53 protein-coding genes, 1 tRNA gene and 1 pseudogene (2 of these 55 running past the window's edge) are annotated in these 56,757 nt (G+C 67.9%); 25 read left to right on the top strand and 30 right to left on the bottom strand.

Annotated elements, in window-relative coordinates; genetic code table 11:
* The 5 genes from AC5Y6Y_RS09830 to AC5Y6Y_RS09810 form a co-directional block, all read right to left on the bottom strand.
* Window positions 1-36 carry the start of an FkbM family methyltransferase gene (locus AC5Y6Y_RS09830; RefSeq protein ID WP_499929802.1) on the bottom strand. 1,929 nt of this gene lie to the left of the window's left edge, so 36 of the gene's 1,965 nt are visible here — the first part of the coding sequence; its start codon is at window positions 34-36; its stop codon lies off the left edge, out of view.
* Complete coding sequence (locus tag AC5Y6Y_RS09825) at window positions 33-1,529, bottom strand: O-antigen ligase family protein (RefSeq protein WP_499924683.1); 1,497 nt, start codon at window positions 1,527-1,529, stop codon at window positions 33-35. Before AC5Y6Y_RS09825 ends, AC5Y6Y_RS09830 begins: the two co-directional genes overlap by 4 nt.
* Complete coding sequence (locus tag AC5Y6Y_RS09820; protein WP_499929800.1) at window positions 1,526-3,031, bottom strand: tyrosine-protein kinase domain-containing protein; 1,506 nt, start codon at window positions 3,029-3,031, stop codon at window positions 1,526-1,528. Before AC5Y6Y_RS09820 ends, AC5Y6Y_RS09825 begins: the two co-directional genes overlap by 4 nt.
* 98 nt (window positions 3,032-3,129) lie before the next feature.
* A complete protein-coding gene (locus AC5Y6Y_RS09815) occupies window positions 3,130-4,713 on the bottom strand; it encodes a copper resistance CopC family protein (RefSeq protein WP_499929903.1) in 1,584 nt (527 codons plus the stop codon).
* A gap of 138 nt (window positions 4,714-4,851) precedes the next feature.
* Window positions 4,852-6,717, bottom strand: coding sequence for a putative bifunctional diguanylate cyclase/phosphodiesterase (locus AC5Y6Y_RS09810; protein ID WP_463827437.1), 1,866 nt, complete (start codon window positions 6,715-6,717; stop codon window positions 4,852-4,854).
* Window positions 6,718-7,102: 385 nt separating this feature from the next.
* Between AC5Y6Y_RS09810 and AC5Y6Y_RS09805 the strand changes: the two genes are divergently transcribed.
* From AC5Y6Y_RS09805 to AC5Y6Y_RS09790, 4 genes are all read left to right on the top strand, one after another.
* The gene (locus AC5Y6Y_RS09805; protein ID WP_499929901.1) at window positions 7,103-8,290 is read left to right on the top strand and encodes an NAD(P)/FAD-dependent oxidoreductase; all 1,188 of its coding nucleotides are present in this window, start codon (window positions 7,103-7,105) and stop codon (window positions 8,288-8,290) included.
* The gene (locus AC5Y6Y_RS09800) at window positions 8,287-9,195 is read left to right on the top strand and encodes an RNA polymerase sigma-70 factor (RefSeq protein WP_463827436.1); all 909 of its coding nucleotides are present in this window, start codon (window positions 8,287-8,289) and stop codon (window positions 9,193-9,195) included. The genes AC5Y6Y_RS09805 and AC5Y6Y_RS09800 overlap by 4 nt, the downstream gene beginning before the upstream one ends.
* Window positions 9,196-9,241: 46 nt before the next feature.
* Window positions 9,242-10,495 (top strand): aminodeoxychorismate synthase component I, encoded by a 1,254-nt coding sequence (locus tag AC5Y6Y_RS09795; RefSeq protein WP_499929798.1) that lies wholly within the window; start codon window positions 9,242-9,244, stop codon window positions 10,493-10,495.
* 139 nt (window positions 10,496-10,634) lie between these two features.
* Entirely contained in the window at window positions 10,635-12,044 is a 1,410-nt protein-coding gene (locus AC5Y6Y_RS09790) for a hypothetical protein (RefSeq protein WP_499929796.1), read from the top strand.
* 9 nt (window positions 12,045-12,053) lie between these two features.
* On the opposite strand, the gene rsmI is transcribed toward AC5Y6Y_RS09790, so the two are convergent.
* The gene (rsmI, locus tag AC5Y6Y_RS09785) at window positions 12,054-12,917 is read right to left on the bottom strand and encodes a 16S rRNA (cytidine(1402)-2'-O)-methyltransferase (protein ID WP_499929794.1); all 864 of its coding nucleotides are present in this window, start codon (window positions 12,915-12,917) and stop codon (window positions 12,054-12,056) included.
* A 99-nt stretch (window positions 12,918-13,016) separates the two neighbouring features.
* Between rsmI and AC5Y6Y_RS09780 the strand changes: the two genes are divergently transcribed.
* A complete protein-coding gene (locus AC5Y6Y_RS09780) occupies window positions 13,017-14,519 on the top strand; it encodes a dolichyl-phosphate-mannose--protein mannosyltransferase (RefSeq protein WP_463827512.1) in 1,503 nt (500 codons plus the stop codon).
* 341 nt (window positions 14,520-14,860) lie between these two features.
* On the opposite strand, the gene arcA is transcribed toward AC5Y6Y_RS09780, so the two are convergent.
* Window positions 14,861-16,066: an arginine deiminase gene (gene arcA / locus AC5Y6Y_RS09775; RefSeq protein WP_499929792.1), complete on the bottom strand. Its 1,206-nt coding sequence runs from the start codon at window positions 16,064-16,066 to the stop codon at window positions 14,861-14,863.
* A gap of 68 nt (window positions 16,067-16,134) precedes the next feature.
* On the opposite strand from arcA, the gene AC5Y6Y_RS09770 reads away from it, so the two are divergent.
* Window positions 16,135-16,731 carry an alpha-ketoglutarate-dependent dioxygenase AlkB gene (locus tag AC5Y6Y_RS09770; RefSeq protein WP_463827431.1) on the top strand — a complete coding sequence of 199 codons (597 nt, stop codon included), beginning with the start codon at window positions 16,135-16,137 and terminating at the stop codon, window positions 16,729-16,731.
* Window positions 16,732-16,741: 10 nt separating this feature from the next.
* Here the strand turns inward: AC5Y6Y_RS09770 and AC5Y6Y_RS09765 are convergent, their stop codons facing one another.
* The gene (locus tag AC5Y6Y_RS09765) at window positions 16,742-17,401 is read right to left on the bottom strand and encodes a DUF5642 family protein (RefSeq protein WP_499929790.1); all 660 of its coding nucleotides are present in this window, start codon (window positions 17,399-17,401) and stop codon (window positions 16,742-16,744) included.
* A 27-nt stretch (window positions 17,402-17,428) separates the two neighbouring features.
* Window positions 17,429-18,100 (bottom strand): DUF5642 family protein, encoded by a 672-nt coding sequence (locus tag AC5Y6Y_RS09760; protein WP_499929788.1) that lies wholly within the window; start codon window positions 18,098-18,100, stop codon window positions 17,429-17,431.
* A gap of 105 nt (window positions 18,101-18,205) precedes the next feature.
* Between AC5Y6Y_RS09760 and AC5Y6Y_RS09755 the strand changes: the two genes are divergently transcribed.
* Together AC5Y6Y_RS09755 and AC5Y6Y_RS09750 are read left to right on the top strand one after the other, a co-directional pair.
* Window positions 18,206-18,514, top strand: coding sequence for an Ntn hydrolase family protein (locus tag AC5Y6Y_RS09755; RefSeq protein ID WP_463827428.1), 309 nt, complete (start codon window positions 18,206-18,208; stop codon window positions 18,512-18,514).
* Complete coding sequence (locus AC5Y6Y_RS09750; RefSeq protein WP_499929786.1) at window positions 18,514-18,990, top strand: linear amide C-N hydrolase; 477 nt, start codon at window positions 18,514-18,516, stop codon at window positions 18,988-18,990. The genes AC5Y6Y_RS09755 and AC5Y6Y_RS09750 overlap by 1 nt, the downstream gene beginning before the upstream one ends.
* 1 nt (window position 18,991) lies before the next feature.
* Here AC5Y6Y_RS09750 and pat read toward each other — a convergent pair whose 3' ends face one another.
* Window positions 18,992-19,978, bottom strand: coding sequence for an acetyltransferase Pat (gene pat, locus AC5Y6Y_RS09745; RefSeq protein ID WP_499929784.1), 987 nt, complete (start codon window positions 19,976-19,978; stop codon window positions 18,992-18,994).
* Between the two features lie 107 nt (window positions 19,979-20,085).
* Here pat and AC5Y6Y_RS09740 point away from each other — a divergent pair, with 107 nt between their 5' ends.
* On the top strand, window positions 20,086-20,832 hold the full coding sequence (locus tag AC5Y6Y_RS09740; RefSeq protein WP_499929782.1) for a class I SAM-dependent methyltransferase: 747 nt from the start codon (window positions 20,086-20,088) through the stop codon (window positions 20,830-20,832).
* Between the two features lie 3 nt (window positions 20,833-20,835).
* Here AC5Y6Y_RS09740 and AC5Y6Y_RS09735 read toward each other — a convergent pair whose 3' ends face one another.
* Window positions 20,836-21,081, bottom strand: a complete 246-nt coding sequence (locus AC5Y6Y_RS09735) for a hypothetical protein (protein ID WP_499924699.1) — start codon at window positions 21,079-21,081, stop codon at window positions 20,836-20,838.
* A gap of 157 nt (window positions 21,082-21,238) precedes the next feature.
* Here AC5Y6Y_RS09735 and AC5Y6Y_RS09730 point away from each other — a divergent pair, with 157 nt between their 5' ends.
* The gene (locus tag AC5Y6Y_RS09730) at window positions 21,239-21,769 is read left to right on the top strand and encodes a hypothetical protein (protein ID WP_499929780.1); all 531 of its coding nucleotides are present in this window, start codon (window positions 21,239-21,241) and stop codon (window positions 21,767-21,769) included.
* Window positions 21,770-21,774: 5 nt separating this feature from the next.
* On the opposite strand, the gene AC5Y6Y_RS09725 is transcribed toward AC5Y6Y_RS09730, so the two are convergent.
* The 7 genes from AC5Y6Y_RS09725 to AC5Y6Y_RS09695 form a co-directional block, all read right to left on the bottom strand.
* Window positions 21,775-22,722, bottom strand: a complete 948-nt coding sequence (locus tag AC5Y6Y_RS09725) for a helix-turn-helix transcriptional regulator (RefSeq protein WP_499929778.1) — start codon at window positions 22,720-22,722, stop codon at window positions 21,775-21,777.
* A 97-nt stretch (window positions 22,723-22,819) separates the two neighbouring features.
* A complete protein-coding gene (locus tag AC5Y6Y_RS09720; protein ID WP_499929776.1) occupies window positions 22,820-23,503 on the bottom strand; it encodes a hypothetical protein in 684 nt (227 codons plus the stop codon).
* A 104-nt stretch (window positions 23,504-23,607) separates the two neighbouring features.
* Window positions 23,608-23,680: transfer RNA gene (locus AC5Y6Y_RS09715), tRNA-Ala, on the bottom strand.
* Between the two features lie 50 nt (window positions 23,681-23,730).
* Window positions 23,731-24,774, bottom strand: a complete 1,044-nt coding sequence (gene sepX, locus AC5Y6Y_RS09710) for a divisome protein SepX/GlpR (protein WP_463827420.1) — start codon at window positions 24,772-24,774, stop codon at window positions 23,731-23,733.
* Between the two features lie 561 nt (window positions 24,775-25,335).
* Window positions 25,336-25,989, bottom strand: coding sequence for a GNAT family N-acetyltransferase (locus AC5Y6Y_RS09705; protein ID WP_463827419.1), 654 nt, complete (start codon window positions 25,987-25,989; stop codon window positions 25,336-25,338).
* A gap of 15 nt (window positions 25,990-26,004) precedes the next feature.
* Window positions 26,005-27,291 (bottom strand): molybdotransferase-like divisome protein Glp, encoded by a 1,287-nt coding sequence (gene glp / locus AC5Y6Y_RS09700; RefSeq protein ID WP_463827418.1) that lies wholly within the window; start codon window positions 27,289-27,291, stop codon window positions 26,005-26,007.
* Window positions 27,292-27,352: 61 nt separating this feature from the next.
* Window positions 27,353-28,261 (bottom strand): UTP--glucose-1-phosphate uridylyltransferase, encoded by a 909-nt coding sequence (locus tag AC5Y6Y_RS09695; protein WP_499924705.1) that lies wholly within the window; start codon window positions 28,259-28,261, stop codon window positions 27,353-27,355.
* Between the two features lie 79 nt (window positions 28,262-28,340).
* Here AC5Y6Y_RS09695 and AC5Y6Y_RS09690 point away from each other — a divergent pair, with 79 nt between their 5' ends.
* The 5 genes from AC5Y6Y_RS09690 to mscL all read left to right on the top strand — a co-directional run bounded on the left by AC5Y6Y_RS09690 (window position 28,341) and on the right by mscL (window position 31,485).
* Complete coding sequence (locus AC5Y6Y_RS09690) at window positions 28,341-28,934, top strand: 5-formyltetrahydrofolate cyclo-ligase (protein ID WP_499929774.1); 594 nt, start codon at window positions 28,341-28,343, stop codon at window positions 28,932-28,934.
* Window positions 28,935-29,012: 78 nt separating this feature from the next.
* The gene (locus AC5Y6Y_RS09685; RefSeq protein ID WP_463827415.1) at window positions 29,013-29,345 is read left to right on the top strand and encodes an FmdB family zinc ribbon protein; all 333 of its coding nucleotides are present in this window, start codon (window positions 29,013-29,015) and stop codon (window positions 29,343-29,345) included.
* Between the two features lie 61 nt (window positions 29,346-29,406).
* The gene (locus tag AC5Y6Y_RS09680; RefSeq protein ID WP_499929772.1) at window positions 29,407-30,066 is read left to right on the top strand and encodes an SAF domain-containing protein; all 660 of its coding nucleotides are present in this window, start codon (window positions 29,407-29,409) and stop codon (window positions 30,064-30,066) included.
* A 65-nt stretch (window positions 30,067-30,131) separates the two neighbouring features.
* Window positions 30,132-30,947 (top strand): polyprenyl synthetase family protein, encoded by an 816-nt coding sequence (locus AC5Y6Y_RS09675; RefSeq protein WP_499929770.1) that lies wholly within the window; start codon window positions 30,132-30,134, stop codon window positions 30,945-30,947.
* Window positions 30,948-31,011: 64 nt separating this feature from the next.
* Window positions 31,012-31,485, top strand: coding sequence for a large-conductance mechanosensitive channel protein MscL (gene mscL, locus AC5Y6Y_RS09670; protein ID WP_463827412.1), 474 nt, complete (start codon window positions 31,012-31,014; stop codon window positions 31,483-31,485).
* A gap of 14 nt (window positions 31,486-31,499) precedes the next feature.
* On the opposite strand, the gene AC5Y6Y_RS09665 is transcribed toward mscL, so the two are convergent.
* The 5 genes from AC5Y6Y_RS09665 to rpmF all read right to left on the bottom strand — a co-directional run bounded on the left by AC5Y6Y_RS09665 (window position 31,500) and on the right by rpmF (window position 36,027).
* Window positions 31,500-32,045 (bottom strand): MogA/MoaB family molybdenum cofactor biosynthesis protein, encoded by a 546-nt coding sequence (locus AC5Y6Y_RS09665; protein WP_463827411.1) that lies wholly within the window; start codon window positions 32,043-32,045, stop codon window positions 31,500-31,502.
* The gene (locus tag AC5Y6Y_RS09660) at window positions 32,045-33,490 is read right to left on the bottom strand and encodes a S1C family serine protease (protein ID WP_463827410.1); all 1,446 of its coding nucleotides are present in this window, start codon (window positions 33,488-33,490) and stop codon (window positions 32,045-32,047) included. The genes AC5Y6Y_RS09665 and AC5Y6Y_RS09660 overlap by 1 nt, the downstream gene beginning before the upstream one ends.
* A 116-nt stretch (window positions 33,491-33,606) precedes the next feature.
* A complete protein-coding gene (locus AC5Y6Y_RS09655) occupies window positions 33,607-35,088 on the bottom strand; it encodes a HAMP domain-containing sensor histidine kinase (protein WP_463827409.1) in 1,482 nt (493 codons plus the stop codon).
* On the bottom strand, window positions 35,088-35,774 hold the full coding sequence (mprA, locus tag AC5Y6Y_RS09650) for a two-component system response regulator MprA (protein ID WP_463827408.1): 687 nt from the start codon (window positions 35,772-35,774) through the stop codon (window positions 35,088-35,090). Before mprA ends, AC5Y6Y_RS09655 begins: the two co-directional genes overlap by 1 nt.
* A gap of 79 nt (window positions 35,775-35,853) precedes the next feature.
* The gene (rpmF, locus tag AC5Y6Y_RS09645; protein WP_463827407.1) at window positions 35,854-36,027 is read right to left on the bottom strand and encodes a 50S ribosomal protein L32; all 174 of its coding nucleotides are present in this window, start codon (window positions 36,025-36,027) and stop codon (window positions 35,854-35,856) included.
* A 222-nt stretch (window positions 36,028-36,249) separates the two neighbouring features.
* Here rpmF and AC5Y6Y_RS09640 point away from each other — a divergent pair, with 222 nt between their 5' ends.
* The 9 genes from AC5Y6Y_RS09640 to AC5Y6Y_RS09600 all read left to right on the top strand — a co-directional run bounded on the left by AC5Y6Y_RS09640 (window position 36,250) and on the right by AC5Y6Y_RS09600 (window position 47,387).
* A complete protein-coding gene (locus AC5Y6Y_RS09640) occupies window positions 36,250-37,950 on the top strand; it encodes an acyclic terpene utilization AtuA family protein (protein ID WP_463827406.1) in 1,701 nt (566 codons plus the stop codon).
* Window positions 37,947-39,095, top strand: coding sequence for an acyl-CoA dehydrogenase family protein (locus AC5Y6Y_RS09635; RefSeq protein WP_499924715.1), 1,149 nt, complete (start codon window positions 37,947-37,949; stop codon window positions 39,093-39,095). Before AC5Y6Y_RS09640 ends, AC5Y6Y_RS09635 begins: the two co-directional genes overlap by 4 nt.
* Before the next feature lie 43 nt (window positions 39,096-39,138).
* The gene (locus tag AC5Y6Y_RS09630; protein WP_463827404.1) at window positions 39,139-40,734 is read left to right on the top strand and encodes an acyl-CoA carboxylase subunit beta; all 1,596 of its coding nucleotides are present in this window, start codon (window positions 39,139-39,141) and stop codon (window positions 40,732-40,734) included.
* A gap of 5 nt (window positions 40,735-40,739) precedes the next feature.
* Complete coding sequence (locus AC5Y6Y_RS09625) at window positions 40,740-42,722, top strand: acetyl/propionyl/methylcrotonyl-CoA carboxylase subunit alpha (RefSeq protein ID WP_499929767.1); 1,983 nt, start codon at window positions 40,740-40,742, stop codon at window positions 42,720-42,722.
* Window positions 42,719-43,885, top strand: a complete 1,167-nt coding sequence (locus AC5Y6Y_RS09620) for an acyl-CoA dehydrogenase family protein (protein WP_463827402.1) — start codon at window positions 42,719-42,721, stop codon at window positions 43,883-43,885. The genes AC5Y6Y_RS09625 and AC5Y6Y_RS09620 overlap by 4 nt, the downstream gene beginning before the upstream one ends.
* Window positions 43,885-44,658: an enoyl-CoA hydratase family protein gene (locus AC5Y6Y_RS09615; RefSeq protein WP_463827401.1), complete on the top strand. Its 774-nt coding sequence runs from the start codon at window positions 43,885-43,887 to the stop codon at window positions 44,656-44,658. Before AC5Y6Y_RS09620 ends, AC5Y6Y_RS09615 begins: the two co-directional genes overlap by 1 nt.
* An 84-nt stretch (window positions 44,659-44,742) precedes the next feature.
* Window positions 44,743-45,345, top strand: coding sequence for a DUF1707 SHOCT-like domain-containing protein (locus AC5Y6Y_RS09610; RefSeq protein WP_463827400.1), 603 nt, complete (start codon window positions 44,743-44,745; stop codon window positions 45,343-45,345).
* A gap of 105 nt (window positions 45,346-45,450) precedes the next feature.
* Window positions 45,451-45,756 carry a WXG100 family type VII secretion target gene (locus AC5Y6Y_RS09605; protein WP_499929765.1) on the top strand — a complete coding sequence of 102 codons (306 nt, stop codon included), beginning with the start codon at window positions 45,451-45,453 and terminating at the stop codon, window positions 45,754-45,756.
* Entirely contained in the window at window positions 45,753-47,387 is a 1,635-nt protein-coding gene (locus AC5Y6Y_RS09600; RefSeq protein WP_499929763.1) for an alpha/beta hydrolase, read from the top strand. The genes AC5Y6Y_RS09605 and AC5Y6Y_RS09600 overlap by 4 nt, the downstream gene beginning before the upstream one ends.
* Here AC5Y6Y_RS09600 and AC5Y6Y_RS09595 read toward each other — a convergent pair whose 3' ends face one another.
* The 6 genes and pseudogenes from AC5Y6Y_RS09595 to AC5Y6Y_RS09570 form a co-directional block, all read right to left on the bottom strand.
* On the bottom strand, window positions 47,388-49,373 hold the full coding sequence (locus tag AC5Y6Y_RS09595) for a vWA domain-containing protein (RefSeq protein ID WP_499924725.1): 1,986 nt from the start codon (window positions 49,371-49,373) through the stop codon (window positions 47,388-47,390).
* Window positions 49,366-50,748: a sigma 54-interacting transcriptional regulator gene (locus AC5Y6Y_RS09590; protein ID WP_499929761.1), complete on the bottom strand. Its 1,383-nt coding sequence runs from the start codon at window positions 50,746-50,748 to the stop codon at window positions 49,366-49,368. Before AC5Y6Y_RS09590 ends, AC5Y6Y_RS09595 begins: the two co-directional genes overlap by 8 nt.
* Window positions 50,749-50,832: 84 nt before the next feature.
* Window positions 50,833-52,398 (bottom strand): bifunctional phosphoribosylaminoimidazolecarboxamide formyltransferase/IMP cyclohydrolase, encoded by a 1,566-nt coding sequence (gene purH / locus AC5Y6Y_RS09585; protein WP_463827395.1) that lies wholly within the window; start codon window positions 52,396-52,398, stop codon window positions 50,833-50,835.
* The gene (purN, locus tag AC5Y6Y_RS09580; RefSeq protein WP_499929759.1) at window positions 52,395-53,036 is read right to left on the bottom strand and encodes a phosphoribosylglycinamide formyltransferase; all 642 of its coding nucleotides are present in this window, start codon (window positions 53,034-53,036) and stop codon (window positions 52,395-52,397) included. The genes purH and purN overlap by 4 nt, the downstream gene beginning before the upstream one ends.
* Before the next feature lie 136 nt (window positions 53,037-53,172).
* Window positions 53,173-54,354 (bottom strand): annotated as a pseudogene (locus tag AC5Y6Y_RS09575) (cell division protein PerM); the annotation flags it as partial.
* Between the two features lie 39 nt (window positions 54,355-54,393).
* Window positions 54,394-55,314, bottom strand: a complete 921-nt coding sequence (locus AC5Y6Y_RS09570) for a DUF5336 domain-containing protein (protein WP_463827393.1) — start codon at window positions 55,312-55,314, stop codon at window positions 54,394-54,396.
* Window positions 55,315-55,514: 200 nt separating this feature from the next.
* Here AC5Y6Y_RS09570 and AC5Y6Y_RS09565 point away from each other — a divergent pair, with 200 nt between their 5' ends.
* Window positions 55,515-56,360 (top strand): LLM class F420-dependent oxidoreductase, encoded by an 846-nt coding sequence (locus AC5Y6Y_RS09565; protein ID WP_499929757.1) that lies wholly within the window; start codon window positions 55,515-55,517, stop codon window positions 56,358-56,360.
* Between the two features lie 209 nt (window positions 56,361-56,569).
* Here AC5Y6Y_RS09565 and AC5Y6Y_RS09560 read toward each other — a convergent pair whose 3' ends face one another.
* On the bottom strand, window positions 56,570-56,757 hold the end of the coding sequence (locus AC5Y6Y_RS09560; protein ID WP_499929755.1) for an acetyl-CoA acetyltransferase. The gene runs 1,339 nt beyond the window's last position; the window shows 188 of its 1,527 coding nt (coding positions 1,340-1,527); the start codon falls outside the window, past its right edge — the gene reads right to left on this strand; its stop codon occupies window positions 56,570-56,572.

Genomic DNA, 56,757 nt, shown 5'->3' with positions numbered 1-56,757 from the left:
CACCAAAACCCGCAGCGCCGGCCGCTTCGCCGTCACCGGGCCGCCTGTGCCGCCGGTGCGGGGTCAGCCGGCACATCAGCTGCAAATTCCTGCGCTTCAGCGTATTTGGCTGATCGCCGGCCGACCTTGGCGAACGCCAACGCCGCACCCAGCGCCAGACCCAACGTCATCGAGTTGGCCGGGTCCTCTGGCAACGGATCGATGATGGACATCACCAACAGGCCGGTGGCTGTCGCCGCGCTGATCTTCGCCGGCACCGACGCGCTGCGCAGCGCCCGTACCAAAGGGGTCAGCGCGAACACGGCGAACGCCGTCATCCCCACCGCACCGGACTTGGCCAGCCACCACAGGTAGAAATTGTGCGCATACGTGGTGCCCAGCGTCTCGGTGAATTCGTTGGGATCGTCACCGCCCCCGAACGGCAACTGATAGGCATAACCGAGCCCGTGGCCGAACACCGGCGCCGCCGCGATCTCCTCGTTCAGATGTCGGTCCTCGGCGAATCTGGCCAGCGTCGACGGGTCGGCGGTCAGTGCGGCGCCGGTCGATCGACCCAGCACCCGGTGACTGAAGCCGGTGATCTGGTGGGCCAGCCACACCCCCGCCGACGAATCGCCCAGCAGGAACAGCGCACCGGGAATCGTCACCGCCAGAATTCCGGCCCCGGTGAGCGCCAGCCGCGCGGCCCGGCGCACCGCAGACCAGCCCATGCTGGCGAAGAACGCGACGATGGCGGCGACGCCCACCGACAGTATTGTGTTGCGGGAGAACGCAAGAACGGCGATGACCAGTGCCGGAAGACCGAGCGCGAGGTAGGCGATCGGCTTCACCCGCCCGGCGATCTGCGCGGCGACCAGCGCGGTGAGCACGGCGATGGCCGGTATCAGGCTGTTGGTGATCACCCGGTTGGCGGCGTCGCCGGTGTCGGCCTGCAGACTCTCGGTCCGGCCCGCCAGTCGGATACCGCCCGACGAAGCGAGCAACGCCATTCCCGCTGAAAACCACAGCGTGAACGCCATCGCGTGGATCGAGAGCAGGATGTAGTCGCCGTACACAATCACCAGCGCCAGCACAAAACCCGCGATCATCTCGAACAGGAAAGTCGCTTCGCGCACCACGATCGCGGGATTGTGTCCGGTCGAAAACCCAACCGCGGCAAAGTAGATCACTGTCAGCGCGAACATCCCCGGCAACAGGTACTCGGACATGCGCAGCCGCACCACGGGCAGCACGAAGCAGATCGCCAGAATCAGCACCACGTGCGAGGCGTAAATCGACACGGGCCCAACCACTTTGCCGACGTGCAGGCCTTGCGGCAGCGCCGCGAAGTCCAGAAACAGGGCCAACCCGATCATCAATTCCGGTTTGGCCCAATAGACGATCAGGAAGAACGTCAACCCCACCAGCATGATGCCCTGCGTGGTGTTGCGCACCGACAGTGCGCCGTAAACGAAGCAGCCCAGCAGAAACACCGTCAACACCACGGCGGCCACCGCCAGGCGATGACGACTCCGCAGGTAGAGAATCACGCCGGGCCACTGACCTTGGCGCGGTAGGTGCGGGTGGCCGCCCGGGTGTGCCGGGCGATCCGGGCGTCGGTCAGCACCGTGCCCACCACGTTGGCACCGGCCGCCCGCAGTGCGGTCAGCGCGTCGGACAGCTCGTCCTCGGTGGTGCGCCCGGCCCGGGCCACCAGCACCGTGGCATCCACCGCGCCGCCGAGCAGACCCGAGTCGGCTGTCGCCAGCACCGCCGGGCCGTCGACAACCGTCCGCTCGAACGTCTTCGCGACATCCTTGAGCACCGTGTCCAACACCTCGGGCAGATACGCGCTGATGGGCAGGGTTTCGCGGCGTACCGAGCGCGCCGCCAGCACGAACAGCTTGGGAATCGACGTCGGCTTGGTGGCCTCGGTGGCGATCTCGGGGTTGGACAGCGCATTGGACAGTCCCTCCCCCGATTCGACTTTCAGCAGCGGCGCGATCACCGGTCGCCGGGTGTCGCCTTCGATCAACAGCACGTCCTCACCGAGTTCGGCGAAGGCCCGGGACAGGTTGATCGCGGTCGTCGTGGTCCCCTCGCCGCCGAAGGGCGCGGTCAGCAGCACCCGGTTGGCGCCGGGTCCCATCGCCCGCAGCAGCCGCGCCCGCAGGCCGCGCACCGCGTCGTCGAACGAGATGTCGGTGCCGAATCGTGGTGCGTTGCCCCGGTGTCCGGGCAACTCGGCCAGCGTCGGCAGACCGGTGAGGTTCTCCAGCTTCGCGCGGTCGCGCACCGTGCGGTCGGCGGCCTCGCGGGTCAGCGCCACCCCGGTGCCCAACAACAGACCAGCCACCAGACCCATCGCCATGTTGCGCACCGGTACCGGCTTCGACGGCTTGTCCGGCACCCCGGGCTGTTCGATGACCGTCGCACGGGCCACCGGCAGCACCGTACCGTTCGGGTTCGTTGGCGTCGTCGCTGTTTCCGACGTCGTCGTCGTCTCGGTGGGTGGTGTCGGGGTGGGTTGCTCGCCGTCGGTAGGCGGAGCCGACGGCGTCGGCGACGGGGGCTGCGACGTAGCGGTGCTCGCCGGCGCGCCCGGCGCCTTCGGACTGCCGCCCAGCGTGCCGACCATCAGGGTGAACTCGTCGGCGACGGCCTTGGCCAGCTTCGCGGCCCGATTGGGATCGGTGTCGGTGACGGTGATGGTGAACAGGGTGGACTTCGGCGTGAACGCCACCTTGGTCTGGTTGGCCAGGTCGTCCGGGCTGATCGGGAGGTGGAACTGCGCCACCGCACGTTCGGCCACCGCGTGCCCGCCGGCGATCGCCGCATACGACGACAATCGTTCCTGCGCGGCCTGCGTGCCCTGGTACACCTGCATCAGATCCGTCTCACCCGAGAACGACAACAAGACGGTGGCCGTGGACTCATAACTCTTGGTCTGCAGAACCGTAATGGCCGCTGCCCCAGCCAAACACGCCAGCACCGCGCCCGTGAAGAGCTTCCAATGCAGCAGGAGAGTCCGAACAAAGGTACGGAAATCCATCCCCCACTAAACCTCCTGAGCGGACGCCGCCTGAATAGCGTCAGTTCTGTCTGCATACCGGCCGCAGGGCCGCCGCCGCAAGTAGCGGCACTTTTCGGTCACGACGCGGCCGGGGTTGCCAGCGTCGCACGGGGCACATCGAGGGTGGCTATCGGATAGAAGCCGGAGTCGTCGCGGCCGTCGCGCGCCAGCCGCATGGGCGGATAGGTCACGGCATGCGAGCCGTTGGGCTTGTGCTGTTGCCACTCGACGGCGGCGCGCACCGTGTAGTGGCCCGGCGGCAGACCTTTGAGGTCGACTTTCACCGTCTCGGTCGCCGACGCCGGCGGTGGTTGGTCGACATTGCGGTCGCCGGACGCGTCGGGCACCAGGGTTCTGAGGTCTACGGTGCCGGGCAGGGTTCGTACCGTCTGTCCGGCGAAGTCGACCACCCGGTAGCTCACGGTCCACTTCTCGGTCGCCGCGGCAGCACCGAAGTTGGTCCAGTTGACCGAGATTGAGGCGACCTTGTCCTGCAGCGACTGCGAACCTGGCCGGGCTTCCACCGAATAGCGGTACCCGGCAACGGCGTTGGCCTGTGCCCACAGGACATACAGTTTGGGATCCATCGGCGAGGTCGCGTCCTGGTCCGGGAAGTTGGTGCTCGACGTCATCGACACGTGATAGCGAATCACGTCGCGCAGACCCTTCTCGTAGTACTGCTGCGGGGTGATCCCGTTCGGCAGCTGACACCACTCGGTGATCACCGGCGCCTTCGCGAGGCGTTCGGTGAGCTGTTGGACCAGCGGATCCTGGGTCTGCGCATAGTGCGACGAGGATTCGGCCCAGGTGGGTAGCGGCGCGTAGACGCCGAGGCAGTCCGACCGGACACCGACCGGCGCGACCAGTTTCCTGGTGACATCGTCGGCCAACAGCTGCCGCATGATCTCCGGGTTGTTCGGCGTGGCAATCAGCTGGGTGTGCGGGAAGGCATTGACGTTGGCCGCCACCAGCTCGGTGATGGACGCCTTGGTGATGTTCTGGTCGCCGTACTGGCTGTAATACCCCAGCAGACGTTCACTGTCCTGCGGCGCCGGACCCGGCGCGTTCAGCGCCTCCTTCAAGAACGAGATGTGGTTTTCGCTGAAGTCCCCGTAACCGGAGAACTCGAAGACGCTGAGCCGTTCGTCGTTGTCGTAGCGTCGGCCGAGCGCGGCCAGCAACTGCCCGAAATCGTGGAGGTAGGTGGGGTCGTTGAAGTTCGGCACCACCTGCGTCACCCCGGCCGCCGGCCCGGTGGCCGGTCCGTTGTAGCTGATGCTGGTGGTCGACTTGGCGCGTTCCCAGTCGGGAATCTCGATATTGGTGTTGTTCGGATAGGTGACGTTGCAGCAGGAGTTGTAGGCCTGGACCCGCAGCGTCAGCCGCATGTGGCGTTCGGCCAGCTTGTTCAACGCGTCGTCGATGACGCTGAAGTCGAACCTGAGCTCATCCGGCGCGTCCGGCGGCAGCGTGGCCGGGTCGACCGGTTGCAGCTGGCGCCAGGTCACCCGCAGGCTGGCGTCGAAGGACGCGGGCCACGCCGGATACCGTTGCTGCGCGGTATCCCCCTGCGGAAACAGCGGTTCCAGCAGGTTCTCGTACTGGCCGCGCAGCGGGTTGGATATTTCCTGGGCGGCCGCCGGGATTGCCGGACTCACCATCGCCGTCAACGGACCGGGATCGGTGTGGTTGCGACCGCATCCGCCGATCAACAGAGCCGTGCCGGCGACCACGACGGTCACGCACGCGACAGCGATTAACGTGAATTTTCTGATTGTTCGAACCATTCTCTGCTTGGGTCAGATTGCGCCGAGCGTGAGCGCCTCGCGGTCGGCGAGGAACGGCATCGGCATCCAGCGCGCGGACAGCAACGCCTCCATGGCGTCGCCCGGAACGGGGCGCGACAACAGGAATCCCTGCGCCCGGTGGCATCCGTGTTGCATCAAAGTCAGTGCGGCAGCCGGGGTTTCGACTCCCTCGGCGACCAGTTGCAGCCCGAACGCCTCGGCCAGACCGATAATGGCGCGCACGATCGCCAGGTCACCGGCGTTGGTGCCGAGGTCGCGGACGAAGCCGGTATCGATCTTGAGCATGTCCACGGGCAGCGACTTCAAATGCGACAGCACCGCGTAGCCGGTGCCGAAGTCGTCGATCGCGATCTGCACACCGACCTCTTTGAGCTCATGCAGCGTCTTGCGGGTCGCTTCGATGTCGTGCACCACCGCACGCTCGGTGATCTCGAGGCACACCGAGCCCCCGTCGATGCCGAACTCTTCGATGGTATCGGCGACGGTGCGGACAAAGCCGCGGGTGATCAGTTGCACGGGCGAGACGTTGATGCGCAGGATCGCGCTCTGCCCCACCCCGTTGGACCGCCAGCGGCTGAATTCGGCGCAGGCGCTGCGCATCACCCAGCGGCCGAGTTCACCGGCGAGATTGGTGGATTCGGCGACGCCGATGAACGAATCCGGCAGCAACAGACCCCAGATCGGGTGCCGCCAGCGCACCAGCGCTTCGGCTGCCACGATGGCGCCGGTCCACAGGTCGACCTCGGGTAGGTAGTGCAGCAGCAGGGCTTCACTGTCGATGTCGCCCTGCAGGTGCAGTTCGATGTCGTTGCGGAAAGCGCTCTTGAGCGACATGTCGTCGGTGGACAGGGCGACCTGGTTACCGCCGGCCCGTTTGGCCGTCAGCACCGCCTCGTCGGCCCGGCGCAGCAGGTCGGTGCTGTTGTCGCGGCCCGGCATGCCGACCGCCAGCCCGATGCTGACCGTGCGGGTGATCTGGTGGCCGCCGATCGACAGCCGTTCGCGCAGCATGGTGCCGAGCCGGCGGGCGAAGGATTCGGCCGCGCCACTGGACATGGTCTGGTCGGGGATGACGACGAATTCGTCGCCGCCCAGTCGGGCAATCATGCTCTGACTTCCGGCGCACACCCGCAGCCGCTGGGCGAAGACGCGGATGAACCAGTCGCCGGCGGTGTGGCCGAGGTAGTCGTTGATCGACTTCAACCGGTCCAGGTCCATGTAGAGCACTGCAACGGGGCCGGGATTGCCACTGGCCAGCCGGTCGGACAGGTGCGCCACCAGCGCCCGACGGTTGTACAACCCGGTCAGGTCGTCATGCTCGGCGAGGTAACGCAGCTTCTCCTCGGCGGCGATCCGGGCCTGCAGCTGGGCGAACAGCGCCGCCACCGCCTCGAGGGTGTTGATTTCCTCTTGCTTCCATTTCCGGGCGCCGAATTTGACGAAACCCAGCACCCCGGTGGTCTTGTCCCCCGAGACCAGCGGTGCAGCAGCTACCGACGGCGAAGCCGTGTGCTTGGCGCCGCCGACCCAGCGCGGCAGGGTCCGGTTGCTCTGGTCGGGCCGGATCACCACCGGCTTGCGGCCGTGCTCACACTGCGCGAGTACCGGATCGGCGCTGGTGAAGTGCACCACCGCCTGCGGGTCCGGGTCTGGAACGTCGGTACGTGGCGGCCATTCCGCGACCAGCACCGAGGCACGGATGTCGTGGTCGTGGTGACGCAGGAAACTGGCGTCGACGTCGAACTGCTCGACGAGCTGGGCCAGGACCTTCTCGCTGACCTGCGTAGCGGTCGACGCTGTCGCCTCCATGAGCTGGGTAGCTACGGAGGTGACCACGAGGTCCAAGCTGCGCGGCACCGGGTCCTCCGTCTGGGCACGTGTCGAACGACTGCACCCAGTATGGGCGACTAACCCAGTGAGCGGCAGTCTCCGCGGGCCGCGGCTTCCCGATGCCTGCCGACGAAAATCGAAGCAGCCCTTCGGATGGCTCTCAATCGGCCTGGTTGCCTGGGAAAGTACCCGGACCGGCGCAGGTCACGGATGGTTTGTCAGTCATCTGAGATTAGCACGCGGCCCCGATCCGGCCGCTGAAATATTGGTCACCCTGCCCGCCCGCGGGCCGGACTCCCGGCCGGCGAACGTGAGACAGCTCACAAAGCCGGCCGCCGTTGTCACGCTTTGGCGGGCTGCGGTGTCTCCAGTACATAACCCCGCACCAGAAACGGAGACAACGATGTCTGAAATGTTCGAACCGTCCGGCGCCCGCACGCGCGTCGTCGTGATCGGCGGTGGCTACGCCGGGACGATGGCCGCCAACCACCTTCGGCTGCGCGCCGACGTTGACATCACCCTGGTCAACCCCCGTCCGCAATTCGTGGAGCGGATCCGCCTGCACCAACTGGCCGCCGGGAGCGGCACCGCCACCGTCGACTACGGCACCCTGCTGGGCGGCGGCATCCGTCTGGTCGTCGACAGCGCCGAGCACATCCACGCACCCGCGCGGCGGGTGTCGCTGGCCTCGGGGGGCGCGCTGGAATATGACTACCTGATCTATGCGGTCGGCAGCACCGGCGCCACCCCGGTCGCGGTGCCCGGCGCGGCCGAGTACGCCTACAGCCTCGCTGAACTGGAAGACGCGCAACGACTGCACTACGCGCTGGCCGACCTGCCCGACACCGCCACTGTGACCGTGGTCGGCGGCGGCTTGACCGGTATCGAGGCGGCCGGCGAACTCGCCGAGCGGGGATTTCCGGTGACCCTGGCCTGCGGGGGCATCCTGGGTCCGTCGTTGAGTGGCCCGGGCCGGCGTTCGGTGGCGCGGCACCTGCGCAAGCTGGGTGTCACCGTGCTCGAGTCCGCCACCGTCAGCGAGGTGCGGTGGAATTCGGTGGTGTTCGGTGACGGGACGATCGCGCCCAGCGCGGTGACGGTGTGGACGGCCGGATTCGGCGTGCCGGACCTGGCCACCCGCAGCGGTCTGCGCACCGACACGCTGGGCCGTCTGCTCACCGACGAAACGCTGACCAGCATCACCGACCAGCGCATCGTGGCCGCCGGGGACGCTGCCGCACCGTCCAACCAGCCGCTGCGGATGAGCTGCCAGGCGGCGATCCCGCTGGCCGCCCAAGCCGCCAACACCGTGCTGGCTCGCGTCGCCGGGACCGCGCCGGCCGCGCTGAACCAGGCCTTCACCGGGCAGTGCGTCAGCGTCGGGCGCCGCTACGGCACCATTCAGCTGGCCCGCACCGACGACACCCCGATCAGGTTCTACATCGGTGGCCGGCTGGCCGCGTCGATCAAAGAGGTGGTCTGCAAGGGCACGGTGTGGGGCCTGCGCAAGGAGAGCGCCAAGCCCGGCTGGTACCGCTGGCTCAAGGGTGGTCGCCGACCCGCGCAGCTGACCCGTGACGAGCAGGTCGCGGTCCGTTGACGCAGCCGCCGAAGGACAGCGGCGGGCACGCAGAACGATTCACCCTGCTGCACCCGCTGCTGTTCACCATCGCCTACGAGATCTTGGGTGCGGCAACCGAAGCCGACGACGTGCTGCAGGACAGCTACCTGCGCTGGGCGGAGGTGGACCTGGCGACGGTCCGCGACACCAAGTCCTACCTGGCCCAGCTGGTCACCCGCCAGTCACTCAACGCATTGCGGGCCCAGGCCCGGCGTCGGGAGGAGTACGTCGGACCCTGGCTGCCCGAACCGCTGCTGCTCGACGACCAGGATGCGGCGGCCGATGTCGTTCTGGCGGAATCGGTTTCGATGGCCATGTTGGTGCTGTTGGAGACACTGAGCCCGGACGAGCGCGCGGTGTTCGTGCTGCGGGAGGTGTTCGGCTTCGACTACGCCGAGATTGCCGGCGCAGTCGGCAGACCCACGCCGACCGTGCGCCAGATCGCGCACCGGGCGCGGGAACACGTCCAGGCGCGGCGCAAACGGTTCGGCGACGTCGACCCGGAGCGCAACGCGCAGATCACCCGGCAGTTCCTCACCACAGCGGCCGACGGCGACGTGGCGGCGCTGCTGGAAATGCTCGCGCCGGACGCGGTCTGGATGGCCGACGGCGGCGGCAAGGCCACTGCAGCCCGCAAACCCATCGCGGGTGCCGAGAAGGTGGCCAAGGCGATTATCGGTCTGCTGCGCAAGACGCAGGCGCAACTGCAGGTGCAGACCGTCACCTGCAACAGCGCCCCGGCCGTGGTGCTGTACCTGGGCGGTCAACTGCAGGGTGTGATCACCGTGGAGATCGTCGGGGACAAGATCACCAACTTCTATGCGATGCGCAACCCGGAGAAATTGGTGGCCCTGGGCAACCCGCGACAGATCAGTCGGCGCTGATACCACCCTGGCGTGCGGAAATCCGCCGTTCTGTCAAGCTAGGGCGGTGCGAATCGAGCGTCTCGGCGATCTGGGCGGCGCACCGCAGGTGCTGCGCGCGGTCGGCCGTGCCACAGTGCGCCTGGGCCTGCCGCCGCCGGCGGCGCTGACCGGCGAGTGGTTCGGCGCGCTGGCCGTGATCGCCCCCAGCGTCGCAGTGCGGCCAGTCGCCGTGCGCGACGCGTTCGCCGGGACTGCGGGTGCGGTGTCATCGCAGCTCAGTGCCGTGGGAGGCGGCTGGATCGGCTACCTGTCCTACCCCGATCCCGGCGCGGACGGACGGCCACACCGGATTCCCGAGGCGGCCGGTGGCTGGACCGACTGCGTACTGCGCCGCGACCCCGCCGGGGTGTGGTGGTACGAGAGCCTCTCGGGTGCCGCGATGCCGGATTGGCTGGCCGACTCCTTGGCGGCCCCGGCAGCAAGAACGGCACCAATGTGCCAGATCGAATGGGATGCCGCAGACCGGGCAGCACACTACAAAGGTGTGCTGGCGTGTTTGGATGCGATACGCGCCGGCGAGGTCTACCAGGCGTGCGTCTGCACTCAGTTCACCGGGACGGTGCGTGGTTCGTCGCTGGATTTCTTCGCCGACGGTATCGCCCGCACCGCCCCGTCCCGGGCCGCCTATCTCGCCGGACGGTGGGGTGCGGTGGCCTCGCTGTCTCCCGAGCTGTTCCTGCGCCGTCGGGGTGAGTTCGTGACGTCCAGTCCGATCAAGGGCACCCTGCCGCTGGACGCCTGGCCGTCGGCACTGCGGGCATCTCCCAAGGAAGTGGCCGAGAACATCATGATCGTGGACCTGGTCCGTAATGACCTTGGCCGGGTAGCGATTACCGGCACTGTCACTGTTCCGGAGTTGTTGGTGGTCAGGCGCGCGCCGGGCGTATGGCATCTGGTGTCCACGGTCTCGGCGCGGGTGCAACCCGAGCTGCCGACCGCAGCGCTGCTGGACGCCGCTTTTCCCCCGGCATCGGTTACCGGTACTCCTAAAATCCGTGCCCGCCAACTCATTTCACAGTGGGAACATCGTCGGCGCGGAATATACTGCGGCACAATTGGTTTGATATCTCCGGTGGCCGGTTGCGAGTTGAATGTCGCGATCCGCACCGTCGAATTCGATGCTGAGGGTCAGGCCGTCCTCGGTGTCGGCGGCGGGATAACCGCCGATTCTGTACCCGCCGCCGAGTGGGCGGAATGTCTGCACAAGGCCGCTCCGGTGATCGGCCTGCCCAGCACCACCTCCAGTCGCGTGAGTTAGCTGAGCAAATATCGAGCGGCTCAAGCAGCTGCCGCGGATTTCGCCGAACGCCCACATGAGTCGCCGGGTGCGCATAAGCTGCTGCCATCGATGCGTGTTTTCGCGCATCAGGGACGCGAGCGGGTGCGAAAGGTCTGTCATGAGAGTTGCCATCGTCGGCGCTGCGGCGGCGGTCGTCCTGGGTGGCGCACTGGCGGTTGCGCCGCTGACCGTCTCCAACCAGAGCAAGGTCCTGTCCGGCGGCACCTGCACCGCCGGCAAGCAGTGCGACAAACTCGCGTCGGTGCTGATGCCGGAAACCGGCAAGCCGTCTGCGGTGGCACCCAAGGCCGCACCCTCGGTGATCGAACCCCCGCAGACGCCGTCGTCGGCATTAGCCCGGCCCGCCGGCCCGGCACCGGCGGCGTACACCAATCCCGGCGGCGGCAGCAACGGCTCGGCGATACTTCCCGATGCCTCGAGCGCCACCAGCCCGTCCCTGCCGCCGGCCGCGGCACTGCCGCCCGGCTACAACGACGGCCTGCCGGGCATCGGCCCGATTCCCGGCGTCGGCATCCCGGGTGTGCCCGACCTGTACGGTTACGCCGGCGGTATGGCCGGGCTGGCCGGGCTGCCCTACGGGGTGAACGCCGCATCGGCCGTCGTCAACGGCGTGCTGGGTGTCGGTAACACGGTGGCCAGCGTGGTCAGTACCAGCGCGCTGGCCGTCACCTACGTGGTGCTGGCCTACAACGCCCTGCAGTCATCGGGCATCCTTCCGGTCGCACAGAACGGCGTGCAAGGGGCGTTGAGCTCGGTCAGCAGCATGCTGTTGCCGACGGCCGGGGCCATCCTGCCGGCGGCGGCGCTGCCGGGGTTGAGCCTGCCGGGACTGCCGAACCTGAACCTGCCCGGGCTGCCCGGGATTTCGCCGGCCGGACTGATCGGTCTGGCCGGGGCGGGCGGTCTACCCGGGGTGAACCTGCCGGGACTGCCCGGCATATCGCCGGCCAGCCTGATGTCGCTGGCCTCCAACGCACTGCCCGGGCTGCCGGGTGTGTCGCCGACTGACGTACTGGCGATGGCAGCGGCCGGCGGCATCCCCGGCCTGCCCACGCTCTCGGCGGTCAACCCGTCCGTGCTCGCGGCCGCCCTGCCGGCGCTGACGGCCGGCATCCCGGGTCTGCCCCCGATCCCCGGCATCGATCCGGCGATGCTGACGGCCGCGCTGCCCGCATTGGCCGCCGCACTACCGGCGCTGAACCCGGCCATGCTGGCCCAGGTACTGCCCGCCCTGGCCGGCGGCGCCCTGCCCGGTGTGGATCCGGCCATGCTGGCCGCCGCCCTGCCGGCGCTGCTCGGCGGCGCACCGGCGCTGCCGGGCGTGGACCCGGCCATGCTGGCTGCGGCGCTTCCGGCGCTGGCGGCCGCTGCCGGCATCCCGACCGGCCTTCCGGCCCTGCCGGGCCTGCCGGGGCTGCCCGCACTTCCAGCATTACCGGCCCTGCCGGCACTGCCCGGCCCGCCGCCGCACCCGCCGCTGTGCATCCCCATGGGGCCCTGCATCTGACGTGAGGGGTTACTCCTCGCCAGACTCGTCGCGCCGGGACTGCAGAACCGCTTCGTAGAGTTGCCGCGGACGCACTTCCGGATAACCGGCGGCGACATGGCTGCAGGCGTCCTTGATCCGGATGCCGCCGTCGATCAGGTTCTCCACCTCCACGACCAGATCGGTCACCAGGGCGGGCACGTCGGTGCGCGGGCTGGCCCCGGCCAGCACGACGGTGATCTCGCCGAGCACCCCACCGGCCGTCCACGCCACCAACTCGTCCAGCGAGCCGCGCACCACTTCCTCGTGCACCTTGGTCAGCTCGCGACAGATCGCCGCTTGACGCTGTCCACCGAGCTGTTCCACCGCGTCACGCAGGCAGGCTGCCAACCGACGCGGCGACTCGAAGAACACACAGGTACGCCGCTCCTCGGCGAGTGAGGCCAGCCAGCTGCGCCGCGCCGAACCCTTCCGCGGCGCGAAACCCTCGAAGCAGAACTTCTCTGCCGGCAGCCCCGAGACCACCAGCGCCGTCGTCACCGCCGACGGTCCGGGTAAGCACTGCACGGGCAGGCCGGCCTCGACGCACGCCGTGGTCAGCCGGTAGCCGGGATCGCTGATGATCGGCATGCCGGCGTCGCTGACCACCAGCACCGTCGCCCCGGAGCTGATGGCCTCGACCAGGGCGCCAACCCGGGTCGACTCGACCCGGTCGAACAGGCTCAACACCCGGCCCGCGATCCGGATGTCGAGCGCCTTGGCCAGGTTGCGCACCCGCCGGGTGTCCTCGGCGGCCACTACGTCGGCCTCGGCCAGCGCCCTGATCAGGCGAGGCGACGCATCCGATGGCAGGCCCAACGGAGTCGCGCCGAGCAACAGTCGCCCACTGGTCATGACCGACAGCCTACGATCGACGTGATGACAGCCCCGCCCCGAGAAACCTCCGTCTTGCCGGAGGACCCCGTCGAGCGGCCTGCGACGCCCCAGATACCCATGGCCAGCCCCGGGCTGTTACGTCCCGTCGCCGACTTCGGTCCGCTGGATCGTTCGCGCGGCTGGATTACCACCGGGGTGATCGCTGCGTTCGCGGCGCTGACCCGATTCCTCAACCTGGGCTCGCCGACCGACGCCGGCACCCCCATCTTCGACGAGAAGCACTACGCGCCGCAGGCCTGGCAAGTGCTCAACAACCATGGGGTGGAAGACAATCCGGGGTTCGGCCTGGTGGTACACCCGCCCGTCGGCAAGCAACTGATCGCAATCGGCGAGGCACTGTTCGGGTACACCGGCGTCGGCTGGCGGTTCACCAGCGCGTTGCTGGGCGTGATCATGGTCGTGTTGGTGACGCGGATCGTGCGCCGGATCAGCCGCTCGACCCTGGTGGGCGGCATCGCCGGCGTGCTGGTGATCTGCGACGGCGTCAGCTTCGTCACCGCCCGGACCGCGTTGCTGGACGGCTTCTTGACATTCTTCGTGGTCGCCGCATTCGGCGCGCTGATCGTCGACCGCGACCAGGTGCGGCAACGCATGCACGTCGCGTTCCTCGAGGGACGCTGCGCAGCGACGGTGTGGGGTCCGCGCCTGGGCGTGCGGTGGTGGCGGTTCGGCGCCGGGGTGCTGCTCGGGCTGGCGTTCGGGACGAAGTGGTCCGGGTTGTATTTCATTGCGTTCTTCGGCGTCATGTCGCTGGCCTTCGATGTGGCGGCCCGCCGCCAATATCAGGTACCGCGCCCGTGGCTGGGCACGGTGCGCCGCGACCTGCTCCCCACCGCATACGCGCTGTTGGTGATCCCCTTCGCCGTCTACCTGGCCAGCTATTCGGCGTGGTTCGCGTCCGAGACGGCGATCGATCGTCACCAGGTCGGCCAGACGATCGGTCCGCACAGCGTGGTCCCGCTGCCCGACGCCATCCGCTCGCTGTGGTGGTACACCACGAAGGCCTTCCACTTCCATTCGACCCTGACGAATTCCGCGGGCAACTATCACCCGTGGGAATCCAAACCGTGGAGCTGGCCGATGTCGCTGCGGCCGGTGCTGTACGCGATCGACCAGAACAACGTGCCGGGCTGCGGCGCCCAATCGTGTGTCAAAGCAGTCATGCTGGTCGGCACCCCGGCGATGTGGTGGCTGGCGGTGCCGGTGCTGGTGTATGCGTCCTGGCGGATGTTCATTCGCCGAGACTGGCGATACGCCGCGGTGTGGGTGGGCTACTGCGCCGGGTGGCTGCCGTGGTTCGCCGAGATCGACCGGCAGATGTACTTCTTCTACGCGGCGACGATGGGCCCGTTCCTGGCCATGGCGATCGCGCTGATCCTCGGCGACATCCTGCACCAGCCCGGCCAGAACAAGGAACGGCGCACGCTGGGGATGATCCTGGTGTCCTGTTATGTGGCATTGGTGGTGACCAACTTCGCGTGGCTGTTCCCGGTGCTGACCGGATTGCCCATCTCCCAGCAGACCTGGGACATGGAGATCTGGCTGCCCAGCTGGCGGTAGCGCCCGGGCCAGGCTGACGCAGAACGCCGAGCGTCACACCAGCGTGGCGCTGGACGCCGAACGACCCCCCACATCGCCGAATGTCGCCCCCGCTGTCGCCCAGCGTCACGCCAGCGTGGCGCTGGACGCCGAACGTCCCCACACATCGCCGAACGTCGCCCCGCTGTCGCCCAGCGTCACGCCAGCGTGACGCTGAACGCCGAACGTCACACCAGCGTGACGCAAGACGCCGAACGCCCCCACACATCGCCGAACGTCGCCCCGCTATCGCCGAGCGTCACGCCAGCGTGGCGCTGACGCCGAACGTCACACCAGCGTGACGCCCCACCCGACACAAGAGCTCACAGCGGGTCGCGGGCGGCTGGACAGGACATGCACCGGGGCCCGCCGCGCCCCGTCCCCAATTCCGACCCGGCGATGGTGAGTACCTCGATGCCGGCGTCCTGCAGGCAGGCGTTTGTCGCCACATTGCGTTCGTAGGCGACGACAACACCCGGCGCGAGCGCCAGTGTGTTGTTCCCGTCGTCCCACTGTTCGCGTTCGGCGACGTCCGGGTCGCCGGTGTCGATCACTCGCAGCTTGTCGATCCCCATCGCCTCGGCGGCAGCCGCGACGAACGGGACGGCGTCGCTGATGGTCACCCCCTCAGCGGTGCGCGCAACGGTGAAGGCCGAGAGCGTGTCGACGACGTTGGCGTACATCACCGCGGCATCGGTGTCGACCATGGTGCACACCGTGTCCAGATGCATCTGCGCGCGCTGCTGGGCGATCGGCACCGCCAGCACGGTATGCGCCAGGTCGTCGTCGAACAGACTGCGCGCCAACGCTTCTGCACCGGCCGGGGTGGTTCGCTCCCCCACCCCCACCGCGATCACCCCCGGCGCCAGCAGCAGCACATCACCACCCTCGACCGGAGCGGTGCGCGATTCGTAGGCGCGCCGCACGCCGGTGAACCGCGGGTGGTGGGCATAGATGATGTCGGTCAGCGACGCCTCGCGGACCCGCGCCCGCAGGGCCAGCGACGGAATCACCACCCGTGGCCCGATCCAGATCGACGAGTCACGGGTGAACACCAGGTTGGGCAGCGGGTCGATGACAAAGTCCGCGCCGTGCTGCATGCGCAACACCAGGGAAACCTCGGGACGGGTAGCGGCCGGCAATTCGTCGAAGGTCAGTCCGGCCGTCAGCACGTGGGCCAGCGCCTCAGGTTTGAGTCCGCGCAGGTAGGACGAAAGTGATTGCGCCAGAGGCGTTCCGAGTCGGCGCGTGTCGACGGCCGCGGCAACCCCCTGCATCCGCGCGGCACCGCTGTGCTGCAGCGCCTCGGTCAACAGCTGTGCGAGCAGCAGTACTTCCACGCCGCGCGATCGCAGCACGTCAGCGAACTGATCATGTTCGTCCTGCGCACGCGAAACCCAGGGCAACCCGTCGAACAACAGTTGGTCGTTGTTGCGCGGGTTGAGTCGACGCAGTTCGTCGCCCGGCCGGTGCAGGATGGCGACCCGCAACGTCCCCACCTCGGAATTGGTCCCCCACGCCGCTGACACGCCTCAAACGGTAGCCGCGCCGGGGCCAGCAGGCGCGACATCGAACTGATGTGCGATAAACTCGGCCCGTGGCGATCGCGGTTCAGGGCTCGCTATTCGAGCACAACGAGCGACGATTCCTCGGCGACGGTGCTTTCATCGATGTCCGGGCGAACTGGCTGCGCGGCTGTGATGGTCTGCTGGAAGCACTGCTGACCTGCGTGCCGTGGCGGGCCGAGCGCCGGCAGATGTACGACCGGGTGGTCGACGTGCCTCGACTGGTCAGCTTTCATGACCTGACCGTCGAGGATCCACCGCATCCCGAGTTGTCCCGGCTGCGGCGTCGACTCAACGACATCTACGGCGGAGAACTGGGTGAGCCGTTCACCACCATCGGGCTGTGTTGCTACCGCGACGGATCGGACAGCGTGGCGTGGCACGGCGACACGGTCGGGCGCAGCAGCTCCGAAGACACCATGGTGGCGATCCTCAGCCTTGGCGCGACCCGCACCTTCGCCATGCGTCCGCGGGGCGGCGGGCCGTCGCTGCGCCTGCCGCTGGCGCACGGGGATCTGCTGGTGATGGGCGGCTCGTGCCAACGCACCTGGGAGCATTCGGTGCCCAAGACGTCGGCGTCGGCGGGTCCACGCGTGAGCATCCAGTTCCGCCCCCGCAATGTGCGATAGATCCCAAGCGTCAACCGCGCACTGCGGCAACCGCTTTGACCAGTAGGTCGCGGGCGCGCTGGGTGTCGACTTTGGCCACCGGCTGACCCGGTATCACCAGCGGGTTGGCGATCACGATCACCTGGTAGTCCCCGAATTGCGCGGAATAGTCGTACAGTTCGCCGGTGCGGGCCGCGCCCTGAAGGAGTGCCTGCAGCACGCGGTGCACGCCCTGGGTGTGGACCCCGTCGATGTGGGGTGCGTCGACGACTTCGATCGCGCCGCGCAGCTGAGCACCGGCGAAGCCCACGCGCGCGCAGTCCTTGCCGGGATCGTTGACCGGCAGCGCGGTGGAGGTTTCCATCGCGATCGCCACGAACCGGTTGCCGTTGCCTTCGGCTGAGATGGCGGCCATGTTGCCCTGCAGGCCCGGCGGCATGTCCGGCCCGACCGCTGCCTTGGCGCAACTCGCCGGATCGAAGGTGAGCCCGTCGGGCAGCTTGCGGGCGGCGAAAAACTGGGGATCGATCGCCTGCGGCGTGATGTGGGTGACCTTGAATTCCGGCCCGAAGGTGGACTTCGCCTCCGCGATCTTGGCGATGTCGGCCTTGATCGGCTGCGCGGACTTGGAATCCGGCGAACAGCCGACCAGGACGCACACCGATCCGAGGGCGAGCACCAGCTTGAACATCGTCGCCAATCTACCCAACGCGGATGCTCAGCTGCGTAACGTCGACACGGTTTTGACCAGCAGATCGGCGGCGTACTGCGCAGGCAGCGCCGGCAGCATCGAGCCCGGGTCGTTGGTCAACGTGGTGAATACGTAGAAATCGCCCAGATAGGCGCCGAATGTGTATGCCCGGGAGGCGATTTCGCTGCCCGACTCGACGGCCGACCGGATGTCGGCGACCATGCCGACGGTTTGCGCGCCGTCAATGTGCGGCGCATCGATCAGCGCGATACTCGCGACAGTGCGCCCCGCAGTCAGATCCCAGTGCGCGCAACCGGTTACGACATGGTGGTCCAGTTGCGCGGGCCTCGGCAGCGCCACCACCACCGCATCCACGATGCCGCCCGACCCCGACCCGGAAACGCCCTGGGCGGACTTTTCGCGGCCGCCGGCCGGATCGGACAGCGTGGTGCAGGCCGCAGGATCCGCCGCAGTATCGGCACCGAGTCCCCAGATTGCCCGCGGCGACGGCGCGCGTGGCACCTGCGTCACCTCGTACCCGGGCGGCAGCTCGCGGGCAACCCGCCTGATATTTGCCGGGGTTACCGCGACAGTCGGTGGCTCCGGAGACGACGACGAGGACACGGGCGGCGGTGCGCTCTGCGGGCCGCATGCGGCCAGCAGGACCACCAGCGGGGGGCCAATCCACGACGGCCGCATGATCGTTGATATCACGGGTGCCGGGCGGAGTCCGGTAGCTCGGCGGTCGTGTGCACCCGAGTGCTGTGGAATACCGACGGCCATCCCGTTCTGTGCGGCCGGAGCATGGATTGGCGGGAGACCACCGAACCGCTGATCGTGGCGTTTCCGCGCGGCAGCGGGTTGCTGGGCGGGCAGCCGGTGGTCGCCGACAGTGCCAGGCGCTGGACCAGTCGGTACGGCGGCCTGGTCATCATCGTCTACGGCATCGGAACCGTGGACGGCGTCAACGAACACGGCTTGGCCGCGCCTGCGCTGTACCTGAAATCCACCGATGTCGGCTCGCGCGACCCGCCAGACCGGCATTGCACACCGGCCTGCAGGCGCAATGCCTGCTCGACCAGGCCGGCACCGTCGCCGAGGCGCTCAGTTTGATGGATGAGGTGCAGCTGGTGATGGTCGGTGCCCGCGGACGCCAGGGCACGCTGCGCCTGGCCCTCGAGGACGCCGCCGGCGACTCCGCGAGCATCGGATTCGACCACGGCCAGATGGCGGTGCACCAAGGCCGTCAATACACCCTGATGACCAACGATCCCAGCTACAACAAGCGACGCGAATTGCTTTCGCGACAATACTTTTCCCATTCCAGCCGAGATATGCCGTTGCGCGGAAACGTCAATCCCGTCGACCGCTTCCAGCGGGCGGCGAATTACCTTGCGCTGCTGCCGGAGTCCGATCTCACCGATCGGTTGTACTTCTTTCAATTGATCACCAGCCCGAATGCGATCTGGGTTGAACTCGACGGTCTCTACCTCAGCGAAGGTGGTCAGCCGAGCGCGGTCGACGCCTATGACGAATCGCCGATCGGCAATGTGACGGCACGATTCACCGCGCGCCAGCCAGCCTTCTGACTCAGCTCACCACATCGATGACTTGCCGGGCGACCTGCCTGATCCGTTCGACCATCTTGCGGTCCAGGCTCAGCTTGCGTGGCACGTCGATCACCGTGGCGATGACACCGATGTCCTCGCGCTGCCATACCGCGCCGGTGCGATCCATGATGGTGCGCATCGGCAGATTATCCGAAAGCATTCGCGCAGAGAATCTTTCGACGCCATCGACCTGCGCTGCCACCGACAGCGCTTCGATCAGGAAAGTCCCGATTCCACGTCCCTGATAAGCGTCGGCGACCGTGAACGCGATCTCGGCGACCGTCGGGTCCGTCGCGTCGCGAACAAAACGTGCGTCGGCCACCGGATCGGTGCCGTCGACCATCACCCAGACGAAGTGGTCGACGTAGTCGACCTCGGCCAGATACTGCATCATCGCCAGGTTCGGCACCCGCGCGGACATGAACCGCCGGTAGATCGTCTCACTGGAGAAGTGGACGTGTCCGTGCACCGTGCGTTCGCTGTCTCCGGGCAGCACCGGACGCAGCATCAGCTCAGATCCGTCTCGGAGCCGGACCGGGATCGGCGTGATGAACGCGGCGAGGCGTTGGCGGACAGTGCGCACCAACCGGTCCATGATCCCCGGGACGTGCACCATCTGGGTCAGCGCGTCCTTGCCGCCGATCCAGCCGGTCAACGGCTCCAGAGTGGTGATCGTCGCTGTTCGCGGAATATCGCGCAGCAAAGCGATCTCACCGACGATCATGCCCGGCACCGCTAGCTCCACGATCACCGCGTCGTCGTCCCCGACATGCATCACCTCGGCGCTGCCGGACGCGATCAGCAGGAAGGAGACAGCCTGCTCACCCTGGCGCATCAACACCTGACCGGTGCGGGCATGTAACGGGGCGAGGCACGCGGCCAGCGGCAACAGGTCCTCGACAGGGCATCCCTGAAAGATGTCCATTTCCGCGAGTTCCGCGATCCCCACGCCGGTCAATTCCGCCACCCCTCCGGGGCCTGCTGCGGCCCCAGGCTATGGCCCACGTTATGGGTAAGGTTGCCGACCCTGCAAACACGGGCACTAGCCTGGGCGACGGGAGGGATGAACCGACGATGATCGATAACCAGGACCGACTCGAGTTGACTCGCGGTCTGCTCAACAAGCCCGCCGTGTTGCGGTACGGCTACCTCGATGTGCTGGGTGAATCCACGGCGAGTCCCGTCCCGACGGTCGCGCAGCTTGCGATGAACAGTCCGCTGGTCGCGACGGTCTATGAGCGGCTGTGGCGACCGACATCGTTCTACCTGGCCAGCGGGGTCACCACCGGAGCCGAGCAGCGACGCGCGGCGACCGCCCTACAATTGCGCAGCGCGACGCGGCTGCTCGACGTTGCCTGCGGGCCCGGCAATTTCACCGCACCGCTGGCTGCAAAGCTGGCCACCGGCAGCCTCGCGGTCGGGTTCGACATCTCCGAACCGATGTTGACCCGGGCCGTGCAGGACAACAGCGGCCCGCGCACCTGCTACGTGCGCGGCGACGCCCGCGATCTGCCGTTCGACGACGAAACCTTCGACGCGGTCTGCTGTTTCGGCGCCCTGTACCTGATCCCCGAACCGTTTCGGGTCGCCCACGAAATGGTGCGGGTGCTGCGTCCGGGCGGTCGCATCGCCATCCTGACCAGCTACGCCGATCAACCCCAGCCGATCAGCTTCGCCCTCAAAACCACCGCGCGGGCGATCGGACTGACTATGTTCGACGGGCACGCCTTCGTCGACCTGTTCTCCTCCGCCGGTTTGATCGACATCGAGCAGCACGCCCAGCGTGCCCTGCAGTTCGTCACCGCAGCCAAGCCGGATTGAGAGCTACGACGCAGCAGCTTCGCACACGCCGAAGAGCCGGACCACCGGTGTGCCGAATTCGTACTCCAGCACCTGGTCGGGATGGCCCTTCGAAATCAGCGAAATCAGCGCGGGTTGTCCACTGCGATAAGACATCTGAGTGCATTCGACCTGGAAAAGCCGATACTTGCCGCCGTTCGGAATGGCCAGTGAGAATCCCGGCTCGACGGATTCGACGGGTACCTTGCGCAAGTAGTACTTGGTGCTCATCGGTCTGACACTAGGGGTGATCGGGCGCCGGAACCGAGCCCAAAACCCCGATCTCAGCGAATGCTCAGCGGAATTTTTGTTAGTCATCAGCCTTCGCCCCGGGCTCCCAGATCCATGCCAGTAGCGTTGGCGCCATGGATGACATCAGGGTTGGGCAGTGAGCGTCGCCGGATTCGTCCTCGGTCTGGTCGGGACCGTGCTGGCGGTGATCGCACTGGGCTGGCAGCTCGGCACATTCCTGCGCCACAGACCGCGGCCGAAACTCACGCCCCTGGTCGGTCGATTGACGCCCGACGGGCTGGTGACCAACGACGCCGGCAGCGACGTGCGCGAGGCGCTGGCCAATGCCGCCGAACGGCCCGAGGACACGATCATCGGCGTGAAGGTCGTCAACGCGGGCCGACTGGCTTTTCACGTTGCTGGGTGGGCCATCCGCTCCGATGCAGACGGCACGTCGTTGGTGCCGTTGGAGAAGCCGATCGCGGGGGCCGAGATTCCGCACGACATCCCGCCGGGCGGTACCGCCGTCTTCCTGACCGAACTGCAGCACGCTCAGCATTTCGCCGAGGGCACCACTTCGGAACCGACTCAATTCGTTCTGACGGTCACGTCCGGAGCGCGCACGTATGCGACCAAACCCGTTGCAGCGGAACTGTTCTCAGCTGAGCGCGACGGCAGTTCGGATTAGCGGGGTCAGCTGCGCAGGGTGACGTGCGGACTCTGGCCGTAGGTCTGCCGGTAGTAGACCGCGAAACGTCCGACGTGCCCGAACCCCCAGCGCCGGGCGACATCGCCGACGGTGACGGTGGCGGGGTCACCGGCCAGCAGGTCGAGGTGGGCGTAACCCAGGCGCACCCGCCGGACGTATTCCATCGGGGTGCAGTCCTGGTGCTTGCGGAAGGTGTACTGCAAGGTCCGCGGCGTGACGTACACCGCCGCCGCGATATCACTCAGCGAAATGTCGGTGTGGGCATTGTCGTCGATGAATGCCGCGGCACGGCGCATCGTCGCACTGTCGAGTTGGTGCTCGACGGCGGGTTCCGGCACCGCGGTAGTCGGAAACGTGGCTAACAGCAAGCTCACCAGGTAGCGCGCCAATCGGGCACCGAGTAGCGGGTTGGCCTCGGCGTCGCCGCGGGCGGCAAGACGATGCGCATGACTGATGCCCTTGGTGAGGCGTTGGCCGGCCGACCTCGACACGGGAACAGATCCGGTCAGGTGGACCGGGGTATCGGCGCCGCGGTATGCCGCCGCGAACGTACTCAACTCCTTGCGGTTCACGACGAGGTGGTTGTAGTGCCCCGGCCGGACGCGGCCGTTGTAGGACGCGCCGTCGACGGCCCCGAACGCGTAGAAGTCCCCGGGTCGATACCGGGCAACCGGCTGCCGTGCGTGGCCCGCTTCGAGCAGACCGGAGACCACCTGGCACACCAGGATCTGTTCGGGAGGGTCCATGGCGTAGCTGAAATCACGGCCGTAGTCGGCGGAATCGATGCAGACAGGTCCGACGAAATGCCGCTCCACCCGCATCGAAGTGGATTGCGCCCCAGACTTCGCGTGGATGTGCATCCTGGAGAAGTTTGCGCTCAACGCGCTCTGGGCGTGGTCTAGGTCTGTGGTATCGAGCAGAACGGTGGGCATTGCCTCACTCTTGGCCGGAATCGAGCCGCTCGGCATCGTTTCTGAACCGATTTCTACCAGTATCCACGATTTCGCGGGCGTTGACGAACCCGGCGGGTCAGTGGGAGCGGCGGGGAATTGTCAAGGCGGTTCGCAGTATCCAGGCGAACAGCAAGATCGGGATCCCCCAGGTGGTCAAGAAACCTTCGAGTGACAACGGACCGTCGTGAACGATGAAAGCGGCGAGCAGGAGCACGTGCCCAACGACAGCAACGATCGCCAGATGAGCGGTTGAGGGCGGCAGCACCCGGTGGCGATAGACCGCGGTGGCGAATGCTCCCAGGGCCACGGCTGTGGGCATTCCGGACATCGCCAACAGCCCGAAGGTCAGGTCGTAGAGCAGCGTCGCCTGCTCGGCGCCACGGTCGCGGTAGAGCAGGAGGTTGAACGCGGTGAACCCGGCGAGTATCAGCGTGACCAGTGCGACGAAGCCGGCGGCGAATACAGGCGGCAGCGGGGACCCCGAGGGTAGGCGCTCCCGCAGGAAAGCCCAGACCGCCGCCCCGAACACCAGCCACAGGGCTACACCGACCGTATAGAGAGTCTGCGTCGCCACCAGCCGGTCGTGGTAGGTGGCGGCCCACCGCCCGACGTCGGCGCCCGGCGTGCTGGTGAGCGGGAACGACCAGATCGGATAGACAACGATCCCGAGGGCCGGGAGCAGTACCCCGAGCGCACCTGCCCAGCGCGCCATGCGTGCCGATCCCGAGGATTCGGCGCTGCCGGCCCTGCCGTCGTCCACATGTCCCCCCACGCTGTGCGACCAAGATCATCGTGATTATGGCCGAACAGGCGACGGGCGTTGAAAGAGCCGAGCGATCGCTGACCTGACGTGCTGGAACTCTGTGGAGCTAGGGAGATTCGAACTCCCGACCTACTCGATGCGAACGAGTCGCGCTACCAACTGCGCCATAGCCCCTGACCGCTAGCAGGCTACCAGCCGCCACCCCGATGGGCCGAACCGCGCGGCTACTGCCCGACGGCGCGCGGCAGGTCCCGCGGCCACCCGTAGTTGCGGGCGGACATCGCATATTCCAGGTGCTGGAAGATCGGGTCCTCGTCGTCGATTTCCAGGACCACTGCACCGGGGCGCCGCAACCGGGACGGCACCACGTCGTAGTCGCGGTCCTCGGTGTTCTCGACGCCCATGCGGGCCCGGGCCATCCGCTTCATCCGGCGGCGACGCACCTTTTCTTCGATGCGGGTCTGTCGACGCAGGTAGGCCAGATAGAACAGGGTGATGGTGGTGGCGGTTCCGCAGATCCACCATGCCGTGTCGGTCACTTCGAAGGCGGTGATCGCCGAGCCGACCAGCACCAGCGCCATCGCGACCAGCACCCGCTTGCGGAAGGCGTACTTGCGCGCGCTGACCGCGGCGGCGGTCTTGCTGTCATAGCGGCGCCGACGCGACACACCCGAGGCGTAGACGGGCGGGGCGTCGTCCACCTCGTCCTCCTCGGGCTCCAAACCCGAAGAGTCGTCGACGTATTCGTACTCGTCGTCGGCAAGCCCCTCGTCCTGCTCAGCCGCGTCGTCGGCCGTGGGCTGCGGAGTCGCTTCCGCCTGGGCACTGGCACCCACCGGCAGCGCGGCCGCATCTTCGTCGATCACGTCGACGTCGAGGTAGTCGGGTTCTGCCGGCTCTTCGACCTTGTCCGTCTTGCTCAACGCAGTGACCACCGACCGGCGGCGCATCACCACATCGGTGTCTTCGTCGTCGAGGACGGGCATGTCCTCGTCGTGGTTCTGGTCGGCGTCCGCGTACGGTCCGTCGATCGGCTCGGTTTCCCATTCCTCTTCCGGCTTCCAGTCCGGGTCGCTGCGATGACCGGCCGCGGGTCCGGTCCGCTTGAGCAGGCGGGCACCGGCGACCCCGTTAAGCACGCGGGTGGCTAATGCCACGTCGCTGGTGCGCCGGACAGCGTCGCGTTTGCTGATCAGCATCGGCACCAACACGAACAACCACAGCACCACAAGCGATATCCACAACAACGACTGCGGGATGCTTGGCATCATGACCTGCTCTCTTCGGTTCCGATCCCCGCGAGGCCCCTCGGGTGACCTGCGCGGCCGGGTCTGTAGTGACCAGGGCAATTACACACCTGTAATTTGCCTTTTCCAAGCATCACACGCCACATATGTCACGTTAGCCACAGAATTATTTCGACTTGTGCACCATTGCCGCGTCGGTGTCACGCTGGCGTGACGCTCGGCAGCGAACGCCACGCTGGCGTGACGCTCGGCGGGGCAAGGACCCGCAACGCTCGGCAGGCGCCACGCTGGCGTGACGCTCGGCAGCGAACGCCACGCTGGCGTGACGCTCGACGGGCGGCGACCCGCAACGCTCGGCAGGCGACACGCTGGCGTGACGCTCGGCAGGCGCCACGCTGGCGTGACGCTCGACGGGGCAAGGACCCGCGACGCTCGGCAGGCGGCGACCCGCGACGGGCGGCAAGGACCCGCAACGCTCGGCAGGCGCCACGCTGGCGTGACGCTCGGCAGCGAACGCCACGCTGGCGTGACGCTCGACGGGCGGCGACCCGCAACGCTCAGGCAGGCGAGCACCCGCAACCGTCAGACCCAGCTGGCGTGACCCGCCCTGACCAGCGTCGATGCGACCGAGCCGTATACCTCTTCGACGGTCAACCCGACCAGCAGATGGTCCCGCCAGGCCCGGTCGACCTCGAGATAACGCCGCAACAGGCCTTCCTCCCGGAACCCGGCCTTGGCCAAAACTGCCCGACTCGCCGCGTTCTCCGGACGCACGGTGGCCTCTACGCGGTGCAACATCACCGGACCGAAGCAGTGGTCGAGTCCCAACGCCACCGCACCGGTCGCCACGCCCCCGCCGGTGCATTCACTGGACACCCAGTAGCCGATCCACGCCGACCGCAGCGCCCCGTGCACGACGTTGCCGACGGTCAACTGCCCGCAGAACCGTCCGTCGAGTTCGATCGCATAGGGCAGCATCCGACCTTTGCGTGCCTCGGCGCGCAACCCGGAACAGACCGCCGGCCACGCGCCCACCGTGTGCCGGATGCCCCAGTCGCCGTCGGCGCTCGGTTCCCACGGTTCGAGCTGCGCGCGGTCGGCCAGCCGGATCCGGCTCCACTGTGCGCCGTCGCGCATCCGCACCGGCCGCAACCGGATCACCCCGGCGGCGACGCGCAGCGAACCGACACTCATCGGCCAGCCAGGGTGGCGGGAGCTGGATCGCAGCAGGTTCACGGGACCGAAGCGCGCTCAGCCGTGCTGAGCCAGGAAGGCGACATCGACGATCTCCCCGGTGCGAATCTGCTCGGCGCCGCTGGGGACCACAATCAGACAGTTGGCCTCGGCCAGCGTGGCCAGCAGGTGAGACGCACCGGGCGCACCCCCCAGCGCCTGGACCAGGTACTCGCCGCTCTCCTGGTCGCGCATCAGCTGGCCGCGCAGGTAACCCTTGCGTCCGGCCACCGACGTGATCGGTGACAGGGTGCGCGCCTGCACGACCCGGCGCATCGGGTGCCGCTTACCCAGCGAGAGCCGGATCAGCGGGCGCACCATCACCTCGAACACCACCAGCGCGCTGACCGGGTTGGCGGGCAACAGGAAGGTCGGCACACCGTCGCGGCCGAGCTGCCCGAAGCCCTGAACCGAGCCGGGGTGCATGGCGACCCGCACCACCTCCATGTCACCGAGTTCGGACAGCACCGAACGCACCGCCTCGGCCGCCGCACCACCTACTCCCCCGGCGATCACCAGCACTTCAGCCCGGTTGAGCTGGCCTTCGACGATCTCGCCGAGTTCCTTGGGGTTGTTGCTGACGATGCCGACGCGGTTGACCTCGGCGCCGGCGTCGCGGCCGGCCGCCGCCAGCGCGTAGGAGTTGACGTCGTAGACCTGCCCGTTGCCCGGATTGCGCGAGATGTCGACGAGTTCGCCGCCGACGGCCATCACCGACAACCGCGGGCGCGGATGCACCAGCACCCGTTCACGGCCCACCGCCGCCAGCAATCCGACCTGAGCAGCGCCGATGATGGTGCCCGACCGCACCGCCACGTCGCCGGGCTGCACGTCGTCGCCGGCGCGCCGCACGTAGGCGCCGGACGGCGCACCGCGCAGGATCCGCACCCGGTTCATGCCGCCGTCGGTCCAGCGCAGCGGCAACACCGCGTCGGCCAGGGTGGGCAACGGCGCCCCGGTCTGTACCCGGGCGGCCTGGCGCGGCTGCAGCCGGCTGGGCGTGCGGGCCCCGGCCTCGATCGTCCCCATCACCGGCAGGGTCACGACGGCACGGGCTTCGACGCTGCCGTCGTCGGCGACGGCCGCTATGGGTTCACTCGCGCCACCGTCACCGACGCCGAGCACGTCGACGCTGCGCACTGCGTACCCGTCGATGGCAGCCTGGTCGAAGCCGGGCAGCGGACGTTCGGTCACCACCTCTTCGGCACACAGCAGTCCCTGCGCCTCGGCGATGGCGACTTTGATCGGCCTCGGGGCCACCGCGGCCGCCGATATCCGGGCCTGTTGCTCCTCCACAGAACGCACAGTGCAGCGCCTTCCTGCCCCCAAAGTGGCGGGCGCGGTCTGGCGAACCGGACCCGAGCGCCTACTGCTGTTCGGTCAGGCCCAATCGCGCCACCAACCACCGCCGCAAGTCCGGGCCGTAGTCATCACGATCCAATGCAAAGTCAACCGCAGCCTTGAGGTAGCCGCCGGGATTTCCCAAGTCGTGTCGGGATCCGCGATGAACGACGACGTGTACCGGATGCCCTTCGGAGATCAGCAACGCGATGGCATCGGTGAGCTGCACCTCGCCACCGGCACCCCGGTCGATGCGGCGCAGCGCATCGAAGATCGCCCGGTCCAACACGTAGCGACCGGCGGCGGCGAGCAACGACGGCGCGTCCTCGGTCTTGGGCTTCTCGACCATGCCCTTGACCCGCAGGACGTCGGTGGTGTCGGGCAGCGGGTCGACGTCGAACACGCCGTAGGCGCTGATTTCCTCGGGCGAGACCTCGATGGCACACAGCACCGTGCCGCCGTACTGGCCCCGGACCTGCGACATCGTCTCCAGGATCCCGGTCGGCAGCACCAGGTCATCCGGCAGCAGCACCATGACGGCGTCCTCGTCGGGCATCAGGGTGGGCTCGACGCAGCTGATCGCGTGCCCCAGGCCCAACGGCTCGGCCTGCACCACCGACTCGACCTTGATCAGCGCCGGGGCGCGACGGACCTTGGCCAGCATGGCCTTCTTGCCCCGCGCTTCCAGGGTGCCTTCCAGCACCAGGTCCTCGACGAAGTGCGCGACGACACCGTCCTTGCCCTCGGAGGTGATGATCACCAGGCGTTCGGCGCCGGCGTCGGCCGCCTCGGCGGCCACCAACTCGATGCCGGGGGTGTCCACGACGGGCAACAGCTCTTTGGGCACTGTCTTGGTCGCGGGCAGGAACCTGGTTCCTAGGCCGGCGGCGGGAACGATCGCGGTGAACGGGATCGATGTTTGCGGTCGTGACATCGTTCACAACCATAGCCCGCACCGGCCGCGCGGTCGGCGAGAACACCGCGCCCGCCGGGGGTCTGTCATCGTTAGCACCATGACCACGGCGGGCAAGGCCGCGTTGCGCAGCCAGCTGGCTCGGGCTCGCCGGCACGTTGCGGCCGGCGTCCGCGCCGCCGAGGCCGAAATGCTGATCCGGCAGCTGGAACAGGTGGTGACCAGCGGTGTCACCGTCTGTGCGTATGTTCCGGTCGGCACCGAACCCGGATCGATCGACATGCTCGACGTGTTGCTGCGCCGCGCCGGGCGGGTGCTGTTGCCAGTGGCGCGCACCGGTCCGGACGACACCGCGCTGCCGTTGTCATGGGGCGAATATTCCCCTGGCGCGCTGAGGACCGGGCGCTGGGGACTCCTCGAGCCGCCCGGGCCGTGGCTGCCGGCGAGTGCGCTGAGCGAGGCCGGGATGGTGCTGCTGCCCGCCCTGGCGGTCGACCGGCGCGGTGTGCGATTGGGCCGCGGTCGCGGTTTTTACGACCGATCCCTGCCGGCGCGAGATCCGCGGGCGGCGCTGGTGGCGGTGGTCCGCGATGTGGAATTGGTCGACGAGTTGCCGTCGGAGCCGCATGACGTGCCGATGAGCCATGTGCTGACCCCCGCGCGGGGCCTGCTCGCGCTGCCGATCCGGGAATGACCGGCAACACGTGGCGGTTCTAGCACTTGAGACGGTAGAGTGCTAACGCAGCAGACTTACATTCACCCGGAGGTTCTTGTGCCCACGTACAGCTACGCGTGCACCGAATGCGACAACCGCTTCGACAAGGTGCAGGCCTTCACTGACGATGCCCTGACGACCTGTGACCAGTGCTCAGGCCGACTGCGCAAGTTGTTCAACTCGGTCGGGGTCGTGTTCAAGGGCAGCGGGTTCTACCGCACCGACAGTCGCGAGGCCGGCAAGAAAGAGAAGAGTTCGACCAACGGCTCCTCGACGAGCGACTCGGGGTCCGCGGACGCCAAGTCTTCGAGTTCCAGTGACAGCAAATCAGCAGGCTCGGGCGACAAGGCCGGCAGTTCCAAGGCGGCCGCGGCCAGCTCCGCCAGCTAGTTATCCACAACCGGCCTGCGACGCGCAACCAGCCTGGCCCCACCCTGCCTACCCTGGGGAGGTGCGGGAATCGGCCTCACTCAATCCCTCACTGCTGAACCGCATTTCGACCGTGCTGCGGCCGGACTGGATGCGGACTGTGCGGGCCCGCCGGGTGGCCGCCGGCGCCCTCGTCGTCCTCGCCTGCGTTGCCGCGGTGCGTTCGAACCCGGACGGTGACCGGGTCGACGTATTGGTGGCCGCCCGTGACCTGAAGTCCGGCACCGCACTCAGCGCCGATGATGTCCGGCTCGAAAAGCGTTCGGCGGCAACGGTTCCCGATGGATCTCAGGGCAAGCTCGAGGTCGTGCTCGGATCGACGCTGGCCAGTCCCACTCGGCGCGGCGAAGTGCTCACCGACCTGCGGCTACTGGGCAGCCGGCTGGCCGATTCCGCCGCCGGGCCCAACGCCCGGATCGTGCCGCTGCATCTGGCCGACGCCGCCCTGATCGACCTGGTGCGGGTCGGCGACGTCGTCGACGTGCTGGCCGCGCCGGCATCCGACGCGGCCACCCCCTCGCGGTTGCTGGCCACCGACGCGATCGTGGTCCTGATCTCCGCCCAGCAGAAGGCCCTGGGGCCGGGCAACGATCGGGTGGTGCTGGTGGCACTGCCGGCCCGGTTGGCAGCGGCGGTGGCGGGAGCGGCGCTGGGCCAGACGGTGACCCTCGTTTTGCACTGACGGCGAATCCGTGCCGTGCCAACGCAAAACGGCGTCGCGGCGGCGCACCCCCTACTGTTGGACCGGTGAGCATTGCACCGGGGAGCGCGCTCGAGTGTCTGCAGCTCGACGACTCCCGATTCGCCGCCGGCGTGCGCGACGGTGTCGCCCGCATCGAGGAGCTGATGAGCAGCGAGCTCGCCCTGGGTGACGACATGATTCGCGATGCTATGCAGCATCCGTTTGCCGACGAACGCACTCAGCTCCGGCCGCTCTTCACGGTGCTGGCGGCGCAGCTCGGCCCCGAATCGGACGCCTGGCAGGTCAGCGTCGTCGGAGCCGCGCTCGAGCTGATCCACCTGGCGACGTTGTGTCACGCGGGCGTCGCCGACGATGCCGACGTGGCCGACGACGCCGGCGCCCGCTGGAACAGCAACCTGGCGATCCTCGCGGGCGACTACCGGTACGCGGTGGCGTCCCGGCTGGGTTCGCGGCTGGGTCCGGAGGCTTTCTCGGTGATCGCGGAGACCTTCGGCGAGCTGGTGACCGGACAGCTGCGCGCAACCCGCGGCAGCGCGGCGACCGTCGATCCCGCCGAACATCAGCTGCGGGTGGCGCAAGAGCGCTCCGGCTCGTTGATCGCCGCCTGCGGACAGCTGGGCGCCCTGTGCGCCGGGGCGCCCGACGGCACCGTGCAGCGGCTGTCGCGACTGGGCCGGCTGGTCGGCACCGTATCGCACCTCGCGTCCCACCCCGGCGCGGCGCGGTACGCCGATCTGGCTCACGCGGAACTGGCCGGTCTACCGGACTGCGCGGCCCGTCATGCCTTCTCGACATTGATCGATTGCGTGCACTCCGGGCGGGACGACACGGAGGGGGTCGTGGCAAACGCCACCAACTGAGTTAAATTTTTCCTGGGGTCAAATTCCGGGATCATCGGATGCCCGCTGCAGAAAGGACGTCCCCATGCTCAAAGGGTTCAAAGAGTTTCTCTCGCGCGGCAATATCGTCGACCTGTCCGTTGCAGTGGTCATCGGTACCGCGTTCACCGCGCTGGTCACCGCCTTCACCGACAGCATCATCAAACCGCTGGTCAGCTCGATCGGCATGAACCAGAAGCAGGAACACGGACTTCTGAAAATCCAGATTCCGGGCACCGATCAATTCATCGACCTCAACGTGGTGCTGTCGGCCGCAATCAATTTCCTGCTGGTGGCTGCGGTGGTGTACTTCCTGGTTGTGCTGCCGTACAGCAAGTTGCGCAGGCAGGGTGAAGTCGAGCAGGCCGACGACGCACAGGTCGTCCTCCTCGAAGAGATCCGCGACCTGCTCGCACAGACCAACGGTGCGGCATCGTCCGGCCGCCACGGCAGCGCACCGGCGGTCGAAGCCACCCCGCTGTCGCCGCCGCCGAACTACGGGCCCCGCGCCGACCGCTGACCCGGTCCGGAGAGCTATATCTCCAGACTCGACAGCTGGCCGATGATGTAGGCCGCCAACGGGTTCAGAGTCGCCATCCCGTCGCGTACCGCATAGCGGGATCCAGCCAGGTTGACCACCAGGGTGCTGCCGGACACGCCGGCCAGCCCGCGGGACAGACCCGCGTCGGTGATCCCGGCGGACAAGCCCGAAGCGCGGATCGCCTCAGCGATGCCGAGGATCTCCCGGTCCAGGATGTCGCGGGTGGCTTCGGGCGTGACGTCACGGGGCGTGACCCCGGTCCCGCCGACGGACACCACCAAGTCGACCCCGCCGATCACAGCGGTGTTCAACGCGTTGCGGATCTCGACCTCGTCCGCCTCGACCGCCACCACGCCGTCCACGACGAACCCTGCCTCGGTCAGCAATTCGGTGACCAGCGGGCCGCTGTGGTCTTCATCCCCGTGCGCGGTGCGGTCGTCGACGACGACGACAAGAGCCCGTCCGACCACCAATTCAGCGCCCTGTTCCATGGGTGCCACCGTATATCCGAGGTCCGACAGCTGCGCCTCGGCCTTCATCACTGGTCCGCCTTTCCGAGGGTGACCTGCACAGTGCGACTGCCGCCCGCTGGATCCTGATAAGTCAGCGACACCTTGTCTCCGGGTGCTTTGGAACGCACCGCGGCCACCAGCGCGTCGGCGCTGTTGATCGTACGGTCATCCACCTTGGTGACGATGACCCCCTTGGGCACCCCCGCATTGGCCGCCGCGCCGTTGGCCACCACTTCCATCACCTTGGCGCCCGGGGCACCCTTGTCGGTGGTGACCTGAACGCCCAGCGAGGCGTGCGACGCCTTGCCGGTGCTGATCAGCTCGTCGGCGATGCGCTTGGCCTGGTCGACCGGGATTGCGAAGCCCAGTCCGATCGAGCCGCTCTGCGCGTCGCCGGAGTCGGCGCCGAGGGTGGCGATCGCCGAGTTGATGCCGACCAGTTGCGCGTTCATGTTGACCAGTGCGCCACCGGAGTTACCCGGGTTGATGGCGGCATCGGTCTGAATAGCATCCAGCACCGTGTTCTGGTTGCCGGCCTCACCCGTCGTCGACACCGGCCGGTTGAGCGCGCTGACGATCCCGGTGGTCACCGTGCCCGCCAAGCCCAGTGGTGAGCCGACGGCCAGCACCGGCTGACCCACCCGCAAGCCCGACGACGATCCCATCGCGATCGGGGACAATCCGGAGACGCCCTGGACGCGTACGACGGCGATGTCGCTGGTCGGGTCGGCGCCGACCACGGTGAAGGTGGAGGTGCGCCCGTCGGAGAACGTCACCGTCGTCTTCGGCGCCGGGCCGTTGGCCGGCGGCTTGGCGGCCGCCGCGACGACGTGATTGTTGGTCAGGATCAGCCCGTCGGCGGACAAGATGACGCCGGATCCCTCTTCGGAGGCCCGGCCCAGATCGGTTTCCAGCATGACGACGCTGGGCACCACCTTGGCAGCCACCTGCTCGACCGATCCTGGCGGCATGTTGGCCGCCGGAACGCTGGGGGCCGCGCCGGACGACGCCGTGGTGCTCTTACCGCCGCCGGCCTGGTGGCCCAGTTCGACGACCGACGCGGCGGCGCCTCCGATACCGGCGGACACCACCGCGATCGCCAGCGCACCGAGGATCAGGCCGCCTGACCGCCGCCGGCGCGGCGGCGCCATCGGGGGCATCATCCCGGGCACTGGACCATGCATGGTCTGACCCGGCAGCGGACCGGGACCCGACACGGTCGGAATCGGACGCGAACCTGTACCGCCGGGTATCGCACCCGATCCGGTGTTGCCCGGTATCGGCCCGGCCCCGGTGCCGCTGAGCGGGTCGTAGGAGCGGTACTGCTGATGCGACGGCGGTTGATAGCGCCAGTCGAACGGCTGGGTGTAACTCTGCTGCCCCTGGGCATAGGCGGGCGGTACCGGCTGACTAGATGTGGCACCGTATCCCGGCTGCTGCGGCGGTGGCGAATACCTCGGGTGATTCGTCATGTCGCTAAGACGCTCTTCCTCTACTTCTAGGGGCTTACTGAAGGCCTACTGGAGCATGCGTTGCTTGCATGGCTTGGTTTTCAACACTAACTGCACAACCACCTTGCGCGCGCGGACTAAGAATCGACTGAGATGACATTCGCCGAACCCCGTGAACTCTCGGGCTCGTCGGCGGATGACGGATAGTCCGGACCAGGCAGCGGACGACCGGGCAGCAGCACGTAGAACGACGTCCCCGGCGGGTCGCCGCCCGGGTCGGTGTCCTCCACGCGCAACGATCCGCCGTGGTTGAGCACCACCTGCTTGACGATCGCGAGCCCCAGACCCGAACCGGGCATCGCGCGTGCCGACGCGGAGCGGTAGAACCGCTCGAATACCAGGCGCCGCTCCTGCGGCGGGATGCCCGGCCCGTGGTCGGCGACCACCAGTTCGGCGTGGGACGCATCGACCCGGCGCAGCCGCACCGCCACCCGGCCGCCCGGCGGACTCCACTTGGCCGCGTTGTCCATCAGGTTGAGCGCCGCCCGCGACAACCCGGCGGGGTCACCGTAGACCTGCCACGGAACCACCTCCACGTCGAAGTGAATGTCGTTGCGGCGACGTCGAACTCGCTCCAGACTGCGATCGATGACTTCGCCCATGTCGACCGGTTCGTGTACCGCTTGACCGGCGTCACCGCGGGTGAGATCCACCAGATCGCCGACCAGCGTGGACAATTCCTCGATCTGCCCCAGCACGTCGGCGCGCAGGCCGACCATTTCCTGTTCCGGGAGCCGTGGTGCCCCCGGCGCCATCGACGCCATCAGCAACTCGACATTGGTGCGCAGCGACGTCAGCGGGGTGCGCAGTTCGTGTCCGGCGTCGGTGACCAGACGCGCCTGGCGCTCCCGCGATTCGGCCAGCGCGCGCAGCATCAGGTTGAACGCCTCGGTGAGCCTGGCGAGCTCGTCGCTGCCGAAGACCGGTATGGGACGCAGGTCGTCGGTGCGGGCCACCCGCTCGGCCGCCTCGGTGAGCCGACCCACCGGCCGCAACCCGGCCCGGGTCACCATCCCGCCGGCCACCGCGGCCACTGCGACACCCACGCCACCGACCAGGAGCAGCACGAACCGCAGCTTGCTCATCACGTGCTGGGTCGGCTCGAGGCTTTTGGAGATCAGCAGTGAGCTGCCGTTGGGCAGGTGGATGGCGAGCACCCGCTGGCCGGCGGCGGTGCGCCGGGACATGAACAGGTCACCGCGGATGACCGCCTTCTCCGGGCTTCCGACCGGCAGTGTCTGCCCCGGCTGGTTGGCCGTGTAGATCGACCGTCCCGGGTTCACCAACATGGCGTTGACGTCCGAATAGGCGGTGCCCTCGATGGCTTTGCCAGGGTCGGCGGCCAGCGAACCACTGGCGATGAGCAACTGCGCACGGCTTTGCAGCTGGTTGTCGAGGTCGCTGTACAACGCCGCCGAAATCACCGCGTAGACGGCCACCGAGATCAGCACCACCACCATCGCCACCATGGACATCGCCAGCAGCATGACCCGCCAGCGCAGTGACAGGGAACTGGTCGCTCGCAGCGGCGCCCGCCGTTTGCGGCGCAGACCGAGCATCAGGGGGGTGTTTCGCGTAGCACGTAACCCACCCCGCGCACGGTGTGGATCAGGCGCGGCTCGCCGTCGGCTTCGGTCTTACGGCGCAGGTATCCGACGTACACTTCCAGGGCATTGCCCGAGGTGGGGAAGTCGAACCCCCACACCTCCTCCAGGATGCGGCTGCGGGTCAACACCCGGCGCGGGTTGGCGATCAGCATCTCCAACAGGGAGAACTCGGTACGGGTCAGGCTGATGCGACGCTGCCCGCGGATCACCTCCCGGGTCACGGGGTCCAGGCTCAGGTCCGAGAACGTCATCGCCACCGACTCCGCCGCGTCTTCAGGCTTGGTGCGGCGCAGCAACGCCCGCATCCGGGCCAGCAGCTCTTCCAGGGCGAACGGCTTGGGCAGGTAGTCGTCGGCTCCGGCATCCAGGCCGGCTACGCGCTCGGAAACCGAATCACGCGCAGTCAACACCAGAATGGGCAGGTCGTCACCGGTGCTGCGCAGCTGACGGCACACTTCTAGCCCGTCCAGCCGGGGCATCATCACATCCAGCACGACCGCGTCGGGCCGGTCACTGGAGATCTTTTCCAGCGCCTCGACACCGTCGTGAGCCAACTCCACCGAGTAGCCGTTGAAGGAAAGCGATCTGCGCAGCGACTCGCGCACCGCGCGATCGTCGTCGACGACAAGTATTCGCACGCGGTCCAGTTTCGTATGGACGCCTGAGACTGGGCTGAGAGGCGCGCCGAAACGGGCGTCAGAGACGACGCCGCACCGGCTAGCGCTTGTCGAGGTCGATCAGGCCCAGCCGAGCGGCCTTGAGCAGCCGGCGCGGCACCTTGTGCTTCTGACCAGCGACGTTCACGCCGACCAGACCGGTCTCGGTGGCCTTCCACTGCGAGCGCCGGCTGCGGGTATTCGAGCGCGACATCCTGCGCTTGGGTACGGCCATGGTCGGGCCTAACTCCTCGTTCGGGGTTTCGGTGGGGCGTGTCGCGGTTCCAGGCTGATTGGCCGCACGGCGACAGTTGCTGACCAGAATAGTCGGTCGACCTTCCCGTCACCAAAATTGGGGCAACGCGGGGCTGAGCCGGGTTGACGCGACACCGCCGGTACCCGCTAACCTACCGGTTGGTTGGTTCGATGCACGCTGATCCGTGAGGGGAGGATGCGCATGGCATCTCCGGGCGCTGTCCGGATCGCGAACTGCTCCGGTTTCTACGGTGACCGGCATTCGGCGATGCGCGAGATGCTGATCGGCGGTGAGATCGATTTCCTCACCGGCGACTACCTGGCCGAGCTGACCATGCTGATCCTGGGTCGCGACCGGATGAAGAACCCCGACCGCGGCTATGCGAAGACGTTTCTCACCCAGCTCGAAGAATGCCTGGGCGTGGCTCACGAGCGCGGAGTGCGCGTCGTCGCCAACGCCGGTGGCCTGAACCCGGCCGGACTGGCAGCGGCGGTGCGCGCCCTGGCCGAGCGGCTGGGCGTCCCGGTCCGGGTCGCCCATGTCGAGGGTGACGACCTGCAACCCCGGGCGGCCGAGCTGGGTCTGGGTTCGCCGCTGACGGCCAATGCCTACCTGGGCGGCTGGGGCATCGCGGACTGCCTCAACGCCGGCGCCGACGTGGTGGTCACCGGCCGGGTCACCGACGCCTCGGTGATCGTCGGTTCGGCGGCCGCGCACTTCGATTGGCGCCGCACCGACTACGACCAGCTGGCCGGGGCGGTGGTGGCCGGTCACGTCATCGAGTGTGGCACCCAGGCCACCGGCGGGAACTTCTCGTTCTTCACCGAGGTGGCGGACCTGACCTACCCGGGTTTCCCGCTCGCCGAGGTGTATGCCGACGGTTCGTCGGTCATCACCAAGCACGCCGGCACCGGTGGTCTGGTGAGCGTCGACACGATCACCGCGCAGTTGCTCTACGAGGTCACCGGCGCCCGCTACGCGAACCCGGATGTGACGGCCCGGCTGGACTCCATCTCGTTGTCCAGCGACGGCCCGGACCGGGTGCGGATCAGCGGCGTTGTCGGCGAACCACCGCCGCCGACGCTGAAGGTGTCGCTGAACAGCATCGGCGGATTCCGCAACGCCATGACCTTCGTGTTGACCGGGCTGGACATCGAGGCCAAGGCGGAGTTGGTGCGCCACCAGCTCGAGGCCACCTTGACCGTCAAGCCGGCCGAGCTGGACTGGACACTGTCGCGCACCGACCGTCCCGACGCCGACACCGAAGAGACCGCCAGCGCGCTGCTCAGCTGCGTGGTCCGCGACCCCGACCCCGCCAACGTGGGACGCAAATTCTCCGCTGCGGCAGTCGAATTGGCGCTGGCCAGCTACCCGGGGTTCACCGCCACCACCCCGCCCGGCGACGGCCAGGTGTACGGGGTGTTCACCCCCGGTTACGTCGACGCCGCCCTGGTGCCCCACGTCGCGGTCCACGCCGACGGCACCCGGACCGACATTCCCTGCGCCATCGAGACTTTGACCTTGGAACCGGCCGATGCGCCAGCTCTGCCCGAGCCGTGGCCGGCCGGACCGACCCGGCGCGTCCCGCTGGGCCTGATCGCCGGCGCCCGCAGCGGCGACAAGGGCGGCTCGGCGAACGTGGGTGTGTGGGTGCGCACCGACGACCAATGGCGCTGGCTGGCCCACACGCTGACCGTGGAGTTGCTCAAAGAGCTGCTGCCCGAAGCGGCGCCGCTGCAGGTCACCCGCCACGTGCTGGCGAACCTGCGGGCGGTGAACTTCGTCATCGAGGGAATTCTCGGTCAGGGCGTCGCCTACCAGGCGCGCTTCGACCCGCAGGCCAAGGGGCTGGGTGAATGGTTGCGCAGCCGTCACGTCGACATGCCGGAAAGTTTTCTATGAGCATCTGGACCACACCCGAGCGCGAACAGCTGCGCAAGACCACGAGGTCATTCGTCGAACGGGAGATCCTGCCCAACGTCGCCGAGTGGGAACGCTCCGGTGACCTGCCCCGCGCCTTGCACCTGCGCGCCGGGGAAGCCGGGCTGCTGGGTGCCAACTTCCCCGAAGCCGTCGGCGGCGGCGGGGGCGACGGCGCCGACGCGGTGGTCATCTGCGAAGAGTTCCACCAATCCGGCGCTCCCGGTGGGGTTTTCGCTTCGCTGTTCACCTGCGGCATCGCCGTGCCGCACATCATCGCCACCGGTGACCAGAGGTTGATCGACACCTACGTGCGTCCGACGCTGGCCGGTGAGAAGATCGGCGCGCTGGCCATCACCGAACCCGGTGGCGGCTCCGACGTCGGGCACCTGCGCACGTCCGCGGTGCGCGACGGCGACCACTTCGTGATCAACGGCGCCAAGACCTACATCACCTCCGGGGTGCGGGCCGACTTCGTGGTCACCGCGGTGCGCACCGGAGGACCCGGCGCGGCGGGGGTGTCGCTGATCGTCGTCGACAAGGGCACACCCGGTTTCGAGGTCACCCGCAAGCTGGACAAGATGGGCTGGCGGTCCTCCGACACCGCGGAGCTGTCCTACACCGATGTCCGGGTACCGGCGGCAAACCTGGTCGGCGCGGAGAACAGCGGCTTCGGTCAGATCGCGCAGGCCTTCGTCTCCGAGCGCATCGGGCTTGCCGCCCAGGCATATTCGAGTGCGCAGCGGTGTTTGGACATCACCGCCCAGTGGTGCCGGGACCGGGAGACCTTCGGCCGGCCGTTGATCTCCCGGCAGGCGGTGCAGAACACGCTGGCCGAGATGGCCCGCCGGGTCGACGTGGCCCGGGTGTATTCGCGCAACGTGGTGGAGCGTCAGTTGGCGGGTGAGACGAACCTGATCGCGCAGGTGTGTTTCGCCAAGAACACCGCGGTCGAAGCGGGTGAGTGGGTGGCCAACCAGGGCGTCCAATTGTTCGGCGGCATGGGCTATATGGCTGAATCCGAGATCGAACGCCAGTACCGGGACATGCGGATCCTGGGTATCGGCGGCGGAACCACTGAGATCATGACCGCACTGGCCGCCAAACTCCTGGGGTATCAACAATGATCACAGTTACCTATCGCGGCGCTCCGCATCGTCGGAGTTGGCAATGACCACACTGCAGTCCACCCTGGATCCCACCGGTGCGGCCTTTGCCGAAGCGGCGGCCGCGACCACCACCAAGCTCGACGAGATCGCTGCCGAGTTCGCCAACGCGATCGACGGCGGCGGCCCCAAATATGTTGAACGCCACCATGCCCGCGGCAAGCTCACGGCACGCGAACGTATCGAGCTACTCGTCGACGCCGACTCACCATTTCTCGAGTTGAGCCCACTGGCGGCCTGGGGCAGCGCTTTCCGAGTCGGCGCCAGCACGGTCACCGGAATCGGGGTGATCGAAGGCGTCGAATGCATGATCGTCGCCAACGACCCGACCGTCAAAGGCGGCACCAGCAATCCGTGGACCCTCAAAAAGATCCTGCGGGCCAACCAGATCGCCTTCGAGAACCGGCTTCCCGTCATATCGCTGGTGGAGTCCGGCGGTGCGGACCTGCCGACGCAGAAAGAGATCTTCATCCCCGGCGGGCGGATGTTCCGCGACTTGACCCGGCTGTCCGCGGCCGGAATACCCACGATCGCACTGGTATTCGGCAACTCCACCGCAGGTGGGGCCTATGTGCCGGGGATGTCCGACCACGTGGTGATGATCAAAGAGCGCTCGAAGGTCTTCCTGGCCGGCCCGCCCCTGGTGAAGATGGCCACCGGTGAGGAATCCGACGACGAGTCCCTCGGCGGTGCCGAAATGCACTCCCGAGTCTCGGGTTTGGGTGACTACTTCGCGCAGGACGAGGTCGACGCGATCCGCATCGGACGCCGCATCGTGGCCCGGCTCAACTGGCGCAAACAGGGACCGACACCCAGGCAGGTGACCGAACCGCTGTTCGACACCGAGGAGCTGATCGGCATCGTGCCCGCGGATCTGCGGATCCCGTTCGACCCGCGCGAGGTGATCGCCCGCATCGTCGACGGCTCCGAATTCGACGAGTTCAAACCGCTCTACGGCTCGTCGCTGGTGACCGGCTGGGCCCAACTGCACGGTTATCCGATCGGCATCCTGGCCAACGCCCGCGGTGTGCTGTTCAGCGAGGAATCGCAGAAGGCCACCCAGTTCATCCAGCTGGCCAACCGCTACGACACGCCACTGTTGTTCCTGCACAACACCACCGGCTACATGGTGGGCAAGGACTACGAGGAAGGCGGAATGATCAAGCACGGCTCGATGATGATCAACGCCGTGTCCAACTCGAAGGTCCCGCACATCTCGCTGCTGATCGGCGCATCGTACGGCGCGGGCCACTACGGCATGTGCGGCCGCGCCTATGACCCGCGGTTCCTGTTCGCCTGGCCCACCGCCAAGTCCGCGGTGATGGGTGGCGCGCAATTGGCCGGGGTGTTGTCGATCGTCGCCCGGGCCGCCTCCGAAGCCCGTGGCCAACAGGTCGACGAGGAGGCCGACGCCGCGATGCGGGCGGCCGTCGAGGGACAGATCGAGGCCGAGTCGCTGCCGCTGGTGCTGTCCGGGATGCTCTACGACGACGGCGTGATCGACCCGCGCGACACCCGCACCGTGTTGGGAATGTGTCTGTCCGCCATTGCAAATGGCCCGATCGAGGGGACGTCGAGCTTCGGCGTCTTCCGGATGTGAGCGGCATGGGAATCACGAGAGTGCTGGTGGCCAACCGTGGCGAGATCGCCCGGCGGGTGTTCGCCACGTGCCGACGGCTCGGGTTGGGCACCGTCGCGGTCCACACCGACCCGGATGCCGCCGCACCGCACGTCGCCGAGGCCGACGCCACGGTGCGCCTTCCGCAGACGACCGACTACCTCAACGCTGATGCCGTCATCGCAGCCGCACAGGCCGCCGGGGCCGACGCCGTCCACCCCGGATACGGCTTCCTCTCGGAGAACGCGGAATTCGCCGCGGCGGTGCAGGACGCGGGTCTGACCTGGATCGGACCACCCGTGGACGCCGTGCGCGCGATGGGCTCCAAGATCGAATCCAAGAAATTGATGTCCGGCGCCGGGGTCCCGGTCCTGGAAGAACTGGACCCGGCCACCGTCACCGAGGCGCAACTGCCGGTGCTGGTCAAGGCGTCCGCCGGCGGCGGCGGGCGTGGGATGCGGGTCGTCCGCGAATTGTCGGCGTTGCCAGGCGAAGTCGAGGCCGCGCAGCGCGAGGCCCAATCCGCGTTCGGCGATCCGACGGTGTTCTGCGAGCGCTACCTGCCCACCGGACACCACATCGAGGTGCAGGTGATGGCCGACAAGCACGGCACGGTCTGGGCCATCGGCGAGCGGGAGTGTTCCATTCAGCGACGACACCAGAAGGTCATCGAAGAGGCGCCGTCGCCGTTGGTCGAGCGGACGCCGGGCATGCGCGAGAAGCTTTTCGAGGCAGCCCGGTTGGCCGCCGCCGCGATCGGCTACACCGGTGCGGGCACCGTGGAGTTCCTCGCCGACGACAACGGGGAGTTCTTCTTCCTGGAGATGAACACCCGCCTGCAGGTCGAGCACCCGGTCACCGAGGAAACCACCGGGTTGGACCTGGTCGAGCTGCAACTCGAAGTGGCCGACGGTGGCCGGCTCAGCGCCGAACCTCCTGCAGCTCAAGGTCATTCGATCGAGGCCCGGCTCTATGCCGAGGATCCGGCGCAGGGCTGGCAGCCGCAGGCCGGGGTGGTGCACGCGCTGCGACTGCCCTCGGTGCGCGCCGAGTTCGAGACCCTGGGTCACCGGACCGGCATCCGGCTGGACTCCGGCATCGTCGACGGCTCGGCGGTATCGATCTACTACGACCCGATGCTGGCCAAGGTGATCTCCTACGCACCGACCCGCCGGCAGTCGGCGCTGGTGCTCGCCGACGCGCTGGCCCGCGCCCGGGTGCACGGCCTGCGCACCAACCGTGAGCTGCTGGTGCACGTGCTGCGCCACCCTGCGTTCCTCGACGGTGCCACTGACACAGCGTTTTTCGATACCCACGGCCTGGCCGAACTCTCGGCGCCGCTGGCCGATGCCGAGACCGTCCGGTTGTCGGCGATCGCGGCGGCGCTGGCCGACGCCGCGCACAACCGCGCCACCGCCACGGCCTTGCCCGCGCTCCCCAGTGGCTGGCGCAACCTGACGTCGGGGTTCCAGGTCAAGACCTACCGGGATGACGCCGAGACCGAGCAGCGGATCCAATACCGTTACACCAGAACCGGATTGGCGTTGCCCGACGATCCGGGCGTGCAACTGGTCGCCGCGTCGCCCGACGAAGTGGTGCTGGCGGAGCACGGCGTGGCCACCGGTTTTCGGGTCGCCCGCTTCGGGGACGACGTCTACATCGATTCCGCGCGCGGACCGGTGCACCTCGTCGCGCTACCCCGCTATCCCGAACCGGAATCAGCCGTCGCGCAAGGCTCACTCATCGCACCCATGCCGGGCAACGTCATTCGCATCGGGGCCGAAGTCGGCGCCACCGTCACCGCCGGCCAGCCGCTGATCTGGCTGGAGGCGATGAAGATGGAACACACCATCACCGCACCGAACGACGGCGTCCTCGCCGAACTCAATGTCCAACCAGGCCGGCAAGTCGAAGTCGGCGCTGTGCTAGCACGCGTCGAAGCACCCGAATCAGAAGGGGATTCTCAATGACCGAAACCAGCTTCATCGAAAGCGAAGATCGTCAGGCACTGCGCAAGGCGGTGCGCGAATGGGCGTCCGGTTACGGTGCCGACTACTACCTGAAGAAGGCTCGCGCCCAAGAGCACACCAACGAATTGTGGACTGAGGCAGGCAAGCTCGGCTTTCTCGGGGTGAATCTGCCCGAGGAGTACGGCGGTGGCGGCGCCGGCATGTACGAGCTGTCACTGGTGATGGAGGAGATGGCAGCGGCGGGCAGCGCGTTGCTGCTGATGGTGGTCTCGCCCGCCATCAACGGCACCATCATCAGCAAGTTCGGCACCGAAGAACAGAAGAAGCGTTGGGTGCCCGCCATCGCCGACGGTTCCTTGACCATGGCGTTCGCCATCACCGAACCCGACGCCGGCTCCAACTCGCACAAGATCACCACCACCGCCCGCCGCGACGGCAGCGACTGGATCCTCAAGGGGCAGAAGGTCTACATCTCCGGTGTCGACCAGGCGCAGGCCGTATTGGTGGTGGGCCGGACCGAAGAGGCCAAGACCGGCAAGCTGCGCCCGGCGTTGTTCGTGGTGCCCACCGATGCTCCGGGCTTCACCTTCACGCCCATCGACATGGAGATCATCAGTCCCGAGCGTCAGTTCCAGGTGTTTCTGGACGATGTGCGACTGCCCGCCGACGCGCTGGTCGGCGCCGAAGACGCCGCCATCGCACAGCTGTTCGCCGGGCTGAACCCGGAACGCATCATGGGCGCGGCCAGCGCCGTCGGCATGGGACGTTTCGCGCTGGACAAGGCAGTCGAATACGTCAAGACCCGCCAGGTCTGGGGCACTCCGATCGGCGCGCACCAGGGGCTGGCGCACCCGTTGGCGCAGTGTCACATCGAGGTGGAACTGGCCAAGCTGATGATGCAGAAGGCGGCGACGCTCTATGACGCCGGCGACGACGGTGGCGCCGCCCAGGCGGCCAACATGGCCAAGTACGCAGCCGGCGAGGCCTCGACGCGCGCGGTCGACCAGGCCGTGCAGTCCATGGGTGGCAATGGGCTGACCAAGGAGTACGGCGTGGCCGCCATGCTGACCGCATCCCGGCTGGCGCGGATCGCGCCGATCAGCCGGGAAATGGTGCTCAACTTCGTCGCCCAGACCTCGCTCGGTCTGCCCCGTTCGTACTGATGGACACCCTCGTCGAGTACGCCCGCGACGGTGCGGCCGCCAGGCTGACGCTGAACTCGCCGCACAACCGCAACGCCCTGTCGACCGCCCTGGTCAGCCAACTCCACGACGGCCTGCGGGCCGCCGCCCAAGACCCGGCGGTGCGGGTGGTGGTACTCGGCCATGCCGGTGGCACGTTCTGCGCGGGCGCCGACCTCAGCCAGGGCGCCAGCGGCGACCCCTTCGACCTCGCCGTGGCGCGGGCACAGGAGATGACCAACCTGCTGCGCGCGATCGTCGCCTCGCCGTTGCCGGTGATCGGTGCCATCAACGGGCACGTGCGCGCAGGGGGGTTCGGTCTGATCGGCGCGTGCGACATGGTGGTCGCGGGACCCCGCAGCACCTTTGCCTTGACCGAAGCCCGGATCGGGGTCGCCCCGGCGATCATCTCGCTGACGTTGCTGCCGAAACTTTCCGCCCGGGCGGCAGCCCGCTATTACCTCACCGGTGAAACGTTCGGCGCCAGCGAAGCCGCCGAGATCGGGTTGATCAGCCTGGCCGCCGACGACGTGGACGCCGCGGTGGCCGGGCTGGTCGCCGACGTCAGCCGCGGGTCTCCGCAGGGTCTGGCGGCGTCCAAGGCGCTGACCACCGCCGCCGTGCTCGAGGGGTTCGACCGCGACGCACAGCGCCTCACCGAGGAATCGGCCCGATTGTTCGTCTCCGAGGAAGCCCGCGAAGGCATGCTCGCATTTCTGCAGAAACGCGCGCCGAGCTGGGCTTCTTCGTCCTGAGACGGCGTTTCGCAGCGGACCAACGTTGCAGTTTAGCCAACACCTCTTGCAGCAAAATCGTGAAGTCGTAAGCTCGCGGGTGAGATGACCAACCCAGCCCAGCATGACGTTCAAACCTCGCGCGACGATATGGCGCGCGCGGCCGACACCGACCGCATCCAAGTCGCGCAGTTGCTGGCCTACGCGGCCGAACAGGGACGCCTGCAACTGAACGACTACGAAGATCGGCTAACCAAGGCCTACGCGGCGACGACCTATCAGGAGCTCGACGAACTGCGCGCCGACCTGCCCGGTACGGCAGTGAGCTCGCGCCGCGGCGGCAAATGCAATCCGGCGCCGTCGACGTTGCTGCTGGCCATCATGAGCGGCTTCGAGCGCCGCGGCCGGTGGAACGTGCCGAAGAAGCTGACCACCGTCACATTCTGGGGCAACGGTGTGGTCGATCTGCGTTACGCCGACTTCACCTCCACCGAGGTCGAGATCAGGGCGTACTCGATCATGGGCGCCCAGACCATCCTGTTGCCACCGGAGGTCAACGTCGAGATCGACGGCCGGGGGATCATGGGCAACTTCGATCAATCGGTGGTCGCCGGGGGCAGCCCGGGAGCGCCGAACGTGCGGATCCGCGGGTTCTCCTTCTGGGGCGGCGTGGGAATCCGGCGCAAGGCGCGCAAACCGCGTAAGTAATCCACAACGCCATTTCGTATCCACACGGGCCACTCCTGGTGAGTGGTCCGCTGTTTTGTGTGCTGCCAATCTTTCGCCCAAAGTCACCTCGGCAGACGGGCAGATATGGCAGAACAACTACGGGCGATTCCCGACGAGCTCATCCGGGTCGGCACCGCGCTGGCCGACCACGGTCAGGTGTTGTGGAACCTGCAACAGGTGTGCCACCGCGACGCCGACGGTGCCCAGTCGGGGTGGGTAGGTTCCTCGGCTACCGCCTTATCGGCGTTGCTGGACCATTGGGCGGCGGCCAGCGATGTGCACATCGGCCGACTCGGCGAACATTCCGTCGGCTTGCATGTCACCGCCGCCGGCTTCGCCGAGTCCGAGCAGCACAGCGCTGCGCGCCTGGCCGGCCCGTCGGCGTCATGACGGTCACTCTGGCCGACGTCGACCGCTGGGATCCCGAGGCGATCCGGACGGTGTTCGATGCCGCGATCCGCCGCGCACACGGCACCCGCACCGCATCGGCCGCGGTCGCGGAGATGATGCGGCTGCTCAACTTCGGCGGTGTCGCCGCCGAAGCCGCGCAGGCGGCTACCCAGCACACCAACGTCGTCCTGGACGACCACGCCGGCGCTTGTGAAGCTGTCGCACGGGCGGCTGAACAATCCGCCGACGAAGTGACCGGCATCAAGTCTCGGCTGCGGGCGATGCGCGACTTCGCAGCGGAAAACCAGCTGGCCATCGACGACCAGACCGGCGCGGTCCTGCCACCGTCCAACGTGTATTCGCGGTCCGCCGCAGAACTGCAACGCATATTCGACGCAGCGCTGCGGCTGGCCGAAGACGTGCGCACCCTGCTGGCGGCCGCCGAGCTCGCCGACGAGGATCTGGCCGCGGCGATCCGCGGCACCGACGGCGACCTCTCACCGACTCAGATCGACGCGCAACTTAGCCACCAGCTGCCTGCGGTCCCTGCGGTACCCCCGGACCACAGCACCGCCGATCAGGTGAGCCGGTGGTGGCATGCACTGCTGCCCGGCCAGCAGGATCAGGTCAGGGAATGCCTTCCGTCCGCCATCCGCAACCTCGACGGTATTCCGGTCGCTGTCCGCAGCCGGCTCAACAGGACTGAGCTGCAACACGAAATCACCCGGCTGGGGCAGGGATGGTACGACGGGGCCGGATACTGGCGCACCGATCCCGAGAAGCTGGCCGACCTGCAAGCGCTGCGGCACACCCTGGAGGCCGTTCCCGAGTCCGGTCTGATTCTGCTGGACACCACGGGGATTCCGGGGAAGGTGTTGGCGGCGGTTGGAGTCGGCGATGTCGACAACGCCGAATGCGTGGGGGTCATGGTGCCCGGCCTGAACTCCAGAGTCAGCGCCACTGCCGCAGATTTAACTAATCAGGCTGCCCTGCAACGGGATAAGGCGCGCGACTTGCGGGCCTCGGCACACCGGCGCAACCCCGGTGCTGTCGCATCGATCGCCTGGTTGGGTTATGACGCACCGGACAGTCTGCGGGATGTGACGCACGACTGGCATGCCCGCGACGGTGCGCGCCGGTTGAACAGCTTCTACCAGGGCTTGGCCGCGGCGAGCAACGTTGCAGACCAACACATCACGGCGTTCGGGCACTCCTACGGCTCGCTGGTCACCAGCCTGGCGTTGCAGCAGGGTGCGCCGGTGAGCGACGTGGTGCTCTACGGTTCGCCCGGGGGTGAGCTCAGCAACGCCTCGCAACTCGGTGTGCAACCCGGTCATGCCTACTACATGATCGGTCGCGAAGACGTGGTGGCAGAGACCATTCCCGGCTTCGGCGCATTCGGCGCCGGGCTGCAGGACGTGCCCGGCATGGTGCCCTTGTCGACGGCCACGGGGGTAGCGCCGCCGAACGCGTACGGCGACGGGCAACTGCACGAGCGGGCCTACGGTCACTCGGATTACGGCCGGCTGGGCAGCAACGGGCAGCTGCGGATGAGTGCCTACAACATGGCGGCGGTGCTGGCCGGTCTGCCCGACGACCTCATCCGGCCACCCGCGCTGGGCCCGCGCTAGTCAGCGGCGTCGCCGCGACCGCAGGTAGTCGCCCACCACGGCGGCCCCCAGCCCGTCCAGGTCGGGCACCACGACGCGACCCTCCACCCGTCGGGCAACCTGATCGATGAAGCGGGCCAGGCCCGGATCGCTGCCCAGCCGGAAGATGGTGACCTGCGCACCCAGCCGGGCCATGTCGTCGAATCCGCGCACCGTGTGCGCGATGGTCCGCGGGTGCGGCGGGTAATCGAAGAAGACCGACGTGCCCTCGCCGCCGAGGTCCTCCAGGTGTGCGGTGGGTTCGCCGTCGGTCACCACCAGCAGCACGGGTTGCGCGTTCGGGTGGCGGCGCAGATGACGTCCGGCCAGGGCCAGCGCATGATGCAGGTTGGTGCCCTGTTCGTACACACCCTCCAGGCCGGTCAGCTCCGCAGCGGTGACGGTGCGGGCATAACGGCCGAATGCGATGATCTGCAGGGCATCCGAGCGGAACCGGGTGGACACCAGATGATTCAGCGCGATAGCCGTCTGCTTCATCGGCAGCCAACGATTCTCCATCACCATCGAGAACGAGGTGTCCACCAGCAGCGCCACCGCGGCCTGGGTGCGGGTCTCGGTCTCGGAGATCTCGACGTCGTCGACGGTGATCTTCAGCGACGGGCGGGCACCGTCCAGCGTGTGGGTACCCGCTTGGCGCAGTACAGCATTGGTGAGGGTGCGGGGGATGTTCCACGGCTCGGTGTCCCCGAACTGCCAGGGCCGGGTCCCGCCGGTCAACTCCCCGGCCGCCCCCGCACGCCGGTGGTCGCGCTCGCCGTGCCGACCGGAAAGCTGTTGCGCCACATCGCGTAACGCGGTCTCACCCAATCGGCGCATCGCTTTCGGGGACAGCCGCCACTGTCCGTCGGTACCGCGATCCAGAAAGCCCTGGTTGAGCAGCGCGCGTTCGAGTTCGGATAACGTCCGGGCGTCGAGGGCAGCTTCCTCACCCAGTTGCCGGGCCAGCGCGTCGAGGTCGACGTCGTCCATCGTGGCGCCGGGATAGGCCTGCGACAGCTGCTCGGCCAGTTGTTCGAGCTCACCGATGTCAGCCAGCGCCTGGGCCCCCTCACCCATGCCGAACGGGTTGTCGCCGGAGAACTGCTGGGATCCGGTCCAGTCTTCGCCCGGACGCGCGGCCTGCAGGTGGGAGTCCAGGCGGCTCAGTGCCTGCATTAACGACGGTGAGCCGAACGCCTGCTGCGCCAACGCATCCAGCTCGTCGCGCTGCTCTTGACTCAAACTGTTGCGGAATCGCTGCGCAGCGGCGGCCCGTTTTGCCAGCGAGTCCAGCAACTCGTCGACGTCCTTCGGGTTCTCCGGAAAGAACTCGCCGTGGGAGTCCATGAAGTCTTGGAAGTCCTGCTGGGTGTCCTCACCCCGAGAGTGCTTGTCCAGCAGGTTGTTCAGATCGTCGAGCATCTCGTTGACGCGCTGGCGGTCCTCGTCGGTGGCGCCGGCCAGCGCCTCCTTCATGCCGGCGAACCGCTGGTCCAGCATCTCGCGGCCCAGCAGGTCCTTGATCTGCTCGTACTTCTGCCGCGCCTCGCCGCTGCGCCAGTCGTATTGGGAAAGTTCCTGGACCGCTTTGGCGGGCGACGGCGGCAACGCCTCCAGTTGCAGTTCGCTGAACCGGGCGTCGTCGTCCAGGGCGCGGGCCAGCTCCTTGCGCTCGGCGAGCACGGCCTCATCCAAGAGTTTCTTGATGTCCTGCAGCGTGCCGTCTAAGTTATTGCGCCGCAGCAGATCCCGGCGGCGACGATTCGCTTCGGCGGCCAGCCGGTCGGCACCCCGCATGTTCTCGGTGCCGCGACGCAGCAGCTCAGACAGCGCCCGTCGCGGCGAGGTGCCCGCCATGACGTCCTGCCCGATCGCTTCGAGCGCCTCACGCAGATCCACCGGCGGAGCCAGCGGGTCGGGCCCGCCGGTGTACGCCGAATACCGCGCGGAGTGCCCGCTGCTAGCCATAGACGGTCTGCCCTTCCCCGGACACCTTGTCGACCCGCTTGGCCAGGTACAACGCCTCCAGAGCCAATTCCAATGCCGCCGCGCGCTCCCCTTCGGATTCCGCGCCCAGTTTCGCTGCGATCTTGTCCACCACCGGCAGGCCCGGCACGGCGGCCAGCACATCCTTGGCCGACACCCGCTCACCCGTCGTCACCGCGGAACCGCGTTCGACGGCGGTCACCAGGGTGGCGACGTCGATACCGCCCAGCACCCGCGACGCAGTGTCGGCGGTGGCGCGGCGCAGCAAGTGCTCCAGCACGGCCTGTTCGCGGCCCTCCTCGCCGGACTCGAATTCCAGCTTGCCGCGCAGCACGTCGATCACGGTGCCCAGATCGACCACCCGCGCCACCGGATCGGACTCGCCCAGGATCGCCCCGCGGTGCCGGGCCGCGGCGGCGACCGTCTCGGCCGCTGCGATGGCGAATCGGGCGGAGACGCCGGAGCGCTGATCGACCGAGCTGGACTCGCGCAGATACCGCGCGAACCGGGCGATCACCTGCAGCAGGTAGTCGGGAACCTGCGCGCTCAGGTGCGCCTCCTGGGCGATCACGCCGATCTCGGCGGACAGTTCCAGCGGATAATGGGTGCGGATCTCCGCACCGAACCGGTCCTTGAGCGGGGTGATGATGCGGCCGCGGTTGGTGTAGTCCTCGGGGTTGGCGCTGGCGACCACCAGGACGTCGAGCGGCAGCCGCAGCGTGTAACCGCGGACCTGGATGTCGCGCTCCTCCATCACATTGAGCATCGACACCTGGATGCGCTCGGCGAGGTCGGGCAGCTCATTGACCGCCACGATGCCGCGGTGCGCGCGCGGGATGAGGCCGTAGGCGATGGTCTCGGGGTCGCCCAGGCTGCGCCCCTCGGCGACCTTGATCGGGTCGATGTCACCGACCAGGTCGGCGACGCTGGTGTCGGGGGTGGCCAGTTTCTCGGTGTAACGCTCGCTGCGGTGTTTCCAGGCGATCGGCAGATCCTCACCGGACTGGGCAGCCCGCTTGATCGACTCCGGGGTGATCGGGGTGTAAGGGTGCTCGCCGAGTTCGGCCCCGGCGATCACCGGCGTCCACTCATCGAGCAGACCGGTCAGCGCGCGCAGCAGGCGGGTCTTGCCCTGGCCGCGTTCGCCCAACAGGACGAAGTCGTGGCCGGCGATCAGGGCCCGCTCCAACTGCGGAATCACGGTGTCGTCGAAACCCAGAATCCCGGGCCATACGTCGTCGCCGTCGGCCAGTGCGGTCAACAGGTTCTCGCGGATTTCCTGCTTGACCTCTCGCTCGCGATGACCGGAAGCGCGCAGCTCGCCGACGGTGCGGGGCAGATTGTTCGGTGAAGTCACCTCTCCACGCTACGGCGGTGCGATGGATTCGGCACAGGCGCGCTGGCCGGAATGCACTGAAGGCCGGAGACGGACTACAAGGGTTCAGTGCGCGAAGTGGCGCGCCCCGGTGAGGTACAGCGTGATCCCGGCGTTGGCTGCCGCGGCGGTGACCTCGTCGTCGCGCACCGAGCCGCCCGGATGCACGATCGCCTGGACGCCGGCGGCGGTCAGGGTCTCGAGGCCGTCCGGGAACGGGAAGAACGCATCGGAGGCCGCCACCGCGCCCCTGACCCGATCGCCGCCGCGTTCCACCGCGAGCCGGGCGGCGTCCACCCGGTTGACCTGACCCATGCCGACGCCGATGGTAGCACCGCCGGCGACGATGACGATCGCGTTGGACTTCACCGCCCGGCAGGCCCGCCAGGCGAAAACCAGGTCGGTCAGTGTGTCCGGATCGGCGGGATCCCCGGTGGCCAGGGTCCAGTTGTTCGGGTCGTCGCCGGGGGCGTCGAGCTGGTCGCGCTGCTGGATCAGCAATCCGCCGCTGATCGGCCGCAGTTCGTGGCCACCGGCCAGCGGTTCGGAGGCCACCAGCACCCGGATGTTCTTCTTGCGCGTCAACACCTCCAGGGCACCCTGTGCATAGGCGGGCGCCACGATCACCTCGGTGAAGATGGTGCTGACGTATTCCGCCATCTCGACGCTGACCTCGGTGTTGGCCGCGATCACGCCGCCGAAGGCGCTCAGCGGGTCGCATTCGTGGGCCTTGCGGTGCGCATCGGCGACCGACACATCGGAGATGGCGATGCCGCAGGGGTTGGCGTGTTTGATGATCGCCACACACGTTTGTTCGTGGTCGAAGGCGGCCCGCCAGGCCGCGTCGGCATCGGTGAAGTTGTTGTAGGACATCTCTTTTCCGTGCAACTGCTCGGCCTGCGCCAGACCCGGCCACGCCGCCGGGTCGGAGTACAGCGCGGCCTGCTGGTGCGGATTCTCGCCGTAACGCAGCGTCGCCTCGCGCTGCCAGTTGCGGGCAAAGAAATGCGGGAATTCCTGCGCGGGCTCCTCAGGCGCCAACGTCGACTGCATCCAGGTCGCGACGGCGATGTCGTATTCGGCGGTGTGCTGAAATGCCAGCGACGCCAACTTCTTACGCTCACCGAGGGTGAATCCCCCGGCGCGGACCGCGGCCAGCACACCGTCGTAGCCGCGTGGATCGGTGACGACGGCGACGCTGGGGTGATTCTTGGCGGCGGCGCGCACCATCGACGGACCGCCGATGTCGATCTGTTCGACGCACTCGTCTTCGGACGCCCCGGATTCGACGGTCTGGGTGAAGGGATAGAGGTTGACGACGACGAGCTCGAAAGCCTGGATGCCCAGTTCGGCCAGTGCCGCCTCGTGCTGGGGCTTGCGCAGATCGGCCAGCAGCCCGGCGTGCACCCGAGGGTGCAGCGTCTTGACCCGGCCGTCCAGCACTTCCGGGAAACCGGTCAGTTCCTCGACCCGCGTCACCGGAATCGCTTTATCGGCAATGGTTTTCGCCGTTGATCCGGTTGACACGATTTCGACACCGGCGGCCGCGAGACCTTGGGCGAGGTCGATCAGGCCGGTCTTGTCGTACACGCTGATCAGTGCGCGACGGACCGGTTTCTTGCCGATGCTCATGTTGTGCTCATCCCTAGGGTCGCCTTCCTCGCCGTCACCGTCACGCCGCGTGTCGCTATTGCGGCCACCACATCCACCAGCAGTCGCCGCTCCACGACCTTGATCCGTTCGTGCAGGGTCTCCGGATCGTCACCGTCGAACACCTCGACGGGTTGCTGCGCCAAAATCGGTCCGGTGTCCACGCCGGCGTCCACCAGGTGCACGGTACAACCGGTGATCTTGACACCGTATGCCAGCGCTTCGGCCACACCGTGTGCGCCCGGAAAGGCCGGCAGCAACGCGGGGTGGGTGTTCAGGGTGCGCCCGTTGAACCTCGAAAGAAATTGCGGTCCAAGGATTTTCATGAATCCAGCGGACACCACCAGGTCTGGGCGGTGGGCAGCGGTGCCTTCGGTGATCGCCGCGTCCCAGGCATCGCGGCTCGGATAGTCGCCGACGCGCACGGTGAACGACGGTACCCCGGCGTCCGCGGCGACCCCGGTGGCCCGGCAGTCGCGATCCACCCCAACCGCCACGACGCGCGCCGGGTAGTCACCCTGGGCCGCATCCAGCAGAGAGTTGAGCAGCGATCCGGTCCCGGATGCCAGGACTACCAGCCGCGCCGGTGCACTCGGGGGCACACGGAGCGGTTCTGGCACACGGCGACAATACTCAACTCTCGCGCGGCTGTTCCTGTGGCTCCTCGGCGTCCTCGTCGCTGGGCGTTTCGTCCTCCTCGGCCAGATCGGCCGACTCCCCCGGCTCCAGATCGTCGTCGAACGATCCCAGCACCGGTTCGGCCACCGGTGCGGGTCTGGGCCGTCGCGGGCGCCGCCTGATCCCGCCGGCCATCACCACCGTCATCGCACCAACGACCACGAACCAGAAGAGCGCGCCGAGGAACAGGCTGCTCAACTCCACGCCGACGTCGCCGAAATTGCCCAACCGGCCACCCCCGCCGTACCCGAGCACCGTGATCGCCGATGCCCCCACCAGCGCGGCGACCAGCAATTTGGCGATCGCGGCGACCAACGGCAGCGCCCGGCGCGCGCATTGCTGCCCCAGTGCCACCCCCGAGGCCGCGCCGATGATCAGCAGCGCAACCCACACCGGCCCGAGGCGGGGGGTGGGCACGGCGGCCAGGATCGGCAGGGCCGGCACGTCGCCGCCGAACACCGTGAAGGAGCTGAAGGTCGCGTAGCCGATGTGCGCGCTGGACCCGACCGCGATCGCCGACGCGCCGACAATGACGTTGGGGGCGTACAACAGTGACAGCACCGTCAGATTGAACTGGCCCCAGATGGAGTCGGTGATTGCGAACAGGTCCTGCATGGTCGACCAATGGACCACCAGCGAGCCCGTCGTCACCACTCCGGACAGGCCCAGCAACGCCAGCACCCCGGCGACCGCGGCGCGTAGCGAATCGCCCAGCCATCCCGGCAACGGGGAGGCGGCCAGCGCTCGTCGTCCCACTCGGGACCACACCCCGATCGCGGCCCCGATGGCATGCACCACCAGCACGCTGGTGAACGCGCGCAGCGCGCTGGGCGTCTGCAGTTCGGTGAGCACCGAGGACGCGTCGTGGATGACCGCCAGCGCGATGGCCGTCATCAACAGCGGCCCGCCCAGTGCTGAGGCGATCACCCACCGCACCACCAGGAACGACGAGTATCGCGTGGTCGCCCGGGCCGTGGTGCGAGCCGTCCCCCACACCATCAACAGCGCCGGCAGCAACGGCATGACGCCAAGCTCGCGGCCGGCGATCGAGATCGGCACCTGGTGCACACCGAGCCACATGCTGGCGACGGCGCCGAGCGCACCGGTCATGTCGCTGTTGGCGATCAACAATTCCAGCAGCGTGACCGCGGCGATGACGACCAGCGCCACCACGGCGGGCGCAAACGCGACCCTAGCCAGGTCACGTGCCTGACGGGCACCCGCGGTCCGGTTGTCCTCGCTTGCCGACACCCTTGTCACTCTTCGCGCGCGAACCGGGCTGGGCGCGAGAGCGCAGGCTTAGACCGGTGCCCCACCAGGCGACTGCTGACCCTGCCCGTAGGACTGCGGTCCGCTGGGGGGGTTGGAGTAGTTGACCGGCGCTGAACCAGCCTGCGATCCGCCGCCGGCGCTGACCGGAGGTGGCGGGCTGAAGCTGGGGAACCCGGTGGGCGGTGTGTGACTGGCCGGCGGCTGGTGCTGCGGCTGGGACACCACCTGGGTGGCCTGCTGCGCCGGGAAGCCGCCGGACTGCGGGTTCGGTCCCGAGTAGCCGCCGTACTGCGACCCGTACCCGGGCGGCTGCGCCCCCTGGGCCGAGTTCGGCGCGGACTGCTGTGCACCCGGCTGACCGTAGTACCCGCCCGGCTGACCGCCGTACTGGCCATACTGTCCGTACTGCTGGTAGCCGCTGAACGGGTCATACTTGGGCCGCGGAGTCGGCGCGGTGATGACGCCCGCTTCCAGCAACAGCGCGGCCACGGCCGCCACCGCCTGGAACACCACGCACGCCAGCACGATCCACAGGGCCCAGCCGGCGGAGTAAGAGTCCGGCCGACTGAACGTGAAGGAAATGACCATCAGCACGCTCACGACCGAGAGCACCGCAGATATCGCGACGTAACTCCTGGCCTTGGGTAGCAGTCCCACTCCGGCCAGCAGCGCTGCCACCACGGCCACCGGTACCGCGTAACCGACGTCACCGGACACGTCGCTGCCGATGCCGCCCATTTCAGACTTGAAGGTGAAGATCGGGCCGAAGCTGAAGAAGTAGGCCAACAGACCCAGCGCCGCCACCGCGATGGACAGGTACAGGCCGAGCTTGCTTTCCGCCGGGGTGGCGGGCTCGGCCTGCCCGGACGCTGCGGCCGGGGCGCCGGAACCGTAGGGGCCGGCTGGCTGGCCGGGCGGGTAGCCGGGGCTACCAGGCGATAAGGTCATGGACTCCTCCTGTTGCTTCCGGTGCCTTCGGCTGCCGGGCGGCGTCGGTGCGCATGCTGCCGTGCGACGCCATTCGATCAACCACGCTAGCGCACCCCGGAAAGTAAATGCCCGTAGCCGCGCGCCGCTGCCGGCCTGCATCTGCGCCGAGACGGCAGGGGCGGCTGCGGACAAAATTAGAACACGTTCTAAATTGAGGCATGGACTACGGCCTCGTTCTGTTCACCAGCGACCGCGGCATCGCCCCGGCGCCTGCCGCCAAACTCGCCGAGGAACACGGATTCCACACGTTCTACGTGCCCGAACACACCCACATCCCGATCAAGCGCGAAGCGGCCCACCCCACCACAGGCGACTCCTCGCTGCCCGACGACCGCTACATGCGCACGCTGGATCCCTGGGTGAGTTTGGGCGCGGCATCGGCGGTGACCTCCCGCGTCCGGCTGTCAACGGCCGTCGCGCTGCCCGTCGAACACGACCCGATCACCTTGGCGAAAAGTATCGCCTCGCTGGACCATCTGTCCGGCGGGCGGGTCAGCCTGGGCGTCGGCTTCGGCTGGAACACCGACGAACTTGCCGACCACCACGTGCCGGCCGGTCGTCGGCGCACCATGCTGCGCGAATACCTCGAGGCGATGCGGGCGCTGTGGACTCAGGAAGAAGCCGAATACGACGGCGAGTTCGTCAAGTTCGGTCCGAGCTGGGCGTGGCCCAAGCCGGTGCAGGCGCACATTCCGGTGCTGGTGGGCGCAGCGGGCAACGAGAAGAACTTCAAGTGGATCGCGCGCAGCGCCGACGGCTGGATCACCACGCCGCGTGACATCGATATCGACGAGCCGGTGAAACTGCTCCAGGACACGTGGGCCGCTGCCGGGCGTGCGGGGGCGCCACAGATCGTCGCGCTGGACTTCAAGCCGGACGCCGAGAAGTTGGCGCGCTGGGCCGAGCTGGGCGTCACCGAGGTGCTCTTCGGCATGCCGGACAGCGACGAGGCCAAGGTTGCCGCGTATGTGGAACGGCTGGCCGGGAAGTTGGCTTCGTTCTGACCCTTGCGATCGATTTCGCGCCGAGCGTCACGCCAGCGTGACGCCGCACGCCGAACGTCACACTGGCGTGAGCTCTCCCGCAAGCGGCGGCGCCCCCACGATCGGTTCGCGGGCCGAGCGTCACGCCAGCGTGACGCCGCACGCCGAACGTCACGCTGGTGTGGCCCCCACGAGCGCCGGGGAGGGTGGGATCGAGCGCCGGGGAGCCGTCAGCGCGGCAGGCAGCGGTTTCCGTAGTCGAACGACTTCACCTGCACGGCCGACCCGAGGGGTTCGCCGTCGGTCAGCAGCGAGATCAGGTCGTCGTCTTCGGTCGTTGCCAGGAAGCGGCTGCCGTCGGTGTCCAACCGCCCGATGACGATCCCGGTCAGGCGGCCGTTGTCGCGGCGCACCGTGT

The organism is Mycobacterium sp. NGS24 (assembly GCF_059813065.1).
This window is presented reverse-complemented; position numbering and strand designations above follow the sequence as displayed.

Bases quoted from the DNA above. Each gene is read 5' to 3' on its own strand.
- AC5Y6Y_RS09805 (WP_499929901.1), top strand. From the start codon at position 7,103: ATGTTCGAACCGTCCGGCGCCCGCACGCGCGTCGTCGTGATCGGCGGT.
- AC5Y6Y_RS09760 (WP_499929788.1), bottom strand. From the start codon at position 18,100: ATGCGGCCGTCGTGGATTGGCCCCCCGCTGGTGGTCCTGCTGGCCGCA.
- AC5Y6Y_RS09665 (WP_463827411.1), bottom strand. From the start codon at position 32,045: ATGAAGGCCGAGGCGCAGCTGTCGGACCTCGGATATACGGTGGCACCC.
- rsmI (WP_499929794.1), bottom strand. From the start codon at position 12,917: ATGACCAGTGGGCGACTGTTGCTCGGCGCGACTCCGTTGGGCCTGCCA.
- rpmF (WP_463827407.1), bottom strand. From the start codon at position 36,027: ATGGCCGTACCCAAGCGCAGGATGTCGCGCTCGAATACCCGCAGCCGG.
- AC5Y6Y_RS09690 (WP_499929774.1), top strand. From the start codon at position 28,341: ATGACCACGGCGGGCAAGGCCGCGTTGCGCAGCCAGCTGGCTCGGGCT.
- AC5Y6Y_RS09605 (WP_499929765.1), top strand. From the start codon at position 45,451: ATGGCAGAACAACTACGGGCGATTCCCGACGAGCTCATCCGGGTCGGC.
- AC5Y6Y_RS09755 (WP_463827428.1), top strand. From the start codon at position 18,206: ATGGATTGGCGGGAGACCACCGAACCGCTGATCGTGGCGTTTCCGCGC.
- AC5Y6Y_RS09640 (WP_463827406.1), top strand. From the start codon at position 36,250: ATGGCATCTCCGGGCGCTGTCCGGATCGCGAACTGCTCCGGTTTCTAC.
- AC5Y6Y_RS09600 (WP_499929763.1), top strand. From the start codon at position 45,753: ATGACGGTCACTCTGGCCGACGTCGACCGCTGGGATCCCGAGGCGATC.
- AC5Y6Y_RS09595 (WP_499924725.1), bottom strand. From the start codon at position 49,373: ATGGCTAGCAGCGGGCACTCCGCGCGGTATTCGGCGTACACCGGCGGG.
- AC5Y6Y_RS09570 (WP_463827393.1), bottom strand. From the start codon at position 55,314: ATGACCTTATCGCCTGGTAGCCCCGGCTACCCGCCCGGCCAGCCAGCC.
- AC5Y6Y_RS09750 (WP_499929786.1), top strand. From the start codon at position 18,514: ATGGATGAGGTGCAGCTGGTGATGGTCGGTGCCCGCGGACGCCAGGGC.
- AC5Y6Y_RS09655 (WP_463827409.1), bottom strand. From the start codon at position 35,088: ATGCTCGGTCTGCGCCGCAAACGGCGGGCGCCGCTGCGAGCGACCAGT.
- sepX (WP_463827420.1), bottom strand. From the start codon at position 24,774: ATGCCAAGCATCCCGCAGTCGTTGTTGTGGATATCGCTTGTGGTGCTG.
- AC5Y6Y_RS09815 (WP_499929903.1), bottom strand. From the start codon at position 4,713: ATGGTGAGTCCGGCAATCCCGGCGGCCGCCCAGGAAATATCCAACCCG.
- AC5Y6Y_RS09620 (WP_463827402.1), top strand. From the start codon at position 42,719: ATGACCGAAACCAGCTTCATCGAAAGCGAAGATCGTCAGGCACTGCGC.
- AC5Y6Y_RS09615 (WP_463827401.1), top strand. From the start codon at position 43,885: ATGGACACCCTCGTCGAGTACGCCCGCGACGGTGCGGCCGCCAGGCTG.
- AC5Y6Y_RS09725 (WP_499929778.1), bottom strand. From the start codon at position 22,722: ATGCCCACCGTTCTGCTCGATACCACAGACCTAGACCACGCCCAGAGC.
- AC5Y6Y_RS09790 (WP_499929796.1), top strand. From the start codon at position 10,635: ATGAGAGTTGCCATCGTCGGCGCTGCGGCGGCGGTCGTCCTGGGTGGC.
- AC5Y6Y_RS09820 (WP_499929800.1), bottom strand. From the start codon at position 3,031: ATGGATTTCCGTACCTTTGTTCGGACTCTCCTGCTGCATTGGAAGCTC.
- AC5Y6Y_RS09630 (WP_463827404.1), top strand. From the start codon at position 39,139: ATGACCACACTGCAGTCCACCCTGGATCCCACCGGTGCGGCCTTTGCC.
- AC5Y6Y_RS09625 (WP_499929767.1), top strand. From the start codon at position 40,740: ATGGGAATCACGAGAGTGCTGGTGGCCAACCGTGGCGAGATCGCCCGG.
- AC5Y6Y_RS09695 (WP_499924705.1), bottom strand. From the start codon at position 28,261: ATGTCACGACCGCAAACATCGATCCCGTTCACCGCGATCGTTCCCGCC.
- AC5Y6Y_RS09740 (WP_499929782.1), top strand. From the start codon at position 20,086: ATGATCGATAACCAGGACCGACTCGAGTTGACTCGCGGTCTGCTCAAC.
- AC5Y6Y_RS09610 (WP_463827400.1), top strand. From the start codon at position 44,743: ATGACCAACCCAGCCCAGCATGACGTTCAAACCTCGCGCGACGATATG.
- AC5Y6Y_RS09660 (WP_463827410.1), bottom strand. From the start codon at position 33,490: ATGACGAATCACCCGAGGTATTCGCCACCGCCGCAGCAGCCGGGATAC.
- AC5Y6Y_RS09780 (WP_463827512.1), top strand. From the start codon at position 13,017: ATGGCCAGCCCCGGGCTGTTACGTCCCGTCGCCGACTTCGGTCCGCTG.
- AC5Y6Y_RS09635 (WP_499924715.1), top strand. From the start codon at position 37,947: ATGAGCATCTGGACCACACCCGAGCGCGAACAGCTGCGCAAGACCACG.
- purH (WP_463827395.1), bottom strand. From the start codon at position 52,398: ATGAGCATCGGCAAGAAACCGGTCCGTCGCGCACTGATCAGCGTGTAC.
- AC5Y6Y_RS09765 (WP_499929790.1), bottom strand. From the start codon at position 17,401: ATGTTCAAGCTGGTGCTCGCCCTCGGATCGGTGTGCGTCCTGGTCGGC.
- AC5Y6Y_RS09735 (WP_499924699.1), bottom strand. From the start codon at position 21,081: ATGAGCACCAAGTACTACTTGCGCAAGGTACCCGTCGAATCCGTCGAG.
- AC5Y6Y_RS09565 (WP_499929757.1), top strand. From the start codon at position 55,515: ATGGACTACGGCCTCGTTCTGTTCACCAGCGACCGCGGCATCGCCCCG.
- mscL (WP_463827412.1), top strand. From the start codon at position 31,012: ATGCTCAAAGGGTTCAAAGAGTTTCTCTCGCGCGGCAATATCGTCGAC.